The following is a 57,671-nucleotide window of genomic DNA, read 5'->3' on the forward strand; positions in this document are numbered from 1 at the left end:
GAATCCGGCGCCTTGAATGCCACTGGAGACGCGATGACCCAAACATCTGTCACTGAGCAGAACCTGACGGACTACCTGGATGCTGCTCGCCGAGGTGCAAGGCTTGAGGCAATCGACATCGCCATCCAGATCCTCGAGGCAGGCATACCGGCAGAGATCATCATCACCGACCTGCTTGGCGCAGCCCAGGTGGCCATCGGTCTGGGCTGGCAGCGCAACGAGTGGTCCGTAGCACTCGAACATCGCGCATCAGGCATCACAGAGTCAGCGCTTCAGGCGGTCACTGACGCGGCAATGCGTCTGCCGGGAGCTCCCCGTGAGGGCTCGCTCGGCAGTGCTGTGGTCGCCTGCAGCGAGGGTGAGTGGCATGTGCTGCCAGCGCGCATGTCCACAGAGATCATGCGCCTTCGTGGTGCGGATCCGGTCTTCATCGGACCGTCGGTACCGGCGTCGGACCTGGCAGCGATGCTCGGTGAGCATCCACCCGCCGCCGTGGCCATCACCTGCTCCATGCCGATGTCGCTGGCAGGCACCTGGCGTTCGATCACTGCAGTGCGCGCACTCGGCATGACCGTCATCTGCGGTGGCCGCGGATTCGGTCCTGGCGGTATCTGGGGACTCGCTCTTGGCGCCGATGCCTGGGCACCGACCTTCACCGCGGGCGCCGACCTGATGCTTGAGGCCATTGATGCGCCGCGGCGCGAGCCTCGCGGCCCGGCCGGGTCTGCTGCCGCGATCGAGGAGATCCGCATCATCTCCCGTGATCGAGAGGCAATAGTCGAGGAGGCCACTGCAATGGCGCTGGCAGCCTGGCCTTACCTGCGCGAATCCGACGCTGCTGTTCGCGCCACGCGTGAGGACCTTGCCAACACGCTGAAGATGCTCAGTGCAGCCACGATCACTGGGGGTTCCTCGATTGTCACCGACTACGTGCGGTGGTTCGAGTCGGTGCTAAGTGCCAGGAGCCTGCCGGTGTCCTACTGCAGTACGGCGTTCGACCTTCTGGAGCGCGTGCTGCCTGAGCAGCTGCAGATCACGCGAGCGATGACCGCACACGGCCTGGGCAGTTGCACTGCGGCGCCGATGCCGCTTTAGACATGCGCAGGACGATCCGGTGCGAATTGTCGAAAGCCTCTTCAGCATCATCTTGAAATCCGGCTACCGTCATGAGCCCGACACGATGTACGCACTTGGCATTCAATCCACCCGCGGACTAAGGCGTGCGTGAGTGGCCAGTTATTGCCCGAGTACCGGTTATCGCTCTGAACATGATGGTGCGGCGCCGTTCCCTTGCGGATGTGTGAAGTCATCCATACGAGCAATCCCCTTGCCATTTCACCTCGCGTGCTGTTAGTTGCTTCGAATGAGCATCGTTCGCACGCACGTCACAGGACAAAGCACACGTGGCTGAACCGCAGTCGTCATCCAACAAATCTGCGCTACCACTTCTTGGCGTGCGGGTGCTCGAAGTCAGCTACTCACGTCCGGCTCGCATTGCCGGCCAGTTGCTGGCCGATCTCGGCGCAGATGTCGTCCGGCTCGTCTTGGACGGATCATCGCGCCCTCGCACGACCGAGCCCGGCGACATCAGTTGGGATAGGGGCAAGCGGGTTCTGAATGTGCCAAGCGACTATGCCGCTGTCCACGTGCACGAATCAGACATCCTCATTGTCGACGAGTCACCATCGAAGCTTGCGGCACTTGGGCTTGCAGCAGCCCAGCTCAATCCGAAAGACAAGAGCTTCGTGCACGTCTGGGTTCCTCCTTATGGTCCCGAAGGCGAGTGGGCCGAACTTGCTGAAGACCCGCTGCTTGTTGCAGCAGCGGGAGGGGTAGCGGGTCAATACGCAGGAGCCCCCAACGGCCCAATAGCTCCGGTGGTGTCCAACACGACACAAGTGCACGGCGGTCTTGCGGCAGCGGCGGCGCTTGCCGGACTGCATGGATTGGAGCGCACCGGATACGGGTACAGCGCAACAGTCAGTGGGCTCCATGCTGCGTCATCCGTCCTGACCGCGATGACCTTCAACACCCTCGATCAGCCCACCATTCGCCGTTCCGGCGGCGGGCGGGCGCCGAACTTTCGCTCCTATCAAGGCAGTGACAAGCAATGGTTCTATCTCGCTGCTCTCACGCCAGATCTCGTGCTGCGCACTCTTGATGCCCTCGACCGGCTGGATCTTTACGCACTGCCAGAAGTTGAAGGCGACTTCTACAAGATGATGTCAAGCGCCGAGGCTCTGGCGAAAGTCAACGCCGCCCTGGAGGAACACTTCGCCGCGCAACCGAGCACCCACTGGATCAATCTGCTGTCTGAGCACGGGCTGGCCGCCGCTCCAGTGACCAGCCGCGAAGCATGGATTGAGAGCGACATTGTCGCTGCAAACGGTGGCTTCGTGTTCGACGAGGACGCGCACGTTGGCGATGTGTGCATGCCATCTACCCCAGTCATCATCGATGGAGTCGCCCCACTTCCGGGACGTCTTCCCATCGCAGCTGATCTGCCCAACTCTCCCGAACCCCTGTGGCAAGGAGGTCGCGCACTTCGCCCAGCCGCCACAGGCGACTACTTGATGCCGCTCGCGGGGATCAAAGTCATTGACGCAGCGTCATTCATCGCCGGCCCCTTTGTGTCGTCAGTCCTTGCCGAGTACGGCGCTGACGTCATACGGGTGGAGCCGCCCACAGGGGACACCTACCGAGCCTTCCCGATTCAGTTTCTGTCCATCAACCGCTACAAGCGTGGATTGGCCTTGGACGTGCCAAGCCCTGCAGGCGCCCAAACCTTGCTCGACCTTCTGCGCGAGACGGACATCCTCGTAGAGAACCTGCGCCCAGCACGGATGGAACGAATCGGTCTGGGTGACGATGCACTCCGACAGGCGAACGATCAGCTCATCCATGTGGGCGTCTCGGCCTACGGACTTGCCGAAGCCTGGGCGGACTCCCCCGGATTCGATCCCATATTCCAAGCCAGGAGCGGCATGACCATTGCTCAAGGCGGCGATGGCTACCCCACTGACTCCGGTGTCCCAACCGTTGACACTGCGACCGGGATCCTGGGTGCCGTGGGCGCCCTGGCAAGTCTGCATCGAAGGCTGCAACACTCAGTCGGATCAGACGTCGGGACCTCATTGGCGCTAGCAGTGACCTTCCTGCAGTTCAGCGAATTCACCACCTACAAAGACAGCCCGGCACCTGCCGTTGGCAGGGCCGACTATCGCGGCCCCAGCGACTTCCATCGGCTCTACGCATGCGAGGACTGCTGGATCGCGATCAACGCTGACACTGACGACAAACGCAAGGCACTTCTCAAAGTGATGAACGCGACAGATTCCGACCAACTCGAGTCGTTGCTCCGAACGAAGACCAGCGAACAAGTACTTGCAGTGCTGTCAGGGATTGGCCTAGACGCCGTCCGGGCCTTGTCGTGGGAATCGTCTTTTACCGACCAGTTCGCTCTTGCAAACAATCTGACCTACACCGTTCACCACAAGCAATTTGGACGAGCTGCGATCGTCCGCGGCTACTCAGACTGGTCGACAACCCAGGGTCGACGCCCTGCTGCATCATTTGAGATCGGTGAGGAATCGCTGACGATTCTCGCTGAGGCTGGTCTTTCAGAGCAGCGCGTCGGAGAACTTCTCAATGCAGGAGTTGTCACGACGCCGTCTTGACTCTGGGCAACTTAGACAGAACGGGCAGCACGGAGTTGTCACACAAGCGTCAAGTCCTTCAGTGCCAAGCTCAGACTCAGCGAGCGTCGGCATCGTCAACTCGCATCACCATGCGATTGGCAGTGTCCTCGAAGAGCCACGGCACCTGGTCTGCTAGTTCACTCTGGGTCCAACGCGAAGCTGCGAACACCATGCGATTCTCGACCGGGTCCTGCCACGTTGCGATGCGGTCAGCGTCGACGGTGAAAATCTGACCGTTCAGCGGCTCCGATGCCTGCGACATCAGGTAGACGGCCATCGGCGCGATGTCCTCTGGCCCTCCCTTCATGACCATGTTCGACGCTTCTGTCATGCGCGTGTTGGCGATCGGCGCAATGGCGTTGCAGCGGAACGCGCCGCCCTCCCCCGCCATGGCAACACTCTTCATCAGCGCCACAACGCCTGCCTTCGCAGCGCGGTAGTTGGCGCGCACCGGATCTCCTTGGAGGTATCCGGAGGAGATCGCGACCATCGAGACCGGCCTCGCTGAAGCGACTGCCTGCTCCGCTGCGGCTCGGAACACGGTGAAGTGTCCTTTGAGGTGTGTATCAACCACGAAGGAGAAGTCGTCCTCGGACATCTCCAAGAACGGTCGGTGGCGCAACACGCCCGCGCAGCAGACCACGCCATCAAGGCCACCGAAGGCCTCTACAGCAGATCGAACGATTGCTTGCGCGCCTGCCATCGACGTGACTGATTCACTGACAGCAATCGCGGAACCGCCCAGTTGCTCGATCTCACGAACCACGGCGGACGCGACCTCGGACTTCGGCGAAGTTCCATCGAGTCCAACGCCGTAGTCAGCAACCACGACATTGGCGCCCTCCGTCGCAGAGTGCAAAGCAATAGCGCGTCCGATACCGCGACCTGCTCCCGTGATGGCGACGGTCTTGCCCTCAAGTGCTCCCACGCGGGCGCCTCCTTCTGTGTCAGGGCAATTGTCCGGATGAAGGATCAGGGCGTCCACCCATGCGCCAACTCTCAGCAGAGCCGCGCACGCCAGGTTGAGGTGAGACGTTGGTTTCAAGCTGGACTACTGCATGGGGATTCCTCCTGGTCACACCACCACCCCAGAACCGATGCTAGCGATCGAATCGTATTGGCACTCTCGATGCCCACAGGATTCAGAACACATCACTCATGCTGACGAAAGACAGGCGTTCCAAGCGATTGAACGACGGAACGTTGAAGGGTCGACCCCGTCCTCGCCCACAGCCACGCGGCGCCCACGCAGCAACAATTTCGCATGTAGACGGGCACATAAGCGTTTGTGCTGAAATCAGTGGGCCAATCCCAGTCAAGCTGAAGGAAGGGCCTCAGCCAATTGGGCGTATATGGAACGCCGATCACTCTCACCGAGTAGACCTTTCGCAGAGCGAAGCTTGCGACCCATCTCTCTCGATCCTCGGATTTCGACGCCTCTGACATGCAGGGTTCCCAACAGGGGAAGGTTTGCGTCGACGAAGCACAAAGTACCTTTGACGTTGATCTTCAAGGATCGATCAATGGAGGCCAACGCAGACTCAACCGCTTCCAGTTGCCGTCGCATCGAGTCCAGTAAATTGGTCCGGTTGCGCCCGCCAATCCACAAATTCTCAGTCCGGGCAGTGAACAAGCCGCCAGACCTGCGCACTTCGACCTTGGCTCCCTTGAAGTACTTAATGTCAATTACGTGGATGCCCTCTGCAGTTACAGCCAGCATGTCGATATCGCCATTTCGTAGGCCAGGCCCAAGCCGACGATTGAGGAGAAAGAGGACGCTTTCTCCGCAACGCCCGAGAATGCGCTCGGCCGCCTTGCGCTCGCCCTCGGCGCCAACTCGAAGCGACTGAGTTGTTGCCGGCTCTCCGGAAATGGCTAGAAGTAATCCGCCCACCCTCGGAAATCGCTCTTTTACCGTCGCCTCTCGCTTAGCCGCACGACGGTCGGCCTCGCGGCGAAGGGAAGCGCCTGCATCAGAGGCCGTCACGGGCTTGCTTGCAGGACTCGCATCGAGATCAGTTTCTGGTTCTGGCCTCGACTCCGCAGTAATAGGCGATGCAGCTCCAAGCTCAGGCTGCGAGTTGTGCGCTGCGGCCGCCGAGCTATCCAATGGAGCGAGATCCAAGCACTGCTCGCATACGACGACTCGCTTGACGCGGTCCCAACCAGCTCGTGTTCCCACTGGCAGTGAACAACCGCACGAACACACGCCATCCTTGCGCAAACGCATTACCTTCACTCTGGGTCGATTCCCGTCTTCAACGGACGCTTCAGACACTTCGCCGCCTTCCCTCATCTTTTGAGGGGTATCGGCTCAATGCCTTGTCCGCAAGGCATTCCCGGGATACCTGGGAGCCGATCGCGCGAATGTTTAAGCAGCTTGAAATACGTGCTCTCGGTGGTATTCCAAGTACTTCAACTGAGCGGGGCGGAAAGGCTCGGTGACGAAGTCAGGATCCATACGAATCTTTTGCATGTCGTCGCGAGGCAGGTGCTGCGAGATGATCAATTGACTCTGCTGGTCAAATGTCACAAACCCTCGATCAAAGAGGCGATCGTAGGTGGGAGTCAGCATCAACCCATTGAATCGATCCAGTCGCTCCTCATTCGTCTGACATCGATGCCAAGGCTGTATATGGCTGGCCACGAGAAGTTGCGGATTTGAAACCCCAGTGAACCGACAAGACGGCTCAACGAAGGACACACCCTCGCGGAAACGACCCTGCCCACGGCGAGCGGCGATAAGTGCAGTCCGGTCTGTTTCCTCGATTGGAGCCCGCTTGAGGAATTGCTCAAGCTTGTCCTCGCCGATCCGACGAAGGTCAAGGTCATTTCGCTGCAAAGTGCGGCCAAATTCATAATCAACAGCAGACTCAACCTTGCTCAAGATCACATGAGCGAAAGCTTCCGGAATCTCAAACAAATACGCGGTAAGGCTGTTGCCGTTCTCTTGGATCGGGGAGTACTTTTCCGGCCGCAACGGCAGCAACTCATTCAGGAAATCTTTAGGTCGCACTCGCTCTGACTTTGCGAGTTCTTTGAAGTCGACTTCTACTCGCCAACCCAAGTCCGCCCACACTGCGCCGGCGCTACCAAATTCCTGAGGCTTCGGTGACTCGAAAGCAGTGCTAACAGCAATCCCGACCGCTCGGATTTGCGAACCTGCGTACGACAGGACAACGTCTCCAGGATCAACCATGGTCATGTTGAGGTAGTACTGACTGCGTCCGCCATTGTTGTTCGTCTTGGGCGACCACATATAACCGCCCGGAACTTCACTCCGGTACGTCTGCCCTTGATTCACCCACCAGTACCGCACGAACGAAAGCTACTCAGCGAAAGCGCCAAGCGCTAGCGATCAACTATAAGTGAGCCCCAGCACTAAAGATCCAGGCTGGGGCTCACTTTGTCGTTCGAAGGTAACTTCTACGAACTGCGCGGGAAGTTGTAGAGCTTGCGCGCATTCCACTCAGTGATCTTCTGGGCCTCGTCATCAGGCACATCAGTCATCGTCGCCTCCAGCAGCTTGCGCGTGTGCGGCCAGTTGCTGTCTGAGTGCGGGTAGTCGCTTTCGAACATGATGTTGTCAACACCGATGAGATCGCGATTGCGGATACCGGCCTCATCAACGATGAAGCATCCGTAGACGTGATCCTTGAACAAGTCAGAGGGCTTCACTTCCCGGTTCACGTCGTTGTACCAGCGGTGGCGATCCCACACGTAGTCGATGCGCTCAAGCATGTAGGGCATCCAGCCAACGCCGCCTTCAGACAGTGCCATCTTCACGCCGGGGAACTTGTGGAATACCGGGCTGAGCAACAACTCAGCCAGCGCGCTTGCCGAGTTCAAGCCAAACAATGAGATGCCGACGGTGAAGTTGCTCGAACGGCCCTCATCTGAGATCAAGGGGAATCCGCCACTGCCGAAGTGGAGCGAGAGCGGGAGGTTTGCCTCTTGGCAGGCAGCCAGGACTGGGTCCCAGTGCGTGGTGTGCCAGGAGGGCAGACCAATGCGGTCTGGCAGCTCTGGGAAGGTGATGCTCTTGGCGCCCTTGGCAGCCGTCCGGTTGATCTCCTTGACCGTTCCTTCAACATCCCAGTACGGCACCATCATCAGCGGAATCTGCCGGTCCGGATACGGCGCGCACCACTCGTCGATGATGAAGTCGTTGTACGCCTGAATCACGAGCTCGGCGAGCTTGAAGTCCTTTGACTGCGCAAGCGCGCTGCCGGCGAAACCGGCAAAGGTCGGGAAGCACAACTGGGCATGCACGCCCTCGATGTCCATGTCCTTGATGCGCTCATCTATTGCGTAGCAGCCTTGCAGCATGTCGGAGTAGCTGCGCGGCTCCTGACCGAACTCCTTGTGGGGCTTGCCGGCAACCGCATTGGTCGCGAAGTTCGACGCCTTCTCGCCTTCATAGATCCACCAATCAGCACCCTCGATGTTCTCGATGCGAGGAGCGACGTCGGCGTATTTGGCGGGGAGGCGATCCAGGAACACCCGGGGGTGCTCGACCACGTGATCGTCGACGGAAACTATCTGGGTGTCTGCTGGCAGGGCCATGTGGAACCTCCGGAATATCGCCTAGCGAGGGTCAGGCTTGATGCTCACCAGCCAAGCACAAATATCCCTACGAAGGCGTCGAATCTCCATTTGGCTGGGTGGGCTTGGCGGCTGCTGAGCCTGAGTTTGGAGTGAAGGCCTCGCCGAGCAGGCCGATGGCCTTGGAAAGCTCCGCCGGAAGCACCCAGACCTTGCTGGCCGTGCCATTGGCAATGGCTGGGAGGATCTGGAGGTATTGGTATGCCAGCACCGTCTGGTCGACACCGGCTTCGTGAATCATCGTCACGACCGTGTTGAGTGCCTGCGCCTCACCTTCGGCTCGCAGAATCGCTGCCTGCTTGTCACCTTCGGCCCGCAGGACCGCTGCCTGCTGCGCGCCTTCGGCGCTGAGAATCGCGCTGCCCTTCTCGCCTTCAGCGGTCAAGATCACTGCCCGACGTTCACGCTCGGCGCGCATTTGCTTTTCCATGGCCTCTTGAACCGACGCTGGCGGATCAATCGCCTTGAGCTCCACGCGATTGACGCGGATACCCCATTGGCCGGTGGCCTCATCGAGCACGGCGCGTAGTCGGCTGTTGATCTCATCGCGCGAGGTCAGCGTTGCTTCCAGATCCAGGGAACCGATGACGTTACGCAAAGTGGTCACGGTGAGCTGCTCGATACCCATGAGTGGGTTGGCCATCTCGTACGCGGCCTTCTGGGGATCAGTCACTGTGAAGTAGATGACGCTGTCGATGGACACCACCAGATTGTCCTGAGTGATCACAGGTTGCGGAGGAAACGAGACAACCTGCTCGCGCATATCGATCTTCTGGTGAACGCGATCAACAAAAGGCACCAGCAGCGACAGCCCGGGAGTCATCGTCCGGTTGTAGCGACCAAGGCGTTCAATGATCTGGGTTGTGCCCTGTCCGACAATGCGGATCGATCTGAACACCGTGATGAGCACGAAGATCGCAAAGAGCATGCCGATAACACCGCCGACTACTGGTACTGCATCCACGAGGTCTTCTCTCTAAGAATTGTTGAACGGCTGGACAAGTGCAGTTGCGCCGTCAATGCGCGTGACGATCACATCGACATCGCTTGGAATTGGATCCGTGAGCGGGCCTTCCCTGTCGACTCGGGCAGACCATGATTGCCCGTTCAAGCGGATGAGCCCGGCTTCGACAGTGGTGATTTCAGTAGTGCGAGCACGCGAGCCAGGAATGGCATCAACATTTGTTTTGAACTCTTTGGCCAAGCCCAGTCGCCTCTGCATCGCTGGCCGTACGCCGAGCAGACCCAGAAGGGCCACGGCAGCGAAGATCAGAATCTGCAGCCACACGGGGGCGCCGAACAACGAGGCTGCTCCCCCGCTGGCTGCGGCGATTGCAAGGATCAAGAAGGTGAGATCGGAGATCAGTACTTCAAGGATCACCGCCACGAGCGCGATCACCGACCAGATCATTAGTGCAGCCATAGTTGATGGTACCTGCGCATGAGTTTCTCGCATTCATGTTGCGACGCGTCTGCGACCGGAAGCCGAGGCTTCCGACACGAAAGGGGCATAACCTCAAATTGAAGGAGAGGTGAGCACGATGGCTCTACCAGAACCAGCACCAGACTCGAGTTTCGATGATCCGAATCCATTGGCGAACTTGGGAACTCCAGCAGAGATGCGCTCAGTCAATCCCGTCACTGCTGAAGATGAGGCTTTGCGCGCGGAAGACATACCGAAGGCTCCGATTGAACCCAAGCGCGAACGGCGCCACGGAATCGCAGGGCTCAGGGATTCCGTCGCCTACGTCTTTCAGTGGACGACCCTCAGCGTGTGGGGCACAGCTGAACTCACCCGAGATAAGGACCCAATTGAGCAACTCAAGCGCCGATTTGGTCGCAAGCCGCGCAAGTACTGAATCAGGTCCGCGCAGAATCTCAGCCGGTGGCTAACCGTTAGCCAGTCACCTGTTAGACAACGCCATACAGCCGATCGCCCGCATCGCCAAGGCCAGGCACGATATAGCCGTGCTCATTGAGATGGTCGTCGAGAGCAGCGGTGACGATGGTGACTTCAACATCGCTATCAGCGAAGGTCTCCTCAACGTGCTTCAGCCCCTCGGGTGCTGCCAGCAAACAGATGGCAGTGACATCGCGCGCGCCGCGGGCGAGAAGTAGATCAATCGCTGCGACCAGAGTGCCGCCGGTTGCCAGCATTGGATCCAGAACGAACACCTGGCGATTGTGAAGATCGGGCGGAAGCCGATCGGCATAGGTCGTGGCCTCAAGAGTGGCTTCATTGCGAACCATGCCCAAGAAACCAACTTCAGCAGTCGGCATCAACTTCATCATCCCGCTCAACATCCCCAGCCCAGCTCGCAGGATCGGTACGACCACTGGTCGCGGATCGGCTAGCTCAACGCCCTGCATCGGCGCAACTGGCGTGACGATCTCTACCGGGTGAACAAGGAGTGAGCGCGAGGCCTCGTAGGTCAGCAGGGTCACCAGTTCTTCGGCGAGCAGTCGGAAGGTGACTGAGGAAGTGTCCTGATCGCGAAGCTTCGTGAGTTTGTGAGCAACGAGTGGGTGATCGATAACCATGGTCCGCATAGAACTGAGAGTAGTGCTCAATTCGTCGTACATGCTGCGGCGTAAAGGGTCGAATTGATTGCGGCGTCGTCAGGTATTTGTGCTGGCTTCTTTGGATTCCAGGTGCCACACACCGTCATCCGATCAGCGATGGCCCACTTTCCATCAACACGCTGGGCAACTTCATGGTCGGCCAGGTCATGTCCTTGCCCATCGCCGACCACAATCTGCGCCACCGCCCAGTCATCTGCGCACTCCACGCTCGACACAGATTGCAGAGCCAGTCCCGTTGATTCGGTGGCTTCAGTGGATGCATAGAACGATTGAATGGCAGCAGTGATTGCCGTCTGATCGCAGGCTGAGGTCGAGATCGGGGTGACGGAGGACTCCTGCCCCGCCGGTTCCTGGGCGCAACTGGACAACAGGATCGCTGCGGAGATCAGGCAGAAAGCGAGCGACGAAGACTTGGTCCTACTCATGCGCGACCTCCATTGGATACAGGTTCAGCATGCCGGACAAAGCAGTTGGGGCCGGTCAATGACCGGCCCCAACTGGAGTTGCTGTGATTGCTTCGGTGATTACTGCTGTGTTTACTGCGACGGCAACTGCCCCATCATGCCGCCAGATTGCTGGCCGGGCATGCCGGGGAATTGCGGCATGGTTCCCTGCTGACCTTGTGGGTAGCTCTGAGAACCGCCTTGCTGTTGATCCATCATCCCGCCCGGACCCTGACCCATGCCTGGGCCAAATCGTCCGCCCTGACCGTCTTGTCCGCGCTGCCCATGCTGCTTGCCAAAGTGCTCTTGCATTTGAGCCATCCGAGCCGGACGCATGCCACCGTCGTCATTTGAGTGCGTGCCAATTGCGTAGCCCACGATGCCTGCGGCAGCGATGAGAAACACAACGAGCGCGCCGGCGCCGGCAGCCAGGAGCACCTTTGTGGTCGAGTGACCCGATGGCTGATCCACGACAACCGGTGCGGGCGCAGCCGTTGCGGGCGGTGCGACGCTTGCTGCCGGTGCTGGTTGGACCGGTGGAAGTTCAGATGTTGCGTCAGTAGGGGCTTCTTCGTTATCGGGCATGACCGCTCCTTCTTTGGCTCGCATCATGCGAGGAGTAACGCTGACTTTCCCAAACTTGTGTCAGAAAGTAGTGGGAAGAATGTTTGGGTTCGGTGAATGTCTTTAGCGGCTGCGCTGCCTAGGCTGCGCTTCATGTCTGAAATCGAAGTGACCACAGGGGCCGTCAAGCATCGCTGGCTCTTTGGGCTCAACGCCTTGCTCGCATTCCTCGGACTTGCCATCGCGCTTCTTCTGAATGTAATTGATTCCTACCCCAACACCAATGCTGTGCCAACCCTCTTCGGTTTCAACGAGTCTGGATCTGCCGGCATCGTCGGCCGTGCGATCGACTACTTCAGCTACTTCACAATCTGGAGCAACATCGTTGTTGTGATTGTTGCAACGCTGTTGTGGATCAATCCCTTGCGCCGCTCTGGAGTCTTCCGAGTGCTGCGGATGGACTCGCTGATCATGATCACCGTCACGGGCTTGATCTTCGCGATCGTTCTCGCGCCGGAGGTGCAACTTGAGGGCTGGCAGTACGTGTCCAACACTCTGGAGCACTACATCACTCCAGTGCTGACGGTGCTCGTCTTTCTCCTGATCGGCCCGCGAGGACTCTTCCGCCTTGCAACGGTGTTCCTCGCCTTGATCATCCCTTTCATCTGGGTGACCTACACCCTTGTACGCGGGGCAATCATTGACTCCTACCCGTACGGCTTCATCGATGTTGGTGCGCATGGCTACGGAACAGTCACCATCAATCTGCTCGGCGTCGTGATCTTCGGAATCCTTCTGGGATTCGTCTTCCTAGCAATCGACAAGCTCATCGGAATGCGCGCACGCCACTAGTTCAGGCGCGTCGGAACTAACGTGACCTTGTGAGCAGTCATGACTCGTCCTCTGCACGGGTCATGACTGGATTCACCAACCTGCGGCATTACGAGCGCGGACATGTGCGCGGTGATCTTGTTGGTGGCATCACCGTGCTGGCCTATCTCGTGCCACAGGTCATGGCCTACTCGACTCTGGCTGGCATCCCCGCCCAAGTCGGCCTCTGGGTCGTCGTGCTTGCCCTGGTCGCATACTTCTTCGTTGGCACATCTCGCCTGCTCAGCGCCGGCCCCGAATCCACGACCGCTTTGCTCACCGCAGCAACCCTTGCCCCATTCGCCGTCGGCGACCCGGCGCGATACGCGGCCCTGGCTGCGCTGCTGGCTCTCATGTGCGGGCTGTTCGCGCTGGCCGCGTGGGTGCTGCGACTTGGCTTCATCGGCGATGCGCTCTCAAAGCCAATACTCGTGGGCTACATGGCCGGCGTGGCCGTCATCATGATGATGAGTCAGCTCGGCAAGGTGACGGGCTTGGATGTCAGCGGCGATTCGTTCATCACTGATCTGCAGTCATTCATTCAGAGCGCGCGCGACGACACCGTCTCATGGCCAAGCCTTGCAATGGGTGTGAGCGTTGCTGCATTGCTGATCGTCTTCAGCCGTCGTTTTCCGCGCTTCCCCGTTGCACTTGTCGTCATTACCGGCTCGGCAGTCATCACTTCCGTCTTCGATCTGCAGGACCGCGGCGTCCAAACTGTGGGTCCCGTTGCGCAAGGCATTCCCTCGATGACCTTCGGCGGCATTTCTGCAGATGACGTGCGCATGCTGCTGATCCCCGCGCTTGGCATCTTCGTCGTCGCGTATGCCGACAACCTGCTGACAGGTCGAATGTTCGGTGATCGGCATCATCACCACATCAATCCCAATCAGGAACTGCTGGCTTTGGGAGCCACGAACATTGTCGCAGGGCTAGCCCATGGCTTCCCGGTCAGTTCCAGCGCGAGCCGAGCCAGTCTGGGTGACGCTGCCGGGGCTCGCACTCAGTTGTATTCACTCGTTGCAGCACTCGGTGCGCTTGTGGTGCTGCTTGGATTCGGTGGGCTGCTCGCAAGCTTTCCGCTGCCGGCGCTCGGCGGGCTTGTCGTGTACGCGGCGACAAAGCTCATCGACATCCCGGAGTTCAAGCGGCTGTTCAAGTTCCGTCACCGAGAGTTCTACCTGGCCGTAGTCGCCACGGCTGCCGTGCTGCTCTTTGACATTCTCTGGGGAGTGCTCTTCGCAGTGGCGCTATCGATTTTCGAGTTGTTGACGCGCGTGGCGCGTCCGCATGCGGCGGTGCTCGGGCAGCCGGCAGGCCTGGCCGGCTGGCATGACATCACGGACTACCCGGACGCGCACCAGATCCCTGGCTTGCTGGTGTTCCGCTACGACTCACCGCTGTTCTTTGCCAATGCCGATGACTTCGCGAGCAGGTGCGAAGCGGCAATTGAATCGGCGGCGCCAAAGCCGCGCTGGCTCCTGCTGAATATGGAGGCCAATGTGGAGGTCGACATCACAGGGCTGGATGCCCTGGAGCGAGTGCGCAATCACTGCGAGAACTCCGGCATTCGCTTGTGCCTGGTGCGGGTGACGTCAGAGATCGAGGCAGAACTGATGCTGCATGGGGTCGGCGGGCGCATTGGTCGGGAGCACATGTTCCCGACCCTGCCAACGGCAGTTGCCGCCTTTGAAAGCGAAGAAGGAGCTTAGGCGCCGTTCACTGCCAGCGGGCCCTGAACTTCCAGAAGAGCCTGGACCTCAGTGGCCCGATAGCGGCGGTGTCCGCCGAGGGTGCGGATGCTGGTCAACTTGCCAGCCTTCGCCCATCGGGTCACCGTCTTGGGATCGACCCGAAAGAGGGCTGCGACCTCTGATGGAGTGAGCAGTTGCTCGATATCCGCTCCGCGACCAGTCACGAGAACCTCCTGTCGGCCCGGCAAAGTGCCTGACGTGGGACGTACTGTGACATTCGCCACGCACCTCGGCAAGCACTTTGGGAGGATTTATTCGGTAAATATTCATCACGTGGCACTTTCTGCGCCATTCGTGAGGGAATCGTCCACAAAACAGAACCCATTGCATCTGACCACGGCTGCGAACAGGTACGCTACTCACCGCAGCAGGGGAAGCATCCCGCTGCACTTTTTCCGTCCAATGAGCCGGGGCAGATCCCGGATGAGGGGGTCGAGCCATGGGGCGCGGCCGAGCTAAGGCTAAGCAAACGAAGGTTGCCCGTGCCCTGAAATATGGGGGCCCGCAGACCGATTTTGACCGTCTCCAGGCTGAACTTGCCGGAGGCGAGGTGACGGCTGCCTATGTCGCCGAGATCACCGTAGAAGAAGTCGAAGAGGACCAGGACGAAGACCCCTACGCGAAGTACTACGAACAGGACGACGAAGACGAGGCTGACGAGCGCTGATCAGCGCCGGTAGGACCCTCGCAGCGTCACTGCACCACCCTTGCCGCCCTTGGCTTCAGCATCGCCTTGCTCTGCGTCCTGGCGAACCCGCACTTCACCACAGACCCAGGCGGTCAGGCCGCGTGAGTGCAGCAGGGCAAGTGCCGCGTCGACTTCATCAGGGCTCACAATCGCGACCATGCCAACGCCCATGTTGAAGGTGCGCTCAGCTTCAAGTTGCGCGACATTGCCTGTGCGCTGAATCAGCTCGAAGATTGCAAGCGGCTGCCAGCTGGGTCGTTGGATGTCAGCTGCAAGATCGATGGGCAGTACGCGAGCGATGTTTGCCGCGAGACCGCCACCGGTGACATGGCTGAAGGCGTGCACCTGAACACTCTTCATCAAGGCAAGGCAGTCCAGGGCGTACACGGCCGTCGGCTCGAGCATCTCCTCGCCGACAGTGCGGCCAAGTTCAGCAATGTGCGCGTGCAGGCCAGGCCCAGAATCACCGAGCAGCACGTAGCGCGCAAGCGAATAGCCGTTGGAGTGCAAGCCCGAAGCGCCAAGAGCGATGACGACATCGCCAGCAAGCACGCGATGCGGTCCAAGCAGCTCATCGGCTTCAACGACTCCGGTACCGGCGCCTGCAACGTCGTACTCGTCAGGGGCCATCAGCCCCGGATGCTCAGCAGTCTCGCCACCAAGCAAGGCACATCCGGCCAGCTGACAGCCGCGAGCGATACCCGAGACGACTGCAGCAATGCGCTCTGGTTGCACGGACCCGGTGGCGATGTAGTCCGTCATGAACAGCGGCTCAGCGCCACAGACGACCAAATCATCAACGACCATGGCAACGAGATCAATGCCAATGGTGTTGTGGATGCCCATGGCTCGAGCCACTGCGATCTTGGTGCCGACACCGTCTGTGGAAGTTGCGAGCAAAGGCTTGCGGTACTTAATCAATGCGCTGGCATCAAAGAGCCCGGCGAATCCGCCGAAGTCGCCGAAAGTCTCTGGGCGTTGTGCAGCGCTGACTGACGCGCGCATCAATTCGACCGCACGATCACCGGCTTCAACATCTACTCCGGCGGCGGCGTATGAGGCACCGGTCATACCGGCTCGGCCTCGAATGTCACGGCCAAAGTGCCCTGCGCCTCGGCAGCCTTCACGACTCGACGCTCGATGCCGTCCATCACCTGCTTGCTCACGACCTCTGGGTCTGGGATCTGCACGGGGTACACGCCATCGAAACAAGCGCGACAGAGCCGATCGGCCGGGATTGTGGTGGCCTCAGTGAGCGCCTCCAAGGAGACATAGCCAAGAGAGTCGGCGCCGATGGAGTTGCAGATCTCGCTGACCGACAGTCCGGTAGCGATGAGCTCAGCACGAGTGGCGAAGTCGATGCCGTAGAAGCACGGCCATTTCACTGGCGGACTGGAGATGCGCACGTGGATTTCCAGCGCGCCAGCTTCACGAAGCATGCGCACGAGTGCCCGTTGGGTATTGCCGCGCACGATGGAATCGTCCACGACGATCAGGCGCTTGCCTGCGATGACGTCGCGCAGTGGGTTCAACTTCAGTCTGATACCCAACTGGCGAATGGTCTGAGAAGGCTGGATGAAGGTGCGTCCGACATAGGCATTCTTGACCAGGCCCTCGGCGAATGGGATGCCTGATTCCTGCGCATAGCCGATAGCCGCATAGCGACCAGATTCTGGAACGGGAATCACCAGATCGGCTTCAACTGGGAACTCATTTGCAAGACGGCGGCCGATCTCCACGCGTGCCGCCTGCACACCGCGTCCAGCAATGGTCGTGTCGGGTCGAGCGAGGTAGACGTACTCGAACAGGCAGCCCTTGGGATCAGCCTTCGCGAAATGCTGCGATCGCAGGCCTTGCCCGTCGATGGTGATCAACTCACCTGGTTCGACCTCGCGGATGAAGGAGGCGCCGACAATGTCCAGGGCTGCAGTCTCACTTGCCAGCACCCAGCCACGTTCGAGGCGACCCAGCACGAGCGGACGAATGCCCTGCGGATCGCGAGCGCCGTAGAGGGCATCGTCATCCATGAACACCAGCGAGAAGGCACCACGAACATTGGGCAGCTCAAGGCGAGCTGCCTCTTCAATGCTGAGATCAGGATGCGCTGCGATCAACCCAGTGAGCACATCGGTGTCGCTGGTCATCGTGATCTGGCTGTCGAACTGCAGCTCACCGGAATCCTTGGACAGCTCGCGAAGTCGTACCCGCAGTTCAGGAGTGTTGGTGATATTTCCGTTGTGCCCCAAGGCAATGTGGCCAGTGGCAGTTGATCGAAATGTTGGCTGTGCGTTTTCCCAGATGCTGGCACCGGTGGTGGAGTAGCGCGTGTGACCAATGGCAACGTGACCGCGCAATGACTCAAGGCTGGCTTCATTGAACACCTGTGAGACCAGGCCCATGTCCTTGTAGACCACGATGTTGCCGCCATCGCTGACGGCTATGCCGGCAGATTCCTGTCCGCGATGCTGCAGCGCGTACAGCCCGAAGTAAGTCAGTTTTGCGACTTCGTCGCCAGGAGCCCAGACACCGAACACGCCACAGGCGTCCTGTGGGCCTTTCTCACCTGGAAGCAGATCGTGGGATAAGAGCCCGTCGCCTCGCACGCCGTCAGCCTACGCGACTATGCGCTGGCAAATATGCGACCCGCTCCGCGAACGGTCAGCACAACATCGTCGCCTGCCGCATATCGCTCACGGCCCAGGACCCGCACGACGGCAAGCAGTCCATCGGCCAACTCAAGGTGCACCATCGAGTCATGCCCGCGGTATCGAGCGCTCACCACCCGGGCTCGACCGGGCGCACCAGAGGCGGAATCCGCGGCGCTCAGTTCGATCTGCTCAGGCCGCAACACAAGAATGCCGTTCTGCGTGGTGTCGCTGGGATTCGCCAGTGCGACGTAGCCCAGAGCGCACTGAACACCAGCAGCATCAACACGCCGCGCAGGCAATTCGATGACCTCACCGACAAAACGAGCGGTGGCAAGGTCGACTGGAGCGTTGTACAGCTCCCAAGGGCTGGCGGCCTGCACCACTGTCCCGGCATCAATGAAGGCGACTTGGTCGGCCAGCGCCAGCGCTTCCTGCTGGTCGTGAGTGACCAGGATTGCCGTGGTTCGCAGTTCAGCCAGCACCCCGCAGACCTCCTCAGAGATGCGGGTTCGCATGCCTGCGTCCAGGGCCGAGAAGGGCTCATCGAGCAGCACCACATCAGGGCGTGGGGCGAGTGCTCGCGCAAGGGCGATTCGTTGAGCCTGGCCACCGGAGAGTTCATGCGGCCTGCGCTTCTGGAATCCCTGCATCCCCACGCTGGTCAAGACCTCCTCGACCCGGGCGGCGGTATCTGCCTGACCGCGCAGGCCGAATGCGACGTTTCCGGCGACGTCCAGGTGCGGAAACAAGGCGCCTTCCTGCGGCACGATGCCGACCCGGCGGCTCTCCGGGGGAATCCAGGAGCCGGGGCCGGCGACCACTCGCTCACCAAATGACACCGAGCCGCTCATCGGTCGCAGGAATCCCGCAAGGGTGCGCAGCAAGGTGGTCTTGCCCGAACCGCTGGCCCCCAGCACAGCGGTCAGGCGCCCTGAGGGCGCGTCCAAATCCAGACCATTGAGTACAGCTTGGGAGGAGGAGTAGCCCACGACGAGGGCGTCCACCAGCACCCGGGTCACAAATCCACCGTACCGTTGACTTGCATGCGAGCGTATGGTCCCGCCAAGTCAGCAGGTGCACCAGAAAGCGCAGGGCTGCTTCGGCGCTGAGTTGCCCACGTCAGCAGCCATGCCGGCACCGCAGCGAGCACGATGAGAGCCAAGGCGTAGGGCGCCGAGGCACCGTAGGCAGCGATCTCGGTTCGACTCCACAGCTCGGTCGCCAGCGTGTCGAATCCCGTCGGCCGCAGCATGAGCGTGGCTGGCAGCTCCTTCATTGCTGTGAGGCAGACCAGCAGGCCACCCGCCGCAACCATCGGAGTCACCAGCCGCAGAGTCGTGCTGGACCAGGCCGCCAGCGGCGAGCGGCCCAGGGTTCGGGCTGTCTGCTCCAGGGCCGGCGGCACTGCAGCGACCGAAGTGCGCCAGGCTCCGATCGATTTCGGCAGGAACAAGATGACGTAAGCCAGAACCAGGGCAGCCAGTGACTGGTAGATGCCGGGCACGACAAGAAGAGTGAAGTAGACCAACGACAGACCAACGACCACGCCGGGCAAGGCGTGACCTGTGTAGGACAACGCCTCAAGCACGCGGACGCTGCGCGCCCGAGACCGAGCGGCAAGCACGCCTATCGGCAGAGCCAGCAGCACCACAGCTATCGCGCCCAAGGTCGACACACCAAAGGTATTGAGAGTTGCCTGCGCGAGTTCACCCCAGTCAAGCGGGCGGCGACTGCCTTCGATCAAGCGTCTCACCAGCGACACCACAGGAATGACGATGGCGGCAATGACAACCACGCTCAGACCCGCGATGACCGCGAGTGTCTGCAGCCTTGTCAGGACGAGGACTGCTGCCCGCCTGCTTGTTCCGCTGCCCACTCGCCAGCGTGAGGTCCGGCCGCGCACACGTCGCTCAGCCAGGATGAGCAGCAATGCCAGTGCCACCAGCACCACAGCCAGCACTGCTGCTGTCGTGCGATCAAAGCTTCCTCGATAGGAGGCATAGATCACGCGCGTGAAGGCGTCGACACGAAACAGTGCGACGGCCCCAAAGTCGGAGAGCACATAGAGCCCGACAAGCAGGGCACCAGCTGCAGTAGCCGGCCATGCCTGGGGCATCGACGCGGACCAGAAAGTCCCCCACGGGCCACGTCCCAAGGTACGGGCCACCTCTTCAAGGCCTGCATCGCAATTCCGGAAGGCCACGGTCGTCGGGATGATCACGTACGGCATCGATACGAGAGTCAGCACCAGGGCAGCCGCCCAGAACCCCGACATTCCTGGAAATTCGGCAAGCCAGGCATACGCCGCCACATAGGAGGGGATGGCAAGCGGCAGAGCAAGCAGCACTGTCCAAGCCGCGGCCCACGGCACCTTCATCCGTGCCAGCGCCCAGGCCACGGGCACTCCGATCGCCACGCACAAGAGGATCACTGTGGCTGCCAGCGCCACACTCGTGACTGCCGTCTCAAGAGTGCGCATACGCACGAGTGCAGACCAGACCTTCACCGGTCCGGCATCAACCACGCGCACAAGCAGGTACGCCAGTGGCGTCACTGCGATGAGAGCAGTGACGCCACTGAGCGCGAGCAGCGAGCGGGAGACACGCGCATGCATCACAAGAGGCCTACCTCCTGCAGCATCTCAAGGGTTCCTGGCAGGTCGGCCAGTTCGGACAGCGCAGCGTCCGGGCCACGCAGCGAATCCAGACTCGGAATCCCATCAACGGCTGCCACCCCCGGGATGAGCGGGTACTCAAAAGTGTTCTCCACGAACCACTGCTGGGTCGCATCAGAGAGCAACCAGGCAACGAATGCATCGGCATCAGCATTGCCCGCGGCCGACTTCAGGATGCCAACGCCAGCGACATTGACCAAGGTGCCGGGGTCACCTGGCGCAGTGAAGGCGACCTTGGCGCGCATGGCATCCGCGCCAACTTCGGCAGCCTTCTCATACCAGTAGTAGTGATTGACGAGTCCGAGTTGAATCTGTCCTGAATCCACTGCATCCAGGATCAGTCCGTTCTTCTCGAAGATCTGTGCGTCGTTGGCAACCAGGCCCTCGAGCCAGGCCTTGGTCTTCTTGTCTCCCTGGCTCACGCGCATTGCAGTGACAAAGGACTGGAACGACGCATTCGTCGGTGCGATCCCCACCTGCCCGGCCCACTTCTTGTCCGTGAGTTCGAAGACGGAAGTCGGCACATCTGCATCCTGCACCTGCTGGGGGTCATAGGCGATCACCCGCGCGCGACCGGTCACGCCAGTCCAGTTGCCGCTGGGGGCCCGGTAGTTCTCAGGCACGAGCGTTGCGACATTTGATGGGAGTGCAGTGAGCAGTCCTTCTGCATCGACAACGCCCAAGGCTCCGGCATCCTGTGCGAAGAAGACCTGCGCTGGCGATGCATCGCCCTCTTCAACCAATTGCGCAGCCAACTCAGCTGTGTCGCCGTAACGCGCGTTGATGGGGATACCGGTCTGCTCAGTGAACATCGCAAACAGCGGTCCGACGAGTTCCTCGCTGCGTCCCGAGTAGACCGTGATCCCTGAGGAGCCCTCAGTTGCCGTGGCGGTGGCTTCGGGCTCGGCTGTGGAACTGCATGCAGCAAGGGCCAGGGATGCAACGGCCAGGGCCGCAACTGCGCGTAAGCGCTTCATAGGACTGCCTTTCTGAAAGGGAATGAAGTTAGGGCACCCTAACCTAAGTTAAGCGCCAATGGAAGCCAGGGGGTCAGGTCGGATCGCTCCCCGCTGGCAAGCACCCTTCCCTCATTGCGTGCCTGCTCCCACGTGATGCGTCCCGCGCACAGCAACAGCCAGGTGGTCGCATCCGTCTCGACAACAGCCGGCGGTGTTCCTCGACGATGCCTGGCGCCAGGGATGGCCTGCACTGCAGCAAAGGGCGGGATCCTGATCTCGACGCTGTGCCCTGGGGCAAGCTCGACAAGAGCCGCCAGGGAGTCCTTCACGGCTTGCTTGAGCATCGCACGATCCGTTGGCTGGCCAGCATCCATCGCAAGGAGTGCGGAGGCGATGGCATCCGACATCAGGCGAAGAGCGCGGGGATCGTGCGCGTGTGGGCCTCGCGCAGTTCTTCGAGCCCGATGGTGAAGTGCCCGCTGAATTCAAGGGAATCCCCTGCAGTCACCAATCCGATCTCGGTCACCGGGAGTCCCAGGTGCGAGCAGTAGTCGATGAATGCTCCCGCGAGGAGCCCGCTGGCGGCAACGACCGCGCGCGCGGCCGACTCACTGAACAGGAACACAAATGGGTCGACGTCTTCAGGGATGCGAATCCGTGCACCAAGCCGTGAATGCAGTGCCATCTCCACGAGCACCTGAGCAATGCCGCCGTCAGAAACATCATGCGCGGCAACGATCATCTGCTCACTTGAAGCCGTGACAAGTACTTCACCGAGCAGGCGCTCAAGCTCAAGGTCAACCTTGGGAGGCATTCCGCCGAGGTGATCATGCACGTGATTGGCCCACTCGCTACCGGCGAATTCGTCGAAGGTGTCACCGAGCAGAAAGATCCGCTCGTCCTTGTTCGCCCACGCGATCGGGGTGCGCAAATCAACGTTCTGAATCACGCCGAGCACACCCACAACTGGAGTTGGCAGGATCGCAACATCGCCGGTCTGGTTGTAGAAGGAGACATTGCCGCCCGTGACCGGGATGCCCAGTTGCAGGCAGCCATCGGCCAGACCTCGCGTTGCCTCAGCGAACTGCCACATCACGTCGGGATCCTCAGGAGACCCGAAGTTCAGACAGTTGGTGACGGCCAATGGGACAGCGCCGGAAGCCACGACATTGCGGTAGGACTCGGCAAGCGCCAATTGGGTGCCGGTGTAGGGATCCAGCTTTGTGAAGCGCCCATTGCAGTCCGTTGAAATCGCAACGCCGAGACCTGAGTGCTCATCGATGCGGATCATGCCGACATCTTCGGGCTGCGCGAGCACCGTGTTGCCCAGCACGTAGCGGTCGTACTGCGATGTGATCCATTCCTTGGAGCAAAGATTGGGCGAAGCCACCATCGTCAGAAGAGTCTCGCGCAGGGCTGCTGGAGTCGAAGGCCGCGCAAGATGCTCTGGACCGTCGGCCTGCAAAGCGTCCTGCCAGACAGGGCGAGCGTAGGGACGGTCGTAGACCGGGCCTTCGTGCGCAACTGTCCGCGGCGGCACATCGACGATCTGCTCGCCATGCCACTCGACCGTGAGTCGGCCAGTTCCGGTGACCTCCCCGATCACCACCGCTTCGATTTCCCATTTGTGAATCAGAAGCATGAAGGCATCCAGATTCTCCGGAGCCACAACCGCGCACATGCGCTCCTGCGACTCGCTCATCAGAATCTCTTCAGGGGTGAGCGTGGCGTCACGCAGCAGAACACGATCCAGCCACACATGCATGCCGCCATCGCCATTGGATGCGAGTTCACTTGTGGCACAGGAGATTCCCGCGCCACCAAGATCCTGAATGCCCTCAACGAGTCCGGCGTGCAGCACCTCAAGAGTGGCCTCAATCAGCAGCTTCTCCATGAAGGGATCACCCACCTGAACGCTCGGGCGCTTGGTCGGTCCGCCTTCGCTGAACGTCTCTGACGCCAGTACCGAAACTCCGCCGATGCCATCGCCACCTGTGCGAGCGCCATACAGCACGACGAGATTGCCGATGCCTTTGGCGCTGGCCAGGTGGATGTCCTCATGACGCATGGCGCCGATACACAGGGCATTGACCAGTGGGTTGCCCAGATAGGTGGAGTCGAACACGACCTCGCCGCCAATATTTGGCAAGCCCAGGCAGTTGCCGTAGCCACCGATGCCAGAGATCACACCGGGCAGCACGCGTCGAGTGTCAGCGGCGTCGGCCGGACCAAAGCGCAGGGGATCCATCACCGCGAGGGGGCGGGCGCCCATCGAGATGATGTCGCGCACGATTCCGCCCACGCCGGTGGCCGCGCCTTGATAGGGCTCGACATAGGACGGGTGATTGTGACTTTCAACTTTGAAGGTGACCGCCCAGCCCTGACCAATGTCGACAACGCCGGCGTTCTCGCCAATACCGACGAGCAGCTTGTCGGTCTCTGGCTTCTTCTCACCGAACTGACGCAGATGCACCTTGCTGGATTTGTACGAGCAGTGCTCGCTCCACATCACGGAGTACATCGCCAGTTCGCTGCTTGTTGGGCGCCGCTTGAGAATGTCGCGAATCCGTTGGTATTCATCAGCTTTCAAGCCAAGTTCAGCAAAGGGCTGCTGCCGATCTGGTGACTGCTCAGCATGCTGAACGGTGTCGACGCTCATGCGTTCACCATCGAAGTCAGGATGCTGGTGAAGAAGCCGAGACCATCAAGACTCGGACCGGTCAGGAGTTCAACCGCGTGCTCCGGGTGTGGCATGAGACCCACGACGTTGCCGCGCGCATTGCGAATGCCAGCGATGTCGCGGCGGCTGCCATTGGGGTTGTGTCCGAGGTAGCGCACCACAACCCTGCCCTCTGCCTCGAGTTCATCAAGGGTGTGCTCATCTGCGACGAAGCAGCCCTCACCATTCTTCAATGGCACGACAATCTCCTGGCCTTTGGAGTAACTGCTGGTCCAAGCTGACGTGGCGTCTTCGATAAGCAGGCCCTGATCGCGGCAGATGAAATGCAGATGGTCGTTGCGGGTCAGTGCACCAGGAAGCAGGTGCGACTCGCACAGCACCTGAAAGCCATTGCAGATACCCAGCACCGGCAGTCCGCCGTTGGCGGCGTCGACCAGCGTTGACATCACTGGAGCAAAACGGGCGATGGCGCCGCAGCGCAGATAATCGCCATAGGAGAAGCCGCCAGGCAGCACGACCGCGTCAACGTTCTTCAGGTCAGCGTCACCATGCCACAAAGGGACCGGATCCCCGCCGGCGATCCGGATTGCCCGCGAAGCATCGGCGTCATCGAGTGAGCCAGGGAATGTGACAACTCCAATGCGCATTCCTACTGCGCCTCATCTACGACGAGGATGAAGTCTTCGATCACCGGATTGCACAGCAACTCCCCGGCAATGGCGTGCAGTTGCTCGCGCAGTTCCACGGTGACTTCACCGTCGATCTCGATCACAAACTGCTTGCCCTGACGGACATCGGTCACGCCGACCACGCCGAGGCGACCTAGGGCCCCCTGCACTGCGCGACCTTGCGGGTCCAGAATTTCGGGCTTGAGCATGACGTCTACGACGACGCGGGCCACTGGCACTCCTGAGGCTTGGGGGACGTGACCCACAGCCTACTGACCGCCGAGCAGGCACCAGAACGTGACGAGGGTCGCCGCTCAAGTGCCGTTCCTGCCACCGGCGGGGGGAACGGTCACCGGCACGCTCTCGTCGTACTGGACTCCAGGAATCGTGCTGTCAGTGTCATAGGCCTTGCGGGCGTACTTGCGCACCGCCTCGTAGTAGACGTGAGCGCCGGGAGGGACATAGGTGTCCAGGTCGACTGCACCCCAGCCGACCCCGCTCAGGTAACGCTTCAGGCTCACGCCTGGATCGCACAACTTGTACTGGTTGGCCGTGACCATTCCCGGCTTGAGCTGCTGTTGGCACAGCGTGGCCATGTCCCAGAACAACTGGTTGTCGATCCACTCACGCGACAGCGTTCGGTAGTTGAACACTCGATCGGCAACGGGATCACGCGCCGTCACGCCCGAGTACCCGGCATCGTGGGCGTCGCAGGCCGACTTGAAGACCACCCTGACGCCGCCGAAGGACTGCGCATTGAGCACGGAGCTCTGCAGTTTGCCCAGAGTCGGACCCCACTGCTGGCCGCCACAGCCATTCGCCACCGGCGCGATAGGAACCTCAAGAGCCAGCCAAGTGCAGGCCTTTGACTCCTGAGGGCTCGGCGCAGACGCCTTGCCGCTCGCATCGACCGCGATGGCACAGACCGAGAACGGCCCTGAGGTCTCGGCGGACGTCGGAGCGACCGGATCCATGTGCCACGACTGGGTTGACCCGTTGGCGGGCACCAATTCCATTGGGCCCACGGTCCGGACCATCGTGCCACCGGAGTACAGCACAAACGTGAGCCTGGACTCTCCGCTGTCGTCCTTCAACTGATACTTCAAGTCGAAGCCCTGCCCGATCGGCACATAGACAGGCACAGTGTTCTGTATCCATGCGGCGGGCGACAGCAGCACCACAGGCGGCTCGTTGTCGGTGCCGGCCTGCGCTGTCTGGGTTGCCGTCATGGCCGCAATAGCAATGGCTGCAGCGACCATCACAGCCGCAGCCCTATGTCGACCATGATTCACCTTCATGGCACTGCCTCCACTTAGAGGCTAGCCCGACTGCCGCGAGGCGTGCAGTGGCGAAAGTCCCGAGGACTGGAAGGAACTATCGCCCGTGCTGGGCACCCCACGCCGACCATGCAGAGGCCACCATCGCCGTCAGGTCGTACTGGGCCTGCCAGCCGAGCACTTCGTGAATGCGAGCAGTGGCCGCGGTCGAATCTTCAGGATCTCCCGGACGTCGGCTGACCACCACAGGGTGCACATCGGTGCCGATCACATCGGAGATGACATCCATGACCTCACGCACGGAGGCGCCGACTCCGCGCCCGACATTGAGGGCCTGTGCCTCCTGCTGATGCTCAAGGTGGGCCGCAGCGGCGACGTGGGCATCGGCGAGGTCGACCACATGGATGTAGTCGCGGATCGCCGTGCCGTCGGGGGTCGGGTAGTCGTCGCCGAAAATCTGCGGCGCGCGCCCGCGCTCGAGCGCGTCGAAGACCATGGGGATGAGGTTGTTGATGCTGGTATCGCCGAGTTCGTCGCTGCCCGCACCTGCGACGTTGAAGTAGCGCAGCGCGATCCAGCTGAGGCCAGTGGCGATGCCCTCGGCCTTCACAACCCACTCGCTGACGACCTTGGTCTCGCCATAGGGCGACTCGGGCTTGATCTGAGCTGACTCAGCGGTCGGGTTGCTGACTGGCGTGCCGTAGACCGCGGCCGACGACGAGTGCACGATGCGTCTGACTCCTGCATCAGCCATTGCCTCCAGCAAGGTGATGATCCCGCCGACGTTCTCGCGGTAGTAATGCAGCGGGGTGTCGATCGATGCCGCCGGAGCCTTCTTCGCAGCGAGGTGAATGACGCCATCGACCTGGTGTTCAGTGAGCACGTTGGTGAGGGCATCCCTGTCGGCGACGGATGCCTGGACGAATACCGCCGCATCCGGAATGCGTGCCGCATTGCCGGTGGAGAGGTCGTCCACGACCACCACGTCACGGCCGCTGGCGAGCAGCGCGCGCGTCACGTGGTTGCCGATGTACCCGGCGCCGCCGGTGACCAGCCATGTGGTCACGCGAAGCGCTTTCCGGTCAGTCGTTCGTAAGCCTCAACGTACTTCGCACGGGTTTGCTCAATGACGTCTTCAGGCAACGCCGGTGGCGGCTGGCCACTGGACTTGTCCCAGCCAGACTCTGGAGACGTCAGCCAATCGCGCACGAACTGCTTGTCGAAGGAGGGCTGCTGCCCGCCCGGCGACCAGGTGTCTCGCAGCCAGAAGCGTGAGGAGTCGGGAGTGAGCACCTCATCAGCCAGCATGATGCGTCCGCTGAATCGTCCGGTCTTTGCGATACCGAACTCAAGCTTGGTGTCGGCGAGAATCAGATCGCGTTCATCGGCAATCTCCGACGCTCGCTCATAGATGGCCATCGTGAGTCGCTTGAGCTCCTGCGCCTCTTCTTGGCCGATCATCACGATGACTTCGTCGAAGTTGATGTTCTCGTCATGATCGCCGATCGCGGCTTTGGTTGCCGGGGTGAAGATCGGCTTGGGCAGCAAGGAGCCATCCTTCAAGCCAGGTGGCAGGCCCACATTGCAGATCGAACCCTTGGCCTGATACTCGATTAGGCCAGACCCCGTGAGATATCCGCGCGCCACGCACTCCACCGGAAGCATGTCCAAATCGGCACAGACCATCGCGCGGCCTTTGACCTCATCGGGCACTTTGCCCGGGGTGACGTGGTTGGGAACGATGTCTTCCAACTGCCGAAACCACCAAAGGGACAGCGCAGTCAGGATGCGCCCCTTATCGGGAATGAGCGACGGCAGGACCCAGTCGTATGCAGAGATGCGATCACTTGCGACGAAGAGCAGTCGCCCTTCGGGTGTGCGATAGAGATCGCGCACCTTGCCTGAGTAGACGTGCTCGTACTCGGCCGACAGGCCGTAGTCAGGTGCAGCGATCACAGAATGTCTCCAGGTGAGTAGCCGGCGGCAACCGGATGCTCAGCAGTGATCGCTGCCACCCGACCGACGATCGATTGGACCTGTGCCGCGGCCGCTCCGGTGAAGGCCAGTGGTTCGGCAATCAAGGCATGCAACTCGTCAAGGGACAGCTGTAGGCGAGGATCCGCTGCGAGTCGCTCAAGCAGGTCGTTCTCGCCTACTGACTGTTCGCGCATCGCCAACGCAACGCTCACGGCGTGCTCCTTGATCGCCTCATGCGCGATCTCGCGGCCCACGCCCTTGCGCACAGCCGCCATCAGCACCTTGGTTGTCGACAGGAATGGCAGATAGCGATCAAGTTCGCGATCGATGACTGCCGGGAATGCGCCGAAGTCATCAAGCACCGTAAGGAAGGTCTCAAAGAGCCCGTCAATAGCGAAGCTGGCGTCTGGCAGGGCGACGCGGCGCACAACAGAACAGGCGACATCGCCTTCATTCCATTGGTTACCCGCAAGATCAGCGGCCATCGTGAGGTATCCCCGAAGAATGACCGTGAAGCCGTTGACCCGCTCGCAAGAACGGGAGTTCATCTTGTGCGGCATTGCTGACGAGCCGACCTGACCGGGGCGAAAGCCCTCAGTGACCAGATCGAGTCCAGCCATCAGTCGGATCGTGGTGGCCAGGCTAGAAGGTCCGGCGGCAACCTCGAGATAGGCCGAGATCACGTCGAAGTCCAAAGTGCGCGGGTATACCTGACCGACGCTGTCCAGAATCCGCGCGAAGCCAAGATGCTGGGCGATTTCCTTTTCGAGCGCCGCGAGCTTTGCTGAGTCACCATCGAGGAGGTCAAGCATGTCCTGCGCAGTGCCCACTGGTCCCTTGATGCCGCGCAATGGGTAGCGCCCGATGAGATCGTCAATGCGCGCATAGGCGATCAGCAGCTCATCGGCTGCCGATGCGAAGCGCTTGCCAAGAGTGGTGGTCTGAGCCGGCACGTTGTGCGAACGACCGGTGATTGCGGTGTCGGAATAGGCCACGGCCAAGCTGGACAGACGCTGCAGTGCGGCAACGGTCTTGTCACGAGTCAGCAGCAGGGACTTCAACACCTGCAGTTGCTCAACATTCTCGGTGAGATCGCGCGAGGTCATGCCAAGGTGAATGAGCTCATGACCGGCAAGGTCGTTGAACTCCTCTATGCGCGCCTTCACATCGTGCTTGGTCACACGCTCGCGGGCAGCGATGGATTCCAGATCAACCTTGTCCACGACCGCGATGTACTGCTCAATTGCTTCGGCCGAAACGCCGAGCCCGAGCTCGGACTGGGCGCGCATGACCGCGATCCACAACTGGCGTTCCATGACGATCTTGGCATCGGGAGACCAGATCGAGCACATGGCCTCAGATGCGTACCGACCAGCAAGGACATTTGGAAGAGTGGCCGTCACTGACGCAGTCTTTCATGCCTGACTGGCGAGCTCGGCGATGTCACGCCGGTGATGAGAGCCGGCAAGCTCAATCAGGTCCACTCCGGCATAGGCCCGTTCGCGCGCTTGGCTGAGTGTGTGCCCGATGGCAGTGACCGAAAGCACGCGACCACCAGCGGAAAGCACTTGGCCTTCGTCGTTCACTCTGGTTCCAGCGTGCAATATCTGCACCCCTTCTATTGCCTCAGCAGCAGCAAGGCCCTGGATCGCGTCGCCAGTGACAGGGCTCTCGGGGTAGCCCGATGAGGCGATGACCACCGTGACAGCAGCGCCCTCATGCCATTGCAGTGGTGGCAATTCAGCGAGGGTGCCTTGAGCTGAAGCCATGAGTACCTGCCCAAGAGGCGTCTTCAGCCGAGCCAGGACCACTTGAGTCTCGGGATCTCCGAAGCGGGCGTTGAACTCCACCACCCGGATTCCGCGCGAGGTGAGCGCCAGCCCGGCGTACAGCAGGCCGCTGAAGGGAGTGCCGCGCTTCTGCATTGCGGCAATCATCGGTTCAAGAACAGCCGAAGTGATGTCTTCCACCACATCTGCCGGAGCCCAGGGCAAGGGCGAATAGGCACCCATGCCACCTGTGTTGGGTCCCTCATCGTCATCAAATGCCCTCTTGAAATCCTGAGCGGGCTGCAGGGGCACGATGACCCTGCCGTCAGCGATGCCGAACAGCGACACCTCCGGCCCGTCGAGGTACTCCTCGATCAACACACTCGCTGTGCCATTGCTGAAGCAGGCGTAAGCATGCCTCAACGCCTCTGCCAAGTCTGAAGTGACGACCACCCCTTTGCCGGCGGCAAGTCCATCGTCCTTGACCACGTATGGAGCTCCGAATTCTTCAAGCGCGGCCGCTACGGCGTCCATGTCTGCGCACACGAGCGCTTGAGCAGTGTCGACACCGGCTTCGGCCATCACCACTTTGGCAAATGCCTTGCTTCCTTCAAGCTGTGCCGCGGCAGCCGATGGCCCAAAACAGGCGATGCCTCGCGCACGGACGGCATCAGCCACGCCAGCAACGAGCGGGCCTTCGGGCCCGACCACTACAAGGTCAGCAGAGATTTCAGATGCGAGCAATGCGACGGCCTCGGGATCCTCAGCCTTGACGGGGAATACATCGACAACCGCACCGATGCCCGCATTTCCGGCGGCGCACGCGACATACGTCACCGAAGGGTCGACCAGAAGTGAGGCGACCAGGGCATGTTCACGGGCACCAGAACCGATCACGAGAACACGCATAGGCGTGACCTTATCCAGCCCGCTAAGAACCGACGTAGTGCCGATCGACCACGGTGAACACGGCATCAAGTCGCTTCAAGGCCTCGTTGCTTTCATCGATGGTGATGGTGCACGGCGGCACAACGTGCAGCCGGTTGTAGTTGGTGAACGGCAGCAGTCCGTTGTCCTTGCACGCCGACAGGAGATCAGCCATCGCAGCCGATGAACCGCCATAAGGCGCTAAGGGCTCGCGCGTAGCGCGATCAGCAACGAGCTCCAGCGCCCAGAACACACCAAGGCCGCGGACTTCTCCGATCACAGGATGGCGTTCCTGCAGTGCACGCAGACCAGGACCAAGAACATCCGCACCAATCATTCGTGCGTTCTCCACGATGCCTTCTTCCTGCATCGCGGTGAGCGCCGCAACGATTGATGCCGCAGCAAGTGGGTGGCCCGAATATGTCAGACCCCCAGGAAAGACCCGCTCATCGAATGTCGCCGCAATCTCATCCGAGATGACCACCCCACCCACAGGTACGTAGCCGGAGTTGACGCCCTTGGCGAAGGTGATCAGGTCGGGCTCGACATCGAAGTGCTCAAAGGCAAACCAGGCACCGGTGCGCCCGAATCCGCACATCACCTCATCAGCAATCAGCACGATTCCGAAGCGATCGCACAGTGCCCGCACTCCGGGCAGATAGCCCGGCGGCGGAACGAGAATGCCTGCGGTGCCGACGACGGATTCCAGCACGATCGCTGCAATCGTCGCCGGGCCCTCAAATGCGATGACCTGCTCCAAGTGCGAGAGCGCACGTTCGCACTCCTGCGCTTGGTCATCTGCCCAGAAACTCGAGCGGTACAGGTACGGGCCGAAGAAGTGCACATGGCCATCAGCGAATTCATTGGGCCAACGTCGCGGATCACCCGTTGCAGCAATGGCCGCACCGGTATTGCCGTGGTACGAGCGGTAGAAGGACAGCGCCTTGCGCCGACCAGTATGCAGACGCGCCATGCGAATTGCATTCTCGATCGCATCAGCGCCGCCGTTGGTGAAGAAGACCTTGTTCAACTGCTTCGGGGCCAATGAGGCAATCAGTGCAGCGGCTTGGCTTCGCTGATCATTGGCGTAATTGGGATTGACGGTGGCCAGCACCGCAGCTTGGTCCTGAATGGCTTTGACGACCTTGGGGTGCTGATGCCCGATATTGACGTTCACCAGTTGTGAGGAGATGTCCAGATACCTGTTGCCGTCGTAGTCCCAGACCCAACTGCCTTCAGCGCCTTGGACTGCCAGCGGATTCAACGCTGCCTGCGCACTCCATGAGTGGAATACGTGTGCGCGATCCAGATCAACGATCCGTTTGCCCTCTTCAGGATTCACAGGACCATCATGCCGTGCGCCAGCGCAGTGTGGGCAGTACAGACGAACTCAGTTCGAGCCGATCAGATCGTGAATCGAAATCGTGGCATCGCGATCCTGGCCAACGCCGATTGCGCTGATGCGGGTACCTGAAATGTCTTCCAGGAACTGCACATAGGAGCGGGCATTGGCTGGAAGATCCTCTACCGTACGGGCCGCGGAGATGTCCTGGGTCCAGCCCGGCAGGTCCTCGTAGATGGGAACAGCGTGATGGAAGCCGGTTTGCGTCATCGGCAGCTCATCCATGCGCGTTCCATCGACGTCATAGGCGACGCACACGGGGATGCGATCAAAGCCGGTCAGCACATCGAGCTTGGTAAGGAAGGTGTCAGTCAGACCATTGACGCGGGTGGCAAATTTTGCGATCGGGGCATCGAACCAACCGCATCGGCGATCACGGCCGGTGGTCGTGCCGACTTCGCCGCCGATCTTGCGCAAACGCTCGCCATCAGCGTCGAAGAGCTCCGTTGGGAAAGGGCCCGAACCAACCCGAGTTGTATAGGCCTTCAGGATGCCAACCACCTTCGAGATGCGGGTGGGCCCAATGCCACTTCCGGTACAGGCGCCACCGGCGGTGGGGTTGCTTGATGTGACGAAGGGGTAGGTGCCGTGATCGACGTCAAGCAGAGTGCCTTGACCGCCTTCGAGCAGCACCACCTTGTTCTCATCCAAGGCCTTGTTCAGGAGCAGGGAGGTGTCAGCCACATATGGGCGTAGTGGCTCGGCGAATTCCAGCAGTGCTTCCACGATCGCGTCCACGTCCAGAGCCCGACGGTTGTAGACCTTGACCAGCACCTGATTCTTGCCATCAAGTGCGCTCTCTACCTTCTGACGAAGAATCGAGGTGTCAAAGAGATCCTGCACGCGAATACCAATGCGCGAGATCTTGTCGGCATAGGTAGGACCGATGCCGCGACCAGTAGTGCCGATCTTGGAATTGCCAAGGAATCGCTCGGAGACCTTGTCCAAGGTGACGTGATACGGGGTGATCAGATGAGCATTGGCGCTGATGAGCAGCTTGGAGGTATCCACTCCACGCTCATTGAGCCCGCGCATCTCCGCAAAGAGCACTGCCGGATCGATGACCACGCCATTGCCGATGACGGGAATGACCTCAGGGGTCAGGATGCCGCTGGGGAGCAGGTGCAGCGCGAACTTCTGATCGCCGATGACAACAGTGTGGCCTGCGTTATTTCCGCCTTGGTAGCGCACGACATAGTCGACGCGCCCACCCAGGAGATCGGTCGCCTTGCCTTTACCTTCGTCTCCCCATTGGGAGCCGAGCAGAATGATCGCGGGCACGGGCGGAAAGGCTACCTGACCTAGGGGGATTCCCCTATTCGGTTTGAGTGCTTCACTAGACACATGAGCAACGAGCGCGGAGTCCTGCTGCTCGGCTATGGCCTGGCCGGACGCGTCTTCCACGCTCCCTTGATCGGTGCCGAGCCTGGCTTTGAATTGAGAGGTGTCGTCACCAGCAATCCTGATCGGATTGCGCAGGCCAGGACTGACATTCCTGGGATAGCTATCTACCCGAGCACTGCGCAAGCTCTGGACGAGTGCACCGATATCGACCTTGTCGCGGTGGCCAACGCAAATCGCGCCCATGTCCTGGATGCTCGCGCCGCGATCACGGCTGGCAAGCATGTGGTCGTCGACAAGCCGCTGGCTGGATCAGCTGCTGAGGCACAACAGCTTGCCCATGAGGCGCAGGCAGCCGGCGTCCAGCTGCACACCTTTCAGAACAGGCGATGGGATTCAGACTTCCTGACCGTGCAGTCAGTGATTGCCTCCGGTGCTCTTGGTACGCCACATCGCCTTGAGTCGCGATTCGAGCGGCTGCGCGTTGATCCCAAGGGTAATTGGCGCGAGTCCTCAGACCCGCAGGATCTCGGCGGAGTGCTGCTGGATTTCGGCGCTCATCTGGTGGATCAGGCCATGGAGCTCCTGGGTCCAGTAACGGAAGTGACGGCATACGCCCGTTCGCTGCGGCGGCACGATGGTGCCGACGACGATATGGAGATCCTGCTCACTCATGCCAGCGGTGCCCTGAGCCTTCTCTTCGGTAGTCAAGTGTCAGCCTTTGGGCAGCCACGCTTCAGCGTGCTTGGCACCAATGGTGGCTTTCGCATAGAAGAGTCCGACAGTCAGGAGTCTCGACTCCGCGAGGGCCAGTCACCCTTGGCTCCCGACTGGGGCGCTGAGTCATTCACTGGTGAACTGATCATCGGCCTGCCTGATGGTCAGACAAGCCACTCGCAGGTGGCCATGCAGGCAGGCAACTGGACGCGCTTTTACGCGCAGGTCCACGCGGCAATGGCACACGATGCCCCGTGGCCAGTGCCGATTGCTGACGTCATCGAGAACCTGCGAGTGCTGGATGCCGCCCGTGAATCGGTGCGCACGTCTTCACGAGTGGCGCTGACCCCGGCAGCTACGCACGCGTGAAGGACCAGGCCGTCTGCTGACTGAGCGGCGTGCCCGGAGTGACCATGGTGACCGGCCCGAAGGGGCCTTCATTGACGCCGTTCGGCGGTCCTGTCTGTGGCTCCACGCACAGGTATTCGTCGAGAGCGTCATACACAACAAACCACGAATGCGACTGGTGAATCTCCAGAGTCAATTCCTGGCCCCACGTCACACGAGCGCGATGGTCTGCGACTCGAAAACTGTCATCGAAGGATCCGTGCTCGCTTGGGGGGGTCTGCAACGCACCACTGAGTTGGAAGCGGTCATCCTTGATCGCCAGCGCAGCGCCAGACATCTGCCATTGCGCGTCCCCAAAGCGCGTGCGTTTGCGCAGCCAGGGATGCATGCCGATGACCGCCGGAAATTCGCTGTCATGGGCTCGCACACTCAGACTGGTGCGCAGCACTGATCGATGCAAGGACCAAGTCAATTCCATGCTGCCACGCCAGGGCCAGGTCTGGCCAAGTTCTGTGCGCAGAGCGCACCAGGCGTGATCGGACTCCTGGGCAAGGCCCACCACGACCCAAGCCCGATCAAGCACTGTTCCATGCAGGGCCCAATCCTTGTAGTTGCGCGGCATCGGCCAGGAGCGCCCGTCAAGATGCAGTTGATTCTCAGCCAAGCGACCGGCCCATGGGCCCATGGGATACATCCCGTGCTCAACTGGATCCTTGGACGGGCCTCCCAGGAGTTCAACGCCATCCAGTTTCAGCGACGTCGCCCGCCCGCCATGCGCAATGTCAATGCCCAGTTCCAGATCGCCGCACCGCAAGGTGATCGGAGCCCGAGCCATCAGGAGGTCAGAAAGCTGCTGGACTCGCGCAGGGCCTCAATCGGTCCGGCCAGGAGCGGCACGAATGCGGACTCAGCAGCGCCAACCAATGTGCTCTCAACACCAAGCACCGGAGCCACAATGTGCACCTGTTCGCGCGAAGCTCGGATCGCGTGCGCAACCTTGTCCTCGATGATCTTGCGGACCTCAGGAAGCACTTCACTGAGGTGACCTCCCAGCACAATGACATCGGGATTGAAGATGTTGATCAGATTGCTGATGCCGATGCCCAGCCAGGCTCCCACAGCGTCGAGTCGGCGGACCGTATCGCGATCCCCTGCCTGTGCCGAGGCGATGACATCAGCAACTGTGGTGTCACCATTGGCGTTCTTCAGACAACTGATGATTGCGTCAAGTCCAATCACGGTCTCCCAGCACCCACGCGAGCCACACCTGCACGGGGCACCATCTGGATCAACGACCATGTGGCCGACTTCGCCGCCAAATCCACCGGCCCCGGACATCAACTGATCGTTCAAGACCACGCCGCCACCGATGCCGACCTCACCCGACAGATAGATGACATTTCGCAAGCCGGCTGCTGCCCCGCGCACGTGCTCAGCCAGAGCGCCCAGATCCGCGTCGTTGCTGACGACCGTGAAAGGCACCTCACCGAATTCGTCGCGCAAGGCATGAGAGAGCAACTTGCCCAAGGGCACATCGACCCAGTCCAGGTTGGGTGCCTGCTTCACCAGTCCATCGCGTGGATCCACGATGCCGGGGACGCCAACCCCAGTACCGACCCACAGTGCATCCTGCGGCACGGAATCCAGCAGCTCGTGCGACATGGACAGCAGTTGACGCACGGCCACGGCTGGGCTTACCTCCGCGCGCATGTGGGTGTGCTCAACGCGATCGATGATGATCCCGCCGAGCCCGACAACTGCTCCGACAACTCGTTCCACGCGAAAGTCGAAGGCCAAGACCACAGCGGACTCTGCACGCGGAGCCACCGTAAGCGAAGGTCGGCCAACCGAACCAGAAACTCCGGGCTCTTCAACTACCAGGCCCTCGTCTTTCAGCTCACTGACGAGCGCACCAACCGTGCTCCGATTCAGGCCGGTGTGAGCCACGAGTTCTGAGCGCGAGGTCTGACCTTCAAGATGCAGTCGCCGAAGAACTGTCGACAGATTATTGCGACGCACTTCATCCTGAGAGGCCGCTAGGGAGGTTCTCATCGCGGCTGTGAATTACCCGCCGGCAGACGAGCGCTTGCGAGTGATCGCGTCGACACTCGCTGCAACGAGAAGTACTCCACCAGTGACGACGTACTGAATACCTGACTGGTCGGTGACCAAGGGCAGGCCGTTTGCAATCACCGCGACAACGAGCCCACCGATCACGGCGTCAATGACTCGCCCTCGTCCCCCAAAGAGTGAGGTTCCGCCAATCACGGCCGCGCCCACCGCAAAGAGCAGGGTTTGTGCACCACCAGTGGTAGGCGAAACGGAGTTGTCTCGCGAGGCTAGGAGCACACCTGCGATTGCAGCCATGAACGAACAGACCATGAAGCAACTGATCTTGATGTTTGAGACACCGATGCCAGCGCGACGGGCAGCTTCAGTGTTACCACCGACAGCGTAGATATGGCGCCCATACGAGGTGCGCCCGAGTACAAAGGTCAAGATGACAAGCAGGATGAGCACTACCAGCACAGCCCACGGCACGCCTTGAATGACCGGGATGCAGCCACTGTCATCTGGGCTGGCACACGCCTCCCTGCCTGGGCGCACTATCTGACGCTCCTGATTCAGGATGTACACCGCGGCACCGAGCAGCACCGCCAAGGTCACGACCTTGGCAATCCAGACTGAAGGAGCTGGCGATACGAGCGCGTGCTTGCGACGATTCTGGATCGCGCGCAGACTCACCCCGGCGTAGCCCAGCACGACGACGATCCAGAGCAACCACCCGGCCCACACAGGCATGTTGTTGTTCATGATGGCCAGCAGGAACTCGTTTTGAATCGGGATGGTGCCGCCTTCGCCGATGATCAGCAGCATCACACCTTGCAGCCCGAGAAACGCTGCCAAGGTCACGACGAAGGAAGGGATACCGAGCCGCGCAACGAGCACGCCTAGAACAAGGCCGATGAGCAAGCCAGTTGCAAGGGCTGCTGCAAGCGCAAGGGGCCATGGCCAGTTGTTGTTAGTGAGCGTGACGCCAAGAACGGCTGCGCAGGTACCTGCGGCAAAACCGGCAGAAAGGTCAATCTCACCCAAGAGCAGGACAAAGACCAATCCCATGGCAAGGACGATGATCGCGGTGCCTTGGTTCAGCAGATTGGCAAAGTTCAATGCTGTGAAGAACACTCCGCCCTGAAGAATGCTGAAGAGCGCGATGAGTGCGATCAAGCCGAGCACTGCTGGCAATGAGCCGGTGTTGCCACCCTTGACTCGACCCCAGTAGTCCCTCAGCGCCTGCGAAATGCTGGTTTCATCGCGGGCCTCGGGAATGTCGGTATCGGTTACCTGAGTGCTCATGCCGAGACTCCATTGACAACCTCAGGGTGCAAGCCAAGATCCCCGCTTCGTCCGGTAGTGATGAGTTCCACTATCTGGCTGTGGGTGAGCTGATTCGCCGGCACCTGAGCCGCCATATTGCCCAGATACAAGCACGCAACACTGTCCGAGACACTCAGCACGTCGTTCATGTTGTGCGAAATGATGACGACTGCCAGGCCGTTGTCAGCCAGACGCCTGACCAAATTGAGCACCTGCTCTGTCTGAGCAACACCGAGCGCGGCTGTTGGTTCATCAAGGATGACCAATTTCGAATTCCAGAGAACTGCTCGCGCAATGGCGACTGTCTGTCGCTGTCCACCCGAAAGGCTCGACACCTGTTGCCGAACGGACTTCAGAGTTCGCACCGAAAGGCCACGCAGGGTTTCAGTTGCCCTGCGCTCCATCGTGATCTCATCAAGCACGAGGCCACGAGATTGCTCGCGCCCAAGAAAGAGGTTGTGCACCACGTCGAGGTTGTCGCACAGAGCCAGATCCTGATAGACGACCTCGATGCCCAGGGCATTTGCAGCGCGTGGCTCCGAGACATGCACAGGCTTGCCTTCGAACAGATACTCGCCTGAATCAAAGGGGTAGATGCCAGCGACACCTTTGACAAGCGTGCTCTTGCCGGCGCCGTTGTCACCGACAAGTGCGGTGACCTGCCCTGCATACACGGACAAGTCAACGTTGCTGAGCACTTGTACGGGTCCGAAGCTCTTGTTCACACCCCGAAGTTCAAGTGTCGGAACAGCTGAGGACATCCCCTACCTCCATCTTCGCGAGACCAGACACCTGCAGCAGCCGCCCGGTGAAGTGGTGGGGGTAGACATCACACCTACCCCCACCTCCTCTACTGATTCTTAACTAACGCCGTACTTGGTGCAGGCTTCCTTGAGCTTTTCCGTCGTGCAGATGGCGTCGGCTGTGGTGAATCCATCAGCGACAACATCCTTGACGTTCTCCGGGAAGATTGCCTGGGGTACGAGCAGTACTGACGGCACGGAACTACCCGATGTGCTGTCATCGGTCGATCCTGTTGCCTGCGAGGCTGCAGCAGCGGTGTCACCATTGCTCAGAGCAATCGCAAGCGCGGCTGCGGCATCTGCTTCTTGCTTGACAGCCTTGTAGACCGTCATGCACTGGGTGCCCAGCAGCACGCGCTGAAGACCCTCATTGGTTGCATCCTGACCAGTGACCGGGATCTTGCCGGCCTGACCGTTGCGTGCAAGCACGGAAGCAACAGCTCCACCGAGTCCATCATTTGCTGCTGCCACGCCGACAAAGTTGCCCTTTGCCTTGGTGTACATCTGCTCGAAGATGGTGCCGGCCTTGGTGTTATCCCAATCGGGAACCGACTGGTCGGCTGCGATGGTGTAGCCAGCATCCTTCAGAACTGTCTCGTAACCCTCCTTGAACAGGGTTGCGTTGTTGTCCGTTGGCGAACCGTTGAGTAGCGCAACCGGTCCGTCAGTGTTGCCATTGGCCTGCATGCAGGTCACCAGACCTTCACCGATCTTGGTGCCAACTGCCACGTTGTCAAAGGACACGTAGTAGTCCGCGCCACCACCGAGTGTCAAACGGTCGTAGTCAATGACAGGCACACCTTGGGCGGCTGCCTTCTTGATCACGGCTGCTCCCGAAGGACTGTCGAGGTTGACAATCATCAGGGAGGTCACCCCGCTCGCCAACATCTGGTCTGCGATCGTGGCGAACTTCGCTTTGTCACCATTGGCGTTCTGGATGTCGTACTGCACGCCAGCTGCGGTGAAGGCCTCTTCGAGGAACTTCCGATCGGCTGTCTCCCAGCGGGCTGATGAGGCGGCATCCGGAAGGATCACACCCACCTTCGCCGTGGAATTCGACGCCGGAGCTGAACTTGCATCACTGCTGCTGTCGGTACTGCTGCTGCACGCAGCCATGAGCAAGGAGGCGGCCGCAAGGCCGACTACTGCTCCATAGAGTTTCCTGGACATACGTTGCTGTCCTTTCCTCGCAAGATGCCTTGCGCTGTTGAGTTGGGACCGTTCCTTGCCTTGTGTCACCGACCCGGCTACACGCCGAGAATCCGATCAATGACGAGCTGGTCGAGCGCCTCATTTCCGTAGCCTCGTTTTGCAAGACTCTCGGGACTGAATTGCTCCGCCAGCAACCTGTCTGCCACCTCGCGTGAGTACGAGCCAACAGTTGGGACCGCGAGTTCGGGAACGCCGGCCAATGCCTGCGCTTCCTTGACGCGGGGATCGTTGTCGAACTCGCGAGCCTTGGCTGCGAGTGCGAGATAGGTGCGCATGCATCCCCGGGCAAATTCCCAGATGCCTGCACCGCCTTCATTGCGATAGGGACGGCAGTCGAAGTGCTTGGGGCCGCTGTAGCCGGTTGATTCGAGTAGCCGCACAAGGAAGAAGTTGTCCTTGATTCCTTCGGAGCCAAATCGCAGGTCCTGGTCGTAGCGGCCGATCTTCTGGTCGTTCAAATCAATGTGGAAGAGCTTGCCCTGCCAGATGGCTTGCGCCACTCCTTGATAGAAACTCAAGCCGGCCATCGTCTCGTGAGCCACCTCAGGGTTCAGCCCGACCATGTCAGGATGCTCAAGGCTTTGGATGAACGCCATGGCGTGTCCGATAGTTGGCAAGAAGGCATCGCCTCGCGGCTCGTTCGGCTTCGGCTCGATTGCGAATCGAATGTCGTAACCCTTGTCGATTGCATAGCCACAAAGGAAATCCAGCGCCTCTTTGTATCGAGACAGAGCGTCGGCTGGCTCCTTGCTTGCAGCGCTCTCTACGCCCTCGCGACCACCCCACAGTACGTACGTGGGTGCACCGAGTTCCGCGGCAACGTCGATGTTTCGCAGGGTCTTTTGGACTGCAAGCCGGCGAACGCTTCGGTCATTGGAGGTGAACGCTCCGTCTTTGAACATTGGATGCCAAAACAGATTTGTTGTTGCCATCGAACAGACAATCCCAGTCTCTTCAAGACCTTTCTTGAAACGGTCAAGCTCAGCACGCCGCTGAGCTTCGGGTGCTCCGAATGTCATGAGGTCGTCGTCATGAAATGACACTCCCCATGCACCGATCTCTGCCAGTCCCCGGATGAAGTCAACAGGATCTATCGCCGGCCGCGTAGCTTCGCCGAACGGATCGCGCCCTGAGTGACCAATGGTCCAAAGTCCGAAAGCGAAACGATCCTCTGGCTTGGGCTGCAGTTCATCTGACACGGCGCTACCTGACTTCTCGACGATCAATCTGTATATGTTGTGCGACACAACATATGGGGCATGGAGTTAGTCGACAAGCCCTATGTCAAAAAAACTTCCAGACATTCGCGAATTGAATCAGCCCTAATCAGGGCAAGCGGTACATAGCTTCCTGGGCCAGTTCGTACTGCTCGCGAACTGCAGCATTGACCTCCACATCGTCCAGTGCAATTTGTTGCGCGTCGGCACTTCGCCATTCCGGCGGATTGGCGGCACCGCTCAGGACCCAAGCCGCCTGTCGCGCAGCACCATCTGCGACGTACTCCCCAGCGGGGGGTACGTGGACTGGCACATTGAAGATCGTGGCTGCGATTCCGCGCACAGCGGGGTTCGCAGCCGCTCCGCCGATGAGCAGAATTCGCTTGGGTTGAACACCAGCACGCTCCAAGGCATCGACTGCTTGCGCCAAGCCCATCAACATGCCTTCAATCGCAGCACGCGCAACATTGTTCGGACGCAAGTTGTCGCGGGTAATGCCATGCAGTGAGCCGCGAGCATCGGGGAGATTGGGTGTGCGTTCACCATCGAAGTAGGGAATGAGCGTCAAGCCCTCGGCACCCGATGGCGCGGATAGGGCGAGGCTTCCGAGTTCCTGGAGATCAACACCCAGAAGTTCAGCCGTTGAGCCAAGGACCCGTGCTGCGTTCAAGGTGCAGACCAGCGGAAGAAATCTTCCGGTGGCGTCGGCAAAGCCGGCAACCAATCCCGAGGCATCAGCTGTTGGGACCTCCGAGCAGGCAAAGGCAGTGCCGGAGGTGCCAAGACTGATCACCACATCACCCGGTCGAAGGCTCAGTGCCAAGGCGCCGGCCATGTTGTCACCCGTGCCTGGCCCTAGAAGCACGCCTTCAGGAGTGTGTCCGATCTTCGCAGAGGGCCCAGCCACTCTCGGGAGATCTGGCACATGCCCAAGTGCCATGGTCACGAGATCCTGCCGATACTCGCCGCTTTCAGGTGACCAATAGCCAGTACCTGAGGCATCACCACGATCAGTGACCACCTCGCCCTTTGCGCCACTCAAGAGCCACGTGAGGTAGTCGTGAGGCAGCATCAACCGCGCCACGCGTGCTGCGTTCTCAGGTTCGACTCGCGCCAGCCACCGGATCTTTGAGACGGTGAAAGCGGCCACCGGCACGCTGCCGACAGCAGCCGCCCAGGCAGCAGCACCACCGAGTTCTTCGACCAGTGCGTCTGCATCTTCAGCAGAACGCGTGTCATTCCACAGCAGCGCTGGTCGGATGACTTCGTTCTGTTCATCCAGTACCACCATGCCGTGCTGCTGCCCCGCAACTGACATTGCAGCAACTCCGTCGAGCACGCCATGCATTGCCGAGTTGAGGGCTTCCCACCACGCAACTGGTGCGACCTCGGTGCCATCTGGATGTGGGGCTCGCGCCTCGCGCACAAGCGCACCTGTATCGGCATCGCGCACAACAACTTTGACCGATTGCGTTGAAGAGTCAATCCCGGCAACAAGTGGCATTGCGTCAGGCTATGCGCAGCACCGAGACTTTGAAATAGCTCAGATCAATTGCGAGGAATGCTCGGATCGCATTCATCAAGGAACGTCTCAATACGAGCAGCCTCTTCAGTCTCGTTGATTGCCGCTGCAGCACGACCCAGGGCAAGCAGGCAGCGCAGGAAACCACGATTGGGTTCATGGCTCCAAGGCACGGGGCCATGGCCCTTCCAACCATTGCGCCGCAATGCATCCAGCCCTCGGTGATAGCCCACCCGCGCGAACGCATACGACTCAAGCACTCTGCCTTCGGTCCACGCCTGATCGCTCACCACGGCCCACGCCAATGAGCTCGAGGGAAACTGCTGGGCAACCAAACCAGCATCCTGGCCAGCCGCCAAGGCAACAAGCGGTTCGGTGTCCTCTGGAAGGAGCGTTGCAGCCGGCCCACCGAGCAGGTTTTCCATCACTAGCTGATTCCCCTTTATTTGATCGCCGTGCCCGTCGACCTGAGGTCTTCGCAGCCTTGTACGACTCGCGCAGCCATACTGGCCTCCGCGAGCTTTCCGTATGTCCGTGGGTCGTACTGCTTCTTGTTGCCGACCTCGCCATCAATCTTCAAGACGCCGTCGTAGTTCTTGAGAATGTGATCGGCGATTGGACGCGTGAAGGCGTACTGGGTGTCGGTGTCGATGTTCATCTTCACCACGCCGTAGTCGAGCGCTTCGCGGATCTCACTGAGCAACGAGCCCGAACCACCGTGGAATACCAGGTCAAAGGGCTTGGTCACGCCGTACTTGGCACCCACAGCTGTCTGGATCTCGTGGAGCACATTGGGAGTCAGCACCACATTGCCCGGCTTGTAGACGCCATGCACATTGCCGAATGTGGCAGCCACCATGTAACGACCTCGCTCGCCAAGACCCAGGGCCGCTGCGGTGGCAAGTCCGTCCTCAGCAGTGGAGAAGAGCTTGGCGTCATGACTTGCCTCGATGCCATCCTCTTCGCCACCGACGACTCCGATTTCGATCTCGAGAATGATGTTGGCCTTGTGGCAGGCATCGAGCATGCGCTGAGAGATCTCCATGTTCTCTTCCAGCGCCACCGCCGATCCGTCCCACATATGGGACTGGAAGAGCGGCTCCAGCCCCTTGGCAACGCGTTCCTGGGAAATCACAATGAGTGGCTCCATGAAGCCCTCGAGCTTGTCCTTGGGACAGTGGTCGGTGTGCAGGGCGATGTTCACGCCATAACTGCGGGCCATCGAGTGCGCGAACTCTGCAAGGGCCCGGGCGCCAGCCACCATGTTCTTGACCGCTTGACCTGAAGCGAACTCCGCGCCGCCCCATGACACCTGGATGATGCCGTCGCTCTCTGCTTCAGCAAAGCCCCGCATTGCGGCGACGATGGTCTGCGAGGACGTGCAATTGATGGCTGGATAGGCGAACTTGCCGGCCTTTGCTCGATCGAGCATTTCTGCGTAGACCTCTGGGGACGCAATTGGCATCGAAAACTCCTGCGGCTAGCCGGTGGGGGATGACGCTCATCCTTCCACGGATAGTGCGTCGTGGATCACGCTGCGCTCACCCTTGGGAACTCCCCCCCGAAACGGAAGTGATCTCTGCGTGCTGACGAATCCAGGTGTGCATGGCGATCGCTGCTGCCGCGCCGACATTGATCGAGCGCGTTGACCCGAATTGCGAGATGGCGATCAATCCGTCGCAGACTGAACGCGCCTCAGGACTCAGGCCAGAGCCTTCCTGACCGAAGAGCAGCACGCACTGCTCTGGAAGCGCAGCAGTCTCCAATGGCGTGGAACCTTCAACGTTGTCAAAGCCCAGGATGATCACCTTGGAGCTATCAGCCCAAGCCCGCAGAGCAGCAGCGTCAGCGTGATGATGGATGTGCTGATAGCGGTCAGTGACCATCGCTCCACGGCGATTCCAGCGTTTGCGGCCAACGATGTGCACCTCGCGCGCCAAGAACGCGTTCGCCGTGCGCACGACGGACCCAATATTGAAGTCATGCTGCAGATTCTCAATTGCCACGTGGAACGGATGGCGACGAGTATCGAGTTCGGCCACGATCGCTTCAAGCTTCCAATAGCGGAACTCATCGACAACATTTCGGCGATCGCCCTCGGCCAGCAAAGCCTCGTCCAAGCGCGGGTCAGCCGGCCACGGCTGGGGATGTGGGCCAACTCCTATTGACGAATCATGGAGATCCACGCCCGCGACGATAGCCTGCTGAGGTGAATCTCGTAATCAGTGCCGGTGTGAGCGTCCAAGCCCTCGGTCCAAGCTGGCTTAGCCCAGACTCCATGCTCAACAGCCTTGGTGGAATCGCCTTCTGGGTGGCCCTTGGCATCATCTTCGCCGAGTGTGGGATTTTGCTGGGCTTCTTCCTGCCGGGAGATTCCCTGCTGTTCGTGGTGGGACTGTTCATCGCGCAGGGTTCCATCGAGATGAACATCTGGCTGGCCTGCACACTGCTGATCCTGGCAGCCATCGCTGGCAACATCCTTGGCTATTGGATCGGAAGAGCCATCGGTCCATCACTGTTCAACAAGCCGGACTCTCGATTCTTTCGCAAGGAATATGTCGACAAGACACATGAGTTCTTCGAGAAGCATGGCGGCAAGGCCATCATCTTGGCCCGCTTCGTACCCATCGTGCGGACCTTCATCACTGCGGTGGCCGGCATCGCGAAGATGGACTTTCGCAAGTACCTCATCTACAGCACCGTCGGGGCCGTGCTGTGGGCTGGTCTGGTCACGATTGCCGGCTACTACCTGGGCAATATCGAGTTCATCAAGAAGAACCTCGAGCTCGTGCTCATTGCCGTGGTGCTCATCAGTGTGATCCCGATTGTCATCGAGTACGTGCGCCACCGGAGGCAGATCAAAGCACTCTCAGACGAGACCAAGATCGGCGAGTGAGTACGCGGCCCGATATTCGTAGCCCTGCTCGATAATCGCTGGACCTGCTCCACGATCAACAATCACCGCGACGGCCACAGTCGTTGCTCCCGCCGCATTCAGCGCATCCACTGCAGTGAGCACAGATCCACCCGTAGTGGAGGTGTCTTCTACGGCAAGCACAGCAACGCCCTTGACGTCTGGCCCTTCAATGCGTCGCTGCAGGCCATGGTGCTTCTCTTCCTTGCGAACCACGAAGGCATTGAGCAGTTCACCGTGCCGCGCGGCGTCGTGGAGCATGGCCGTCGCTACTGGATCGGCACCCAGGGTGAGTCCACCTACAGCCGAGTACTCAAGATCCGAGGTCAGTTCGCGCATCACTGCCCCAACGAGCGGGGCCGCCTGCCCATCCAGGGAGACGCGACGAAGGTCGACGTAATAGTCGGCTTCCTTGCCGCTGGAGAGAGTCACGCGGCCACGAACAACAGCGCGATCAATGATGAGTTGGCGAAGGTCTTCCCAGGCTTGTGTTGGCACGGCGCGATCCTAGTTGTTCGGATCCGGTAAAACCCCCTTGCTCGATGCGGGCTTTGACCCAAGCCCGACGTACGGTGGCAACATGCGAAAGTTGGGCGCTCTGGCACTGGCGCTGCTGTTCTCCGTAGTCGCGGTACCGGCGCAGGCGCTTCCACAGTCCAAGCCTGCGGTGATCAATGGGGCCCCCTCCAGCTCGGGTACCTACACCTACCTTGTCGCACTGCTTGACAGTCAGCGCTTCGGATCGCAAGGCGCGTTTCAGGCGCAGTTCTGCGGCGGGACTCTGACGACCGCGACCACAATCGTGACGGCGGCACACTGCGTTGTCGATCAGAGGTCCGGAGCTCGGACTCAGCCGGCTTCGGTGCTCGTTGCTTTCGGTCAATCACTGAAGGACGTTGGACTACGCGTCGTGAGCGTGAGCACGGTGTCCGTGCATCCCGCCTACTCGATCTCCACAGGCGACAATGATGTTGCGGTGCTGACCCTCTCGGCGCCACAGACGGACATCACTCCGTTGCCCCCGGTCGGATCTGGCGACGCGGCAAGTGCTGAACTGGCTGGCAATCGTGTCCAAGTCATTGGCTGGGGAACCGTCAGCGCATTCGGCAAGGCCTTTCCCGACACCTTCCGCGTTGGAGATCTTGTCCTGCTGCCTAGCGCCACATGCGGTCAAGGCCAGAGCACCTCGGTCAACGGCGTGACCTTCAGCGCCTACAACCCTGGCGAAGCAAATCCAGCGACCATGCTGTGCGCGGTCGGTGTCACCGGCGCCGGAGCAGTTATCGACAGTTGCAGCGGCGACTCCGGGGGGCCGTTGATCTTCGGCGACGGAGCCAACGCGAAGCTGGTGGGCATCGTGAGCTGGGGCTTGAACTGCGCAAAGCGGCATCCGGGCGTCTACACCCGAGTCACCGCGATGTCTGACTTCCTGACATCGACAGGGGCCCTGAGCACGACGTCTGCCCCCGTGATCCTGGCCAGCGCGCTGAACCAGAGGATCCGCGTGAGTTTCCCCACGATGCCAGCCAATGCAAGCTTCACCTCCTTTACCGCGAGCGCCGTTTCGGCTTCAACCGGCCAAGTTGCTCAATGCACCGCAGCTCCCAGCACCACGCCGTTGGCTGCCAGCTGTGAGATCACGGGCCTGACGAACGGTGCCCAGTACTCCGTGACAGCAAGCGCCACAACAGCAACCACGACTTCGGCCGCTAGCACTCCAACGCTGGTGACGCCGCTTGCTCTGCCTGAGGCTGGCCGCATCGATCAGGTGATTGTCAACGGTCGCCGGATCGCCGTATCGGTGACCGAGTCGGTCAGCGGCGGCAAGATCTCGGCGCTCCGCGTTGCATGTCTGCCAGTCGCAGGAGGAGCTGGGCTCAGCGCCAAAGTCACCGATGGCAAGGCAGTCATCAAGAAGATGCCCAAGGGCGACTATGCCTGCGCCGTCACGGCCCGCAACGGTGCCGGTACCAGCCGAGGCTCGGAAGCGCTGGTGACGATCAACGCGTGATGCGCAAGGCCGAGCCATCTGCTTCAGTGTCGATCTTCAGCACATCGCCGTCGTGCACATCTCCGCTCAGGATGAGTTTTGCCAGGTTGTCACCAATGGCTGTCTGCACAAGTCTGCGAAGCGGCCGAGCGCCATAGATCGGATCGAATCCCTTGTTGACCAGCCAAGCCCTGGCATCGTCAGACAACTGCAGGCTGACCCGACGATCCGCGAGGCGCGACTGCAGAGCGTCGATCTGAATGTCAGCGATGCGTGTGAGTTGCTCGCGGCCCAAGGGTTCAAAGGTCACCATGGCGTCGAGTCGATTGAGGAACTCAGGCCGGAACTGCTGACGGACCGCTGTGAGCACTTGCTCGCGACGCACGTCGAATGGAGTATCCAGGTCAACAAGGAATTGACTTCCGAGATTCGACGTGAGCACCAAGATCACATTGCGGAAGTCAACGGTGCGGCCCTGCCCATCGGTCAACCGTCCGTCATCGAGCACCTGCAGCAGGATGTCGAAGGCCTCTGGGTGAGCCTTCTCGACCTCGTCCAGGAGCACTACTGAATAGGGCCGACGTCGCACAGCTTCAGTGAGCTGGCCGCCCTCCTCGTAGCCGACATATCCGGGTGGGGCACCCACTAGGCGAGCGACCGAATGCTTCTCGGAGTACTCGCTCATGTCGATGCGCACCATTGCGCGCTCGTCATCAAACAGGAAGTCAGCCAAGGCCTTGGCGAGCTCTGTCTTGCCAACGCCGGTTGGCCCAAGGAACAGGAACGATCCGGTGGGGCGGTTTGGATCCGCGATTCCGGCCCGGGCTCGCCGCACGGCATCGCTCACCTCACGCACAGCCTCCACCTGACCCACCACTCGCTTGCCGAGCTCTTCTTCCATCCGCAACAACTTCTTGCTCTCGCCCTCCAGCAGTCGACCTGCAGGGATGCCAGTCCAGCTGGCCACAACTTCTGCGATGTCATCGGCCGTGACTTCTTCGTTGACCATCGCGAGTCGACCATTGGCTTCTTCACTGGCTCGCGCCAGTTCAGCCTCGAAGTTTGGGATCTCCGCATACAGAATGCGCGAGGCCTGCTCGAAATCTCCAGCGCGTTGAGCGCGGTCGGCTACCGCCCGCAGATCATCGATCCGCACCTTGATCTCGCCGATGCGGTCCAGACCGGACTTCTCGGCGTCCCAGCGCGCACGCAGCCCACGCAGCTCCTCATCTTTGTCCGCGATCTCCTGGCGCAACTTGCTCAAGCGCTCGACAGAGGCCTGGTCGCTCTCCTTGGCAATCGCCAGCTCCTCCATCCGAAGCCGATCGATCTGGCGCTGCAACACATCGATTTCAACTGGCGAGGAGTCAATCTCCATGCGCAGACGAGCGGCAGACTCATCCATCAGGTCAATGGCCTTGTCCGGCAGGAAGCGCGAAGTGATGTATCGATCAGACAGACTCGCGGCTGCGACAAGTGCAGAGTCCGAGATCACCACCTTGTGGTGCGCTTCGTACTTCTCCTTGATCCCACGCAGAATTGCAACGGTGTCCTCGACCGAGGGTTCCTTCACGAAGACCTGCTGGAAGCGTCGCTCCAGCGCTGCATCCTTCTCGATGTATTGGCGATATTCGTCAAGGGTGGTGGCACCGATCATGCGGAGCTCACCGCGAGCAAGCATTGGCTTGAGCATGTTGCCGGCATCCATGGCACCTTCGCCACCTGCACCAGCGCCGACGACAGTGTGCAGTTCGTCGATGAAGGTGACGATCTGTCCGTCAGAGGCCTTGATCTCGTCGAGCACAGCCTTCAATCTCTCTTCGAACTCGCCGCGATATTTCGCGCCCGCGATCATTGCACTGAGATCCAGTGAGTAGAGAGTCTTGCCCTGCAACGAAGTCGGGACATCGCCTTCGACAATCCGCCTTGCAAGTCCCTCGACAACTGCGGTCTTGCCGACTCCGGGCTCACCGATGAGCACTGGGTTGTTCTTAGTTCTGCGCGAGAGCACCTGAATTGTGCGACGCACTTCTTCATCGCGACCTATGACGGGGTCGATCTTGCCTTCGCGCGCGCGTGCAGTCAGATCAATGCCGTACTTCTCCAAGGCCTGAAAGGTCTGTTCGGGATCGGCAGTCGAGACTCGAGCAGTACCACGCACTTGCTGCAGCGCGTCGATGAGCGCAACGGGGCTTGCGCCACTTGCCGCCAGCCTGTCCGCGACTCCCGGGCCGCCGTCCTTGGCAAGGCCTATCAGCAGGTGTTCAGTGCTGACGTACTCATCGCCACGCTCCTTGGCTATTTCCTGAGCGGTGTTCAGCACTTTGTAGGTCAGAGTGCTCAGCTGCGGAGACGCAACCGATGCGCCTGTTGCGCGCGGAAGACTTTGCAGCGCCACCCGAACCTCGGAGGTCAGGGCATTGAAGTCAACACCTGTGGTCTCCAACAGTGCGCTGGCAATGCCCTCGCCCTGCTGCAGGAGCGAATCGAGCACATGCATGGGTTCCACCTGCGGATTGCCGTTTGCAGCGGCTATGCGCACAGCAGCGCCAAGAGCATCCTGGCTTCTCGTCGTGAATTGAATATCCATTGCCTGGTCCTATCTCTGGCTGCGACGATTCGGTCGCCACACCACCAACGCCGTTGATGACTTCTCGCGGTGAAACTCTCGTAGTTGACTGCGCAGGAGTTCGATCTCCTCCTGTAACGCAAGGATCCGCCTGATGCCCTCCAGCGAAAGCCCTTCGGCCGAAAGATCGGTGATCTCGCGAAGCCGCGCGATATCGCGTCCGGAGTACAGGCGATTGCGCCCGCCCACCCGCGTTGGTGACACCAAGCCGAGGCGGTCGTACTGGCGCAGAGTCTGCGGATGCAGTCCGGCTAGTTGCGCAGCGACGGAGATCGCAAAGACCGGATGGTCATCGGCAATCTGGAAGGGATCCATCTCACTGCCCCGCCAGGTCCATGAGTCCGCCACGCGGATCAAGGTCAGCAGTGACTTGCGCATAGGACTCCAGAGCCGCCCTTGCCTCATCACTGAGTTTCTGAGGCACGGCCACCTCAACGGTCACCAGGACATCACCTCTGCTCTTGTCCTTCCGTGCAATGCCCTTGCCTTTCACACGAAAAGTACGACCAGTGGTGGTGCCTGCTGGAATCTTCAGCGTGACGTTGCCGTCGCGCGGAGTCGGCACGGTGATCTGTGCACCAAGCGCAGCTTCAGCGAACGTGACCGGCACCGTGAATGAAATGTTGTCGCCCTTGCGTGCGAAGAGTGCATGCGGACTGACGTGCACCTGCACGAACAGATCACCCGCAGGTCCACCTCGTTCGCCAGGTGCACCTTTGCCCGCAACCCGAATGCGTGCACCATCCTTTACGCCAGCTGGGATGCGCACCTGAACAGTGCGCGACTTGGTACCGACACCCGAGCCGCGACAATTGGGACACGGATCTTCAATCACTTGACCGCGGCCTCGACAAGTCGGACAGGTTTCGGCGAAGGCAAAGCCGCCGGCATTTCGAGCCACTTGCCCACTGCCCTGGCAGTCCATGCACGTCCGTGCACTAGTGCCCGGTCGCGCGCCACTGCCACGACAGGTCTCACAGGCGGCTTCACTGCTCAGTCGCAGTGGAACTGTCACACCGTCAAGTGCATCGTCAAAGGAGAGATTGAGATTGCTCTCGAGATCGGCACCCCGACGAGGCTGGGCTGAACGTCCACCCCGACCGCGATTGAAGATGCCGCCCAACAGATCTCCGAAGCCACCATCGTTGCCGCCGAACAGATCCTCCATATTGACATTGGAGGTTGCCCCGCGTGGACCGTTGGCGCCTGGCCGAAATCCACCAGACGCAAACGCCGCTCTGGCCTCGTTGTACTCCGTGCGCTTGTCGACATCAGAGAGAACGTCGTAGGCCTCGGAGACCTCCTTGAACTTCTCCTCTGCCTTGGCATCGCCAGGGTTCTTGTCAGGGTGAAGTTCGCGAGCCAGCTTGCGGTACTTCTTCTTGATCTCGTCAGGTGTGGCGTCCTTGGCCACGCCCAAAGAGGCATAGAAGTCCTTCTCAAGCCAATCCTTATTCACTGAACTTCCCTATCAGTCGGTCCCTGCAACAGCGACCCGAGCTGGGCGCAGAATGCGTCCAGCAAAGCGATATCCGGGTTGGTACACCGCGGTGACGGTTGGCTCGGTGACAGCCTCGTCACTGACACTCGTCAACGCTTCGTGCACAGTCGGATCAAAGGGCTCGTTCGCAGCACCGAAGACCTCCAGCCCGAACTTGGCGCAGGTGCCCTGCAGCGATTCGCCGACGCTCTTGAACGCGCCTTCGAGTTCACCGTGTTCGCGAGCTTGATCGATCGCATCAAGCACTGGAAGCAGCGCCGCAAACACTGTGCCGATTGCGGTTTCGCGAATGAGCTCGCGATCGCGATCAACTCGTTTGCGGTAGTTGGCGTACTCAGCATGCACTCGTTGAAGGTCGCTGGTCAGCTCTGCGACCTTGGCCTCGACCTCGCCGAACTCGCCTTCAACGATTCCGCCTTCGTCGGGTGCGCCAACCTCGGAAGGCTGGCGCACCTCGAAGGTGTCGGGATCGATGCGTCGCTTGTCAGTGATGCGAACGCCGGTGTCCTCAGACTCCTCGTCGCTCACTTATTGGCTTCCGTCTCATCCTCATCGACGATTTCGGCGTCGACGACGTCTTCATCGGCATCAGCAGTCGCTTCAGTGCTGCCCTCAGCTGCACCCTCAGCCGCTGCTGCTTCATACATCGCAGCGCCAAGAGCCTGGCTTGCCTGAGCAACCTTGTCAGTTGCCTCGCGCATGGCCGGGAAGTCGTTGGCAGCAATAGCCTTCTTCAACTCGTCCAGTGGTCCATCGACATTTGAACGGGCATCTGCCGGCAGCTTGTCAGCATTGTCTGCCAGGAACTTCTCGGTCTGGTAGACCAGTGACTCGGCTGTGTTCAGAACATCTGCCTCTTCACGACGCTGCTTGTCCTCATCGGCGTGTGCCTCTGCGTCGCGCATCATCCGATCGATGTCGTCCTTGCTCAGAGCCGAACCACCGGAGATCGTCATCGACTGCTCCTTGCTGGTGGCGCGGTCCTTCGCCGAGACATGCACGATGCCGTTGGCATCAATGTCGAAGGTGACCTCGATCTGCGGGATGCCCCGAGGTGCTGGCGGCAATCCGGTGAGCTCAAAAGTGCCCAGGCGCTTGTTATAGGCCGCCATCTCGCGCTCACCCTGATAGACCTGGATGAGAACAGAGGGCTGGTTGTCCTCAGCAGTGGTGAAGGTCTCGGAGCGCTTGGTCGGAATGGTGGTGTTGCGCTCGATCAACTTGGTCATGACTCCACCCTTGGTCTCGATGCCAAGTGAAAGAGGTGTGACGTCAAGCAGCAGGACATCCTTGACCTCGCCCTTGAGCACGCCTGCCTGCAGCGCGGCACCAATGGCCACGACCTCATCCGGGTTGACGCCCTTGTTGGGCTCCTTGCCGGTTTCAGCCTTCACCAGATCGGTGACGGCGGGCATACGGGTTGATCCACCAACGAGCACCACCTGATCGATCTTGTCGATCGTGACGCCGGCATCCTTCAGCACTGAGCGGAAAGGAGCCTTGGTGCGCTCGAGCAGATCAGCGGTCAACTGCTCGAACTGTGAACGCGAGAGGCTCTCTTCGAGGTGGAGAGGTCCGTCAGCGCTCGCAGTGATGTACGGCAGGTTGATCGAAGTGTTGGTTGAACTCGACAGTTCGATCTTGGCTTTCTCCGCAGCTTCACGAAGACGCTGCATGGCCATCTTGTCCTTGGACAGATCAACACCGTGCGCGTTCTTGAACTGCGTGACGAGGTAGTCAACGACCTTGTTGTCCCAGTCGTCGCCGCCAAGGTGGTTGTCACCACTGGTGGCCTTCACTTCGACTACGCCGTCGCCGATTTCAAGGAGAGACACGTCGAAGGTGCCACCACCGAGGTCGAACACGAGAATTGTCTGCTCGACATCTCCCTTGTCAAGGCCATAGGCCAAGGCAGCTGAAGTCGGCTCGTTGATGATGCGCAGCACATTGAGGCCGGCGATCTCGCCCGCTTCCTTGGTGGCCTGGCGCTCAGCATCGCTGAAGTAGGCAGGCACGGTGATGACTGCGTCGGTGACGTTCTCACCGAGGTAGGCCTCCGCGTCGCGCTTCAACTTCATGAGCGTGCGAGCACTGATCTCCTGTGCCGTGTAGGCCTTGCCGTCGATGTCCACCGTCCACGTGGTGCCCATATGGCGCTTCACGGAGCGGACAGTGCGATCAACATTGGTGACGGCCTGGCGCTTGGCGACCTCGCCGACCAGTACTTCACCGTTCTTGGCGAAGGCAACAACGGACGGGGTGGTCCGAGCTCCCTCGGCGTTTGCAATTACGACGGGTTCTCCGCCTTCAAGTACTGAGACGACAGAGTTGGTCGTTCCCAGGTCAATACCCACTGCACGGGACATGGTGTCGTACTCCTTCTGCTGTTCCGGTTGGTGAACCGGGCGGTCGTTGCATCCAGTCTGCGCCACGAATTGCGCTTTGGCAAGTCAATTAGCACAAGAGTTGAGTCATGACGACTCATATATGTGTAACCGACACACATCAGGGTTCATTCCACTCATGCCCCAGACCGGAGGTGATCTGCATCACAGCCAGGGCCCCAGTACGGTTCAGCATGCGTCGAAGCCTCCTGCTGGTCCCCCTGGCCATCGCCCTTCTGGGCGGAACCCTGGTGCTGACCCCCGCCAGCGCTGCCACCATGCAGGATCGGCCCTGCAGCAAGCCAGGTGCCACCCAGACGGACGGCGATGGCACCCTGACCTGCCAGCGCAACTCCCAGGGCCGCCTGGTCTGGACGAGGCAACGCGGATCGACGCCAGCGAAGCCGGCGAGCATCCCCTCGATCATCGAGAACTGGGGCTTCGACCTGGCCCCCTACAACCCCGCGACCAAGATGGCCGGCGCGATGTCGCTGGCACCGATCGCCTTCCCCCAGGGCTCCTTCATCGAGCAGCCCATCAGCTACTACGGCGCCGGGTCCAAGCGGCCGCAGGACCCACCCGGCTTCATCGATCCGCAGATGACCTTCTACCTGCCCATCGGAACGACAGTCAAGGCGATCGCCAGCGGCCGGGTGTGCACCGTCACCAAGCTCCAGAACGGCTACAGCGACGACTACAGCATCGGCATCGCGCCCACGTGCTCGGTCAACACCAACGGGAGCCCGGGCTTCGGCACCATCGCCACCTGGGAGCACGAGCACGTCATGTCCCCGCGGGTGAAGATCGGGGACAAGGTCACCGCGGGCCAGCCGATCGCCGTGGTGAGCTACTACAAGCAGGACAACTGGCTGTACACCTCATCGATGGGCCTCGTTGAGATCGGCATCCTCACCGGCAGCCCGGACGGGCGACCCATGCACCTGTGCCCTGCGCTCTACCTCAAGCCATCGGCCAAGGCTCAGATGCTCACACAGCTCGCTGCCGCGGCCAAGGCCTACGAGGCCAACACCGGCAAGGTCCTCTACACGCCTACTGAACTGGCCACCGGCTGCATCACGACCAAGCCGTCGATCGAGTAGGCGCCGCCAGCGAGAGTCAGACTGACGACGTCAGACCTCCGTGCGGTGGAAGTTCGCGTAGGACTTGCTCGGCGTCGGACCGCGCTGACCTTGGTAGCGCGAGCCGTACTTCTCTGAGCCGTAGGGGTGCTGAGCCGGACTGGACAGCCGGAACAAGCACAGCTGGCCGATCTTCATGCCCGGGTACAGCACGATCGGCAGGTTCGCGACGTTGGAGAGCTCCAAGGTGACGTGACCTGAGAAGCCCGGATCAATGAAGCCGGCCGTGGAGTGGGTGAGCAAGCCCAGTCGACCCAGAGAGGACTTGCCCTCAAGCCGCCCGGCGATGTCGTCAGGCAGGCTGACGATCTCGTAGGTCGAACCGAGCACGAACTCCCCTGGATGCAGGATGAATCCCTCGTCGCCCTCAGGCTCGAGCAGTCGAGTCAACTCAGGCTGTTCCATCCGTGGATCGATGACGGAGTATTTGTGATTCTCAAACACTCGGAACCAACGATCCAGCCGAACATCAATGCTTGAGGGCTGGATCATCGCCTCGCTGAATGGCTCAACGGCGACGCGTCCGCTCTCCAGCTCGGCACGAATATCTCCATCAGATAGCAGCATGGGGTGAGGCTACCGATCAATGCGCGCCTTGAGAACGATGGTGCTACCGAATACCCGGCGTCTGGGATCAGTTGAGGCGCTAGTTTGTCGAACGCGACAGATTGGGGGCGGAGATGACCTTCGAGACCATGGGACTGGCGGAGCAGGAACTCCCGCCCACGGTGGACTCCATCGAGATGACAGAGCAGCGCTTCGTGAATGAAGACGGGCTTGAGATCGTCATGAATCAGTACGAGCCCGTTGGCGTGGAGTCCTCCCTGGTGATGTGGTGTCTGCCTTGCGGCGGGTGCTCTCGCAACTACTTCGACTTCAAGGTCGAAGGTGCCGAAGCTGGCTCATACAGCTTTGCCCGCTATGTTGCACGACGAGGCATCACGGTGATCACCGCCGACCACATAGGCGTTGGTGACAGCACGCACATCCCTAACAGGCCGGAGCTCACCACAGCGAACTTCCTTGCCGACCGCATGCATGAAGCCGTCACCGCATTCAAGGATCGTCCACAGTTTTCCGGCAAGACCTTCGTTGGGGTAGGCCACTCCTTTGGCTCGGGCATGCTGTTGACACAGCAATACCGTCATCAGGCTTTCAGCGCGCTTGTCGTGCTCGGCTGGAGCAGTATTCAAATCGCTCTGATGTACACCGATGGCCAGTTCAAGGCCCTTGGAACGCCAGGGGCTCGCGCACGCTCTTCGGAAACCAATCTCGGTTTCAAAGCGCCGCAGGAGTTGATAGATGCCAATAGATCGATAGCCACAACAGTGGTGCTCCCGGCCGTCCAGCAAGTGGGAGAAGCGGGCTGGTGTGTGCCCGCCTCGAGGAGTGTGCGTGTGCCGGTGTACTTGGGCTTCGGAGAGTTCGACACCGTACTGGACCTGCAGGCCGAGGTTCAGCTCTACATCGATGCCCCAGAAGTCGTAACGGCTGTACTCCCAGGCTCCTATCACTTCCACAACTTGGCCGAGGGCCGGCAGTTGCTCTGGTCGGGCATCATCGACTTCGCCAATCGACAAGTTGCCAGCTAACCCAGCCCAGGAACCTTCCTTGACTTTCAATCGTCGTACTGGAGTGTTCAGCCGGGTGATCAGTGGTGCCGCAATGATCGTTGCGCTCCTTTTTAGCGGGTCGGCAATTGCCACGGCAGTCCCGAGCATTCCTTCGAGTTCGTCGAGTGCGGCAAAATTGCCCGCTGAAGTCGCCGGTTTTCGCGCTTCAATGTCAACGCAGCTAGATTCCTACTTCAAGGAATATGGCGATCGGCTCAGCGCCTCTGAGCGAAGAGAAATGACTGCTTTGCAAAGCCAAGTTGATCGAGCATTGCTCGCACTGCAGGCCAAGACGCTCGTCACGGCCCGGTTGGCAGCAACGAACGCGCCTGCCCAGAGACAGAAGGCAGCTGCATATGCCGCTGCCCGCGCATTCGACTCAACCTACGATCGCGCGATGGCAGGGCTCGAAAAAGTTCAACCAATTCTGCAGCCGAAACTGTCGCTGTTCGAAATGCTGAGCGCGAAATCAGATCTGGACCAGCAGCTCTCGAATTTCGTCGACCTCGGACGCCACATTCATCAACTCGCTGGGAATTAGACGAGCGCTGGCGCTGCCCAAAGGGCCCCAGATGCGGAGGGGGACAGCTGCTGTTTCCTCACTTGAACTCCGCTCCTTGAAATGCACCGCCGACAACCTAGACGCGTGCACTCCCGGTACGCTCAATTCCGCACAACTGTGTCCGGCGGGTGTAGTTCAATGGCAGAACATCAGCTTCCCAAGCTGACAGTGCGGGTTCGATTCCCGTCACCCGCTCCACCGAATTCCCTTATATT

The 57,671-nt window shown here is 60.4% G+C and carries 55 protein-coding genes and 1 tRNA gene; 13 read left to right on the top strand and 43 right to left on the bottom strand.

The genetic code is table 11. The features are described from left to right. Window positions 1–1,095 (top strand): B12-binding domain-containing protein (locus tag Q8M73_11770; protein MDP2289228.1); only part of this gene is annotated, 1,095 nt, incomplete at its 5' end. A gap of 308 nt (window positions 1,096–1,403) precedes the next feature. Beyond that, complete coding sequence (locus Q8M73_11775) at window positions 1,404–3,677, top strand: CoA transferase (GenBank protein MDP2289229.1); 2,274 nt, start codon at window positions 1,404–1,406, stop codon at window positions 3,675–3,677. 76 nt (window positions 3,678–3,753) lie between these two features. On the opposite strand, the gene Q8M73_11780 is transcribed toward Q8M73_11775, so the two are convergent. The 6 genes from Q8M73_11780 to Q8M73_11805 form a co-directional block, all read right to left on the bottom strand. Then, window positions 3,754–4,626 carry an SDR family oxidoreductase gene (locus Q8M73_11780; protein ID MDP2289230.1) on the bottom strand — a complete coding sequence of 291 codons (873 nt, stop codon included), beginning with the start codon at window positions 4,624–4,626 and terminating at the stop codon, window positions 3,754–3,756. Between the two features lie 387 nt (window positions 4,627–5,013). After that, window positions 5,014–5,685, bottom strand: coding sequence for a nuclease-related domain-containing protein (locus Q8M73_11785; protein MDP2289231.1), 672 nt, complete (start codon window positions 5,683–5,685; stop codon window positions 5,014–5,016). A gap of 384 nt (window positions 5,686–6,069) precedes the next feature. Continuing rightward, window positions 6,070–7,017 carry an HNH endonuclease gene (locus Q8M73_11790; protein MDP2289232.1) on the bottom strand — a complete coding sequence of 316 codons (948 nt, stop codon included), beginning with the start codon at window positions 7,015–7,017 and terminating at the stop codon, window positions 6,070–6,072. 107 nt (window positions 7,018–7,124) lie between these two features. Then, the gene (locus Q8M73_11795; GenBank protein MDP2289233.1) at window positions 7,125–8,264 is read right to left on the bottom strand and encodes an amidohydrolase family protein; all 1,140 of its coding nucleotides are present in this window, start codon (window positions 8,262–8,264) and stop codon (window positions 7,125–7,127) included. Between the two features lie 67 nt (window positions 8,265–8,331). Then, complete coding sequence (locus Q8M73_11800) at window positions 8,332–9,231, bottom strand: SPFH domain-containing protein (GenBank protein ID MDP2289234.1); 900 nt, start codon at window positions 9,229–9,231, stop codon at window positions 8,332–8,334. A 48-nt stretch (window positions 9,232–9,279) separates the two neighbouring features. Beyond that, window positions 9,280–9,726, bottom strand: coding sequence for an NfeD family protein (locus tag Q8M73_11805; protein MDP2289235.1), 447 nt, complete (start codon window positions 9,724–9,726; stop codon window positions 9,280–9,282). A 118-nt stretch (window positions 9,727–9,844) separates the two neighbouring features. Here Q8M73_11805 and Q8M73_11810 point away from each other — a divergent pair, with 118 nt between their 5' ends. Further along, complete coding sequence (locus Q8M73_11810; protein MDP2289236.1) at window positions 9,845–10,162, top strand: hypothetical protein; 318 nt, start codon at window positions 9,845–9,847, stop codon at window positions 10,160–10,162. Window positions 10,163–10,214: 52 nt separating this feature from the next. Here the strand turns inward: Q8M73_11810 and upp are convergent, their stop codons facing one another. The 3 genes from upp to Q8M73_11825 form a co-directional block, all read right to left on the bottom strand. Beyond that, on the bottom strand, window positions 10,215–10,853 hold the full coding sequence (gene upp, locus Q8M73_11815) for a uracil phosphoribosyltransferase (protein MDP2289237.1): 639 nt from the start codon (window positions 10,851–10,853) through the stop codon (window positions 10,215–10,217). A gap of 17 nt (window positions 10,854–10,870) precedes the next feature. Then, window positions 10,871–11,311 (bottom strand): hypothetical protein, encoded by a 441-nt coding sequence (locus Q8M73_11820; GenBank protein MDP2289238.1) that lies wholly within the window; start codon window positions 11,309–11,311, stop codon window positions 10,871–10,873. Between the two features lie 111 nt (window positions 11,312–11,422). Then, window positions 11,423–11,914: a hypothetical protein gene (locus Q8M73_11825; protein MDP2289239.1), complete on the bottom strand. Its 492-nt coding sequence runs from the start codon at window positions 11,912–11,914 to the stop codon at window positions 11,423–11,425. 132 nt (window positions 11,915–12,046) lie between these two features. Between Q8M73_11825 and Q8M73_11830 the strand changes: the two genes are divergently transcribed. Both Q8M73_11830 and sulP read left to right on the top strand, forming a co-directional pair. Then, window positions 12,047–12,745: a Pr6Pr family membrane protein gene (locus tag Q8M73_11830; protein MDP2289240.1), complete on the top strand. Its 699-nt coding sequence runs from the start codon at window positions 12,047–12,049 to the stop codon at window positions 12,743–12,745. Between the two features lie 29 nt (window positions 12,746–12,774). Next, the gene (sulP, locus tag Q8M73_11835) at window positions 12,775–14,475 is read left to right on the top strand and encodes a sulfate permease (protein MDP2289241.1); all 1,701 of its coding nucleotides are present in this window, start codon (window positions 12,775–12,777) and stop codon (window positions 14,473–14,475) included. Here sulP and Q8M73_11840 read toward each other — a convergent pair. Beyond that, window positions 14,472–14,681, bottom strand: a complete 210-nt coding sequence (locus tag Q8M73_11840; protein MDP2289242.1) for a BldC family transcriptional regulator — start codon at window positions 14,679–14,681, stop codon at window positions 14,472–14,474. The two genes, sulP and Q8M73_11840, sit on opposite strands and share 4 nt — an antisense overlap. Before the next feature lie 275 nt (window positions 14,682–14,956). Here Q8M73_11840 and Q8M73_11845 point away from each other — a divergent pair, with 275 nt between their 5' ends. Beyond that, window positions 14,957–15,184 carry a DUF3073 domain-containing protein gene (locus tag Q8M73_11845; GenBank protein ID MDP2289243.1) on the top strand — a complete coding sequence of 76 codons (228 nt, stop codon included), beginning with the start codon at window positions 14,957–14,959 and terminating at the stop codon, window positions 15,182–15,184. Here the strand turns inward: Q8M73_11845 and purM are convergent, their stop codons facing one another. The 16 genes from purM to Q8M73_11925 form a co-directional block, all read right to left on the bottom strand. Beyond that, a complete protein-coding gene (gene purM / locus Q8M73_11850; protein ID MDP2289244.1) occupies window positions 15,185–16,276 on the bottom strand; it encodes a phosphoribosylformylglycinamidine cyclo-ligase in 1,092 nt (363 codons plus the stop codon). Then, complete coding sequence (gene purF / locus Q8M73_11855; protein ID MDP2289245.1) at window positions 16,273–17,808, bottom strand: amidophosphoribosyltransferase; 1,536 nt, start codon at window positions 17,806–17,808, stop codon at window positions 16,273–16,275. The genes purM and purF overlap by 4 nt, the downstream gene beginning before the upstream one ends. Before the next feature lie 17 nt (window positions 17,809–17,825). Beyond that, window positions 17,826–18,872 carry an ABC transporter ATP-binding protein gene (locus tag Q8M73_11860; protein MDP2289246.1) on the bottom strand — a complete coding sequence of 349 codons (1,047 nt, stop codon included), beginning with the start codon at window positions 18,870–18,872 and terminating at the stop codon, window positions 17,826–17,828. After that, window positions 18,869–20,467 carry an iron ABC transporter permease gene (locus Q8M73_11865; protein MDP2289247.1) on the bottom strand — a complete coding sequence of 533 codons (1,599 nt, stop codon included), beginning with the start codon at window positions 20,465–20,467 and terminating at the stop codon, window positions 18,869–18,871. The genes Q8M73_11860 and Q8M73_11865 overlap by 4 nt, the downstream gene beginning before the upstream one ends. Continuing rightward, on the bottom strand, window positions 20,467–21,504 hold the full coding sequence (locus tag Q8M73_11870) for an iron ABC transporter substrate-binding protein (protein ID MDP2289248.1): 1,038 nt from the start codon (window positions 21,502–21,504) through the stop codon (window positions 20,467–20,469). The genes Q8M73_11865 and Q8M73_11870 overlap by 1 nt, the downstream gene beginning before the upstream one ends. Before the next feature lie 38 nt (window positions 21,505–21,542). After that, entirely contained in the window at window positions 21,543–21,893 is a 351-nt protein-coding gene (locus tag Q8M73_11875; GenBank protein MDP2289249.1) for a sterol carrier family protein, read from the bottom strand. Then, window positions 21,893–24,145, bottom strand: coding sequence for a phosphoribosylformylglycinamidine synthase subunit PurL (gene purL, locus Q8M73_11880; GenBank protein ID MDP2289250.1), 2,253 nt, complete (start codon window positions 24,143–24,145; stop codon window positions 21,893–21,895). Before purL ends, Q8M73_11875 begins: the two co-directional genes overlap by 1 nt. Next, window positions 24,142–24,813, bottom strand: a complete 672-nt coding sequence (purQ, locus tag Q8M73_11885) for a phosphoribosylformylglycinamidine synthase subunit PurQ (protein ID MDP2289251.1) — start codon at window positions 24,811–24,813, stop codon at window positions 24,142–24,144. Before purQ ends, purL begins: the two co-directional genes overlap by 4 nt. Window positions 24,814–24,815: 2 nt before the next feature. Then, window positions 24,816–25,067 carry a phosphoribosylformylglycinamidine synthase subunit PurS gene (purS, locus tag Q8M73_11890; GenBank protein ID MDP2289252.1) on the bottom strand — a complete coding sequence of 84 codons (252 nt, stop codon included), beginning with the start codon at window positions 25,065–25,067 and terminating at the stop codon, window positions 24,816–24,818. Between the two features lie 81 nt (window positions 25,068–25,148). Further along, window positions 25,149–26,132, bottom strand: a complete 984-nt coding sequence (locus Q8M73_11895) for a hypothetical protein (GenBank protein MDP2289253.1) — start codon at window positions 26,130–26,132, stop codon at window positions 25,149–25,151. A gap of 76 nt (window positions 26,133–26,208) precedes the next feature. Beyond that, on the bottom strand, window positions 26,209–27,177 hold the full coding sequence (galE, locus tag Q8M73_11900; GenBank protein ID MDP2289254.1) for a UDP-glucose 4-epimerase GalE: 969 nt from the start codon (window positions 27,175–27,177) through the stop codon (window positions 26,209–26,211). Further along, window positions 27,174–28,067, bottom strand: a complete 894-nt coding sequence (locus Q8M73_11905; GenBank protein ID MDP2289255.1) for a phosphoribosylaminoimidazolesuccinocarboxamide synthase — start codon at window positions 28,065–28,067, stop codon at window positions 27,174–27,176. The genes galE and Q8M73_11905 overlap by 4 nt, the downstream gene beginning before the upstream one ends. Beyond that, window positions 28,064–29,491, bottom strand: coding sequence for an adenylosuccinate lyase (gene purB, locus Q8M73_11910; GenBank protein MDP2289256.1), 1,428 nt, complete (start codon window positions 29,489–29,491; stop codon window positions 28,064–28,066). Before purB ends, Q8M73_11905 begins: the two co-directional genes overlap by 4 nt. Before the next feature lie 12 nt (window positions 29,492–29,503). Continuing rightward, a complete protein-coding gene (purD, locus tag Q8M73_11915; GenBank protein MDP2289257.1) occupies window positions 29,504–30,766 on the bottom strand; it encodes a phosphoribosylamine--glycine ligase in 1,263 nt (420 codons plus the stop codon). A 22-nt stretch (window positions 30,767–30,788) separates the two neighbouring features. Beyond that, a complete protein-coding gene (locus tag Q8M73_11920) occupies window positions 30,789–32,126 on the bottom strand; it encodes an aspartate aminotransferase family protein (GenBank protein ID MDP2289258.1) in 1,338 nt (445 codons plus the stop codon). 48 nt (window positions 32,127–32,174) lie between these two features. Further along, window positions 32,175–33,467: an adenylosuccinate synthase gene (locus Q8M73_11925; GenBank protein MDP2289259.1), complete on the bottom strand. Its 1,293-nt coding sequence runs from the start codon at window positions 33,465–33,467 to the stop codon at window positions 32,175–32,177. 63 nt (window positions 33,468–33,530) lie between these two features. Between Q8M73_11925 and Q8M73_11930 the strand changes: the two genes are divergently transcribed. After that, on the top strand, window positions 33,531–34,613 hold the full coding sequence (locus tag Q8M73_11930) for a Gfo/Idh/MocA family oxidoreductase (GenBank protein ID MDP2289260.1): 1,083 nt from the start codon (window positions 33,531–33,533) through the stop codon (window positions 34,611–34,613). On the opposite strand, the gene Q8M73_11935 is transcribed toward Q8M73_11930, so the two are convergent. The 10 genes from Q8M73_11935 to Q8M73_11980 all read right to left on the bottom strand — a co-directional run bounded on the left by Q8M73_11935 (window position 34,600) and on the right by Q8M73_11980 (window position 44,910). Continuing rightward, window positions 34,600–35,427 carry a hypothetical protein gene (locus tag Q8M73_11935; GenBank protein ID MDP2289261.1) on the bottom strand — a complete coding sequence of 276 codons (828 nt, stop codon included), beginning with the start codon at window positions 35,425–35,427 and terminating at the stop codon, window positions 34,600–34,602. The genes Q8M73_11930 and Q8M73_11935 overlap by 14 nt on opposite strands. Further along, a complete protein-coding gene (locus Q8M73_11940; GenBank protein MDP2289262.1) occupies window positions 35,427–36,644 on the bottom strand; it encodes an ROK family transcriptional regulator in 1,218 nt (405 codons plus the stop codon). The genes Q8M73_11935 and Q8M73_11940 overlap by 1 nt, the downstream gene beginning before the upstream one ends. Before the next feature lie 12 nt (window positions 36,645–36,656). Continuing rightward, entirely contained in the window at window positions 36,657–37,949 is a 1,293-nt protein-coding gene (locus tag Q8M73_11945) for an ABC transporter permease (protein MDP2289263.1), read from the bottom strand. After that, window positions 37,946–38,731, bottom strand: coding sequence for an ATP-binding cassette domain-containing protein (locus Q8M73_11950; GenBank protein ID MDP2289264.1), 786 nt, complete (start codon window positions 38,729–38,731; stop codon window positions 37,946–37,948). Before Q8M73_11950 ends, Q8M73_11945 begins: the two co-directional genes overlap by 4 nt. A 99-nt stretch (window positions 38,732–38,830) precedes the next feature. Further along, window positions 38,831–39,943 (bottom strand): substrate-binding domain-containing protein, encoded by a 1,113-nt coding sequence (locus tag Q8M73_11955; GenBank protein ID MDP2289265.1) that lies wholly within the window; start codon window positions 39,941–39,943, stop codon window positions 38,831–38,833. 77 nt (window positions 39,944–40,020) lie between these two features. Next, window positions 40,021–41,184, bottom strand: a complete 1,164-nt coding sequence (gene xylA / locus Q8M73_11960) for a xylose isomerase (GenBank protein ID MDP2289266.1) — start codon at window positions 41,182–41,184, stop codon at window positions 40,021–40,023. Between the two features lie 127 nt (window positions 41,185–41,311). Further along, entirely contained in the window at window positions 41,312–42,706 is a 1,395-nt protein-coding gene (gene xylB, locus Q8M73_11965) for a xylulokinase (GenBank protein MDP2289267.1), read from the bottom strand. 44 nt (window positions 42,707–42,750) lie between these two features. Beyond that, complete coding sequence (locus tag Q8M73_11970) at window positions 42,751–43,149, bottom strand: DUF3151 domain-containing protein (protein ID MDP2289268.1); 399 nt, start codon at window positions 43,147–43,149, stop codon at window positions 42,751–42,753. Between the two features lie 17 nt (window positions 43,150–43,166). Continuing rightward, complete coding sequence (fbaA, locus tag Q8M73_11975) at window positions 43,167–44,189, bottom strand: class II fructose-bisphosphate aldolase (GenBank protein ID MDP2289269.1); 1,023 nt, start codon at window positions 44,187–44,189, stop codon at window positions 43,167–43,169. Between the two features lie 76 nt (window positions 44,190–44,265). Beyond that, window positions 44,266–44,910, bottom strand: coding sequence for a TrmH family RNA methyltransferase (locus Q8M73_11980; protein MDP2289270.1), 645 nt, complete (start codon window positions 44,908–44,910; stop codon window positions 44,266–44,268). 23 nt (window positions 44,911–44,933) lie between these two features. Here Q8M73_11980 and Q8M73_11985 point away from each other — a divergent pair, with 23 nt between their 5' ends. Beyond that, window positions 44,934–45,620, top strand: a complete 687-nt coding sequence (locus tag Q8M73_11985) for a VTT domain-containing protein (protein ID MDP2289271.1) — start codon at window positions 44,934–44,936, stop codon at window positions 45,618–45,620. Here Q8M73_11985 and pyrE read toward each other — a convergent pair. After that, complete coding sequence (gene pyrE, locus Q8M73_11990) at window positions 45,594–46,136, bottom strand: orotate phosphoribosyltransferase (GenBank protein MDP2289272.1); 543 nt, start codon at window positions 46,134–46,136, stop codon at window positions 45,594–45,596. The genes Q8M73_11985 and pyrE overlap by 27 nt on opposite strands. A gap of 82 nt (window positions 46,137–46,218) precedes the next feature. Here pyrE and Q8M73_11995 point away from each other — a divergent pair, with 82 nt between their 5' ends. After that, a complete protein-coding gene (locus Q8M73_11995; protein MDP2289273.1) occupies window positions 46,219–47,649 on the top strand; it encodes a trypsin-like serine protease in 1,431 nt (476 codons plus the stop codon). Here Q8M73_11995 and clpB read toward each other — a convergent pair. Genes clpB through dnaK form a run of 5 tightly spaced genes read right to left on the bottom strand, consistent with a single transcriptional unit; the run spans window position 47,639 to window position 54,124 of the window. Continuing rightward, entirely contained in the window at window positions 47,639–50,218 is a 2,580-nt protein-coding gene (gene clpB, locus Q8M73_12000) for an ATP-dependent chaperone ClpB (GenBank protein MDP2289274.1), read from the bottom strand. The genes Q8M73_11995 and clpB overlap by 11 nt on opposite strands. 9 nt (window positions 50,219–50,227) lie before the next feature. Next, window positions 50,228–50,635 carry a MerR family transcriptional regulator gene (locus Q8M73_12005; protein ID MDP2289275.1) on the bottom strand — a complete coding sequence of 136 codons (408 nt, stop codon included), beginning with the start codon at window positions 50,633–50,635 and terminating at the stop codon, window positions 50,228–50,230. Then, window positions 50,574–51,716 carry a molecular chaperone DnaJ gene (gene dnaJ, locus Q8M73_12010; GenBank protein MDP2289276.1) on the bottom strand — a complete coding sequence of 381 codons (1,143 nt, stop codon included), beginning with the start codon at window positions 51,714–51,716 and terminating at the stop codon, window positions 50,574–50,576. Before dnaJ ends, Q8M73_12005 begins: the two co-directional genes overlap by 62 nt. A gap of 12 nt (window positions 51,717–51,728) precedes the next feature. Further along, window positions 51,729–52,286: a nucleotide exchange factor GrpE gene (gene grpE / locus Q8M73_12015; GenBank protein ID MDP2289277.1), complete on the bottom strand. Its 558-nt coding sequence runs from the start codon at window positions 52,284–52,286 to the stop codon at window positions 51,729–51,731. Further along, window positions 52,283–54,124 (bottom strand): molecular chaperone DnaK, encoded by a 1,842-nt coding sequence (gene dnaK, locus Q8M73_12020; protein ID MDP2289278.1) that lies wholly within the window; start codon window positions 54,122–54,124, stop codon window positions 52,283–52,285. The genes grpE and dnaK overlap by 4 nt, the downstream gene beginning before the upstream one ends. A gap of 212 nt (window positions 54,125–54,336) precedes the next feature. Here dnaK and Q8M73_12025 point away from each other — a divergent pair, with 212 nt between their 5' ends. Then, a complete protein-coding gene (locus tag Q8M73_12025) occupies window positions 54,337–55,242 on the top strand; it encodes a M23 family metallopeptidase (protein ID MDP2289279.1) in 906 nt (301 codons plus the stop codon). A 30-nt stretch (window positions 55,243–55,272) separates the two neighbouring features. Here the strand turns inward: Q8M73_12025 and dcd are convergent, their stop codons facing one another. Beyond that, entirely contained in the window at window positions 55,273–55,848 is a 576-nt protein-coding gene (gene dcd / locus Q8M73_12030; GenBank protein ID MDP2289280.1) for a dCTP deaminase, read from the bottom strand. A 113-nt stretch (window positions 55,849–55,961) separates the two neighbouring features. Between dcd and Q8M73_12035 the strand changes: the two genes are divergently transcribed. The 3 genes from Q8M73_12035 to Q8M73_12045 all read left to right on the top strand — a co-directional run bounded on the left by Q8M73_12035 (window position 55,962) and on the right by Q8M73_12045 (window position 57,654). Continuing rightward, window positions 55,962–56,873: an alpha/beta fold hydrolase gene (locus tag Q8M73_12035; GenBank protein ID MDP2289281.1), complete on the top strand. Its 912-nt coding sequence runs from the start codon at window positions 55,962–55,964 to the stop codon at window positions 56,871–56,873. A 19-nt stretch (window positions 56,874–56,892) separates the two neighbouring features. Beyond that, window positions 56,893–57,435, top strand: coding sequence for a hypothetical protein (locus tag Q8M73_12040; protein MDP2289282.1), 543 nt, complete (start codon window positions 56,893–56,895; stop codon window positions 57,433–57,435). A gap of 145 nt (window positions 57,436–57,580) precedes the next feature. Further along, window positions 57,581–57,654 (top strand) — tRNA-Gly (locus tag Q8M73_12045). Window positions 57,655–57,671 lie beyond the last annotated feature (17 nt).

Source organism: Actinomycetota bacterium (genome assembly GCA_030684515.1).
Classification (GTDB): domain Bacteria; phylum Actinomycetota; class Actinomycetes; order S36-B12; family S36-B12; genus UBA11398.

Coding starts and splice junctions, on each gene's coding strand:
- Q8M73_11935 (MDP2289261.1), bottom strand. CDS start 35,427: ATGGCTCGGGCTCCGATCACCTTGCGGTGCGGCGATCTGGAACTGGGC.
- Q8M73_11875 (MDP2289249.1), bottom strand. CDS start 21,893: ATGTCGGATGCCATCGCCTCCGCACTCCTTGCGATGGATGCTGGCCAG.
- dnaK (MDP2289278.1), bottom strand. CDS start 54,124: ATGTCCCGTGCAGTGGGTATTGACCTGGGAACGACCAACTCTGTCGTC.
- purM (MDP2289244.1), bottom strand. CDS start 16,276: ATGACCGGTGCCTCATACGCCGCCGCCGGAGTAGATGTTGAAGCCGGT.
- Q8M73_11950 (MDP2289264.1), bottom strand. CDS start 38,731: ATGTCCTCAGCTGTTCCGACACTTGAACTTCGGGGTGTGAACAAGAGC.
- Q8M73_11845 (MDP2289243.1), top strand. CDS start 14,957: ATGGGGCGCGGCCGAGCTAAGGCTAAGCAAACGAAGGTTGCCCGTGCC.
- Q8M73_11870 (MDP2289248.1), bottom strand. CDS start 21,504: ATGAAGCGCTTACGCGCAGTTGCGGCCCTGGCCGTTGCATCCCTGGCC.
- dcd (MDP2289280.1), bottom strand. CDS start 55,848: ATGCTGCTATCTGATGGAGATATTCGTGCCGAGCTGGAGAGCGGACGC.
- Q8M73_12025 (MDP2289279.1), top strand. CDS start 54,337: ATGCGTCGAAGCCTCCTGCTGGTCCCCCTGGCCATCGCCCTTCTGGGC.
- Q8M73_11810 (MDP2289236.1), top strand. CDS start 9,845: ATGGCTCTACCAGAACCAGCACCAGACTCGAGTTTCGATGATCCGAAT.
- clpB (MDP2289274.1), bottom strand. CDS start 50,218: ATGGATATTCAATTCACGACGAGAAGCCAGGATGCTCTTGGCGCTGCT.
- upp (MDP2289237.1), bottom strand. CDS start 10,853: ATGCGGACCATGGTTATCGATCACCCACTCGTTGCTCACAAACTCACG.
- Q8M73_11945 (MDP2289263.1), bottom strand. CDS start 37,949: ATGAGCACTCAGGTAACCGATACCGACATTCCCGAGGCCCGCGATGAA.
- Q8M73_11820 (MDP2289238.1), bottom strand. CDS start 11,311: ATGAGTAGGACCAAGTCTTCGTCGCTCGCTTTCTGCCTGATCTCCGCA.
- Q8M73_11825 (MDP2289239.1), bottom strand. CDS start 11,914: ATGCCCGATAACGAAGAAGCCCCTACTGACGCAACATCTGAACTTCCA.
- purL (MDP2289250.1), bottom strand. CDS start 24,145: ATGAGCGTCGACACCGTTCAGCATGCTGAGCAGTCACCAGATCGGCAG.
- fbaA (MDP2289269.1), bottom strand. CDS start 44,189: ATGCCAATTGCGTCCCCAGAGGTCTACGCAGAAATGCTCGATCGAGCA.
- Q8M73_11940 (MDP2289262.1), bottom strand. CDS start 36,644: ATGAGAACCTCCCTAGCGGCCTCTCAGGATGAAGTGCGTCGCAATAAT.
- purQ (MDP2289251.1), bottom strand. CDS start 24,813: ATGCGCATTGGAGTTGTCACATTCCCTGGCTCACTCGATGACGCCGAT.
- Q8M73_11930 (MDP2289260.1), top strand. CDS start 33,531: ATGAGCAACGAGCGCGGAGTCCTGCTGCTCGGCTATGGCCTGGCCGGA.
- Q8M73_11830 (MDP2289240.1), top strand. CDS start 12,047: ATGTCTGAAATCGAAGTGACCACAGGGGCCGTCAAGCATCGCTGGCTC.
- purD (MDP2289257.1), bottom strand. CDS start 30,766: ATGCGTGTTCTCGTGATCGGTTCTGGTGCCCGTGAACATGCCCTGGTC.
- Q8M73_11795 (MDP2289233.1), bottom strand. CDS start 8,264: ATGGCCCTGCCAGCAGACACCCAGATAGTTTCCGTCGACGATCACGTG.
- Q8M73_11995 (MDP2289273.1), top strand. CDS start 46,219: ATGCGAAAGTTGGGCGCTCTGGCACTGGCGCTGCTGTTCTCCGTAGTC.
- Q8M73_12035 (MDP2289281.1), top strand. CDS start 55,962: ATGACCTTCGAGACCATGGGACTGGCGGAGCAGGAACTCCCGCCCACG.
- xylB (MDP2289267.1), bottom strand. CDS start 42,706: ATGCCACTTGTTGCCGGGATTGACTCTTCAACGCAATCGGTCAAAGTT.
- Q8M73_12005 (MDP2289275.1), bottom strand. CDS start 50,635: ATGCGCAAGTCACTGCTGACCTTGATCCGCGTGGCGGACTCATGGACC.
- Q8M73_11895 (MDP2289253.1), bottom strand. CDS start 26,132: ATGAAGGTGAATCATGGTCGACATAGGGCTGCGGCTGTGATGGTCGCT.
- Q8M73_11955 (MDP2289265.1), bottom strand. CDS start 39,943: ATGTCCAGGAAACTCTATGGAGCAGTAGTCGGCCTTGCGGCCGCCTCC.
- Q8M73_11805 (MDP2289235.1), bottom strand. CDS start 9,726: ATGGCTGCACTAATGATCTGGTCGGTGATCGCGCTCGTGGCGGTGATC.
- Q8M73_11970 (MDP2289268.1), bottom strand. CDS start 43,149: ATGGAAAACCTGCTCGGTGGGCCGGCTGCAACGCTCCTTCCAGAGGAC.
- Q8M73_11865 (MDP2289247.1), bottom strand. CDS start 20,467: ATGCATGCGCGTGTCTCCCGCTCGCTGCTCGCGCTCAGTGGCGTCACT.
- Q8M73_11800 (MDP2289234.1), bottom strand. CDS start 9,231: ATGCTCTTTGCGATCTTCGTGCTCATCACGGTGTTCAGATCGATCCGC.